Origin of the sequence: Erwinia mallotivora (assembly GCF_000590885.1) — a bacterium.
Taxonomy (GTDB): domain Bacteria; phylum Pseudomonadota; class Gammaproteobacteria; order Enterobacterales; family Enterobacteriaceae; genus Erwinia; species Erwinia mallotivora.
In genome coordinates this window covers 1-53,986 of record NZ_JFHN01000062.1, presented here as the reverse complement: position 1 = coordinate 53,986, position 53,986 = coordinate 1, and the positions used below count along the sequence as shown (strand labels likewise).

Here is a 53,986-nt window from a genome sequence, read left to right as displayed (position 1 = left end):
CGATTCTGAGGAGAATGTGATGAAGCAATATGTTAAACGTACACAACGCGACTACTCTCTGTCCTTTAAACTGGCCGTCGTTGAGCAGGTTGAAAAAGGTGAGATGACTTATCGTCAGGCTCAGGAGCGCTACGGTATCCAGGGGTGCTCCACCGTTCTGAAGTGGCTGCGTAAATATGGCCAGCTGGACTGGCACTCTTCAAAGCAGCGCAGCGCACGTGGAGGACTCATGAAAAAATCCCTTCCCCTTACGCCTGAACAACGAATCAAAGAGCTTGAGCAGCAGCTGGCTGAATCCGAAGTGAAGGCGCAGTTCTTTGAGGCCGTCGTGAAGGTCATGAACACTGAGTTCGGTGCCACGCTGACAAAAAAGCAGTTAGCTTCGTTATCGCGCAGGCAAAAACACCCGGACTGACCATCGTCAGGGTCTGCCGGTTTTTAAAAATAAGCCGTCAGGCCTGGTATCAGGGGTGTCAGCGCGTGCAACGTAAGTCAGAGCAGGCCTGCCGCATTACTGAGGAAGTGAAAAACCTCAGGATGCAGCAACCGCGCCTGGGCACGCGCAAGCTGCACCATATCCTTAACTGTCGGGATGCACCTGAACTGCATATCGGGCGGGACAGCCTGTTTACCGTACTCCGGGAGGCCGGGCTGCGGGTACGTCCGGCCAGGGCTTATCATAAAACAACCCACAGCCATCATCGCTTTTATAAGCATCCAAACCTGCTGAAAGACGGGCCGGGGCGGACCGTCATCTCCGGCCCGGAGCAGGTTTGGGTGGCGGACATTACCTGGCTTCCGGTCAGAACCGGCACGGCTTACGTGAGCCTGGTAACCGACGCATTCTCACGGAAAATAGTGGGTTACCATGTGCATGAAAGTCTTCATACAGAGCACGTGGTGAAGGCGCTACAGATGGCACTGAAAAACCGGCATGGCAGGACACCGCTGATCCATCACTCCGATCGCGGCATACAGTACTGCTCAGCGATGTACCAGTCGGTGCATGAAAGACACGGGCTAATCTGCTCAATGACGGATGGGTATGACTGTTATCAGAACGCCATTGCGGAGAGGGTCAACGGAATACTGAAAAACGAGCTGCTGATAACGCGCCCGGCAGACATCGTTCAGGCAGAAATAATGGTGGCGGAGTCGGTAAGAATCTACAATAGCCAGCGACCGCATCTGTCGCTGAAATATAAAACGCCAGATGCAGTACATCAGGCGTTTTGAGGGCGTAAAGTGTCAACCTATGCCAGGACTAGTCAGATTATTTATTCCACGGCATGATTGGCACGGCACTCAGCGCATTCTTTGGCGATCCATCCACGACTTTATCAGAATAACTCAGATAAATTAACGCGTTACGTTTTTTATCGTAAAACCGTACCACTTGCAGCTTTTTGAAAACCAGTGAAGTTCGCTTACGAAATACCACTTCACCTTCTGCCTTACCCTGAGCTATCTTGTCGCTGAGTTGCACCGGGCCAACCTGCTGACAGGAGATCGCTGCGTCTGAGGTATCTTCAGCCAGTCCCAGCCCCCCTTTGATGCCACCGGTTTTAGCCCTGCTGATGTAGCAGGTGACATTACTGACGTCCGGATCGTCGAACGCCTCGACAACGATCTTATGGTCCGGACCAAATACTTTAAATACCGTATCGACAGAACCGACCACCTCTGCATGGGCGGAAAGGGACGAGAAAATTACAGACGTGACTATTAACAATTTTTTTATTGTCATAGAGTTACCGTTGCTAAGAAAATAGATGAAATTGTAAGTTATTACTTTCACTCTCCGTCGGGTCGACAGCACATACCCTAGGTTTGACACGCAATTTATAGCACAAATACCCGGTCGGAATGGATTGCGTAGTAAAGTCTGGTGTGAAATTGTTTCCCCCGGCTTCAATTTAAACAGGATGAGGACGATTTATGGATCAAGCCGGTATCATTCGCGATTTGCTGGCCTGGCTTGAAAGCCACCTTGACCAGCCACTTTCACTGGACAACGTGGCGGCCAAGGCGGGCTATTCAAAATGGCATTTACAAAGAATGTTCAAGGAAGTCACCGATCACGCTATTGGTGCATACATTCGCGCACGTCGCCTGTCAAAAGCGGCCGTAGCGCTTCGCGCTGACCAGCCGCCCGATTCTGGATATCGCCTTGCAGTACCGTTTTGACTCGCAACAGACATTTACCCGCGCCTTTAAAAAACAGTTCAATCTGACACCGGCATACTATCGCCGCGCATCAGACTGGAACGCTTTTGGGCTACGTCCACCTATCAGGTTAGGTGAATTTAGCGTGCCTGAGCCGCGTTACGTTACCCTGCCGGAAATGGTGCTGACCGGGCAGACGCAGAGCTACACCTGTACTCTGGAACAAATATCCAGCTTCCGTGATGAAATGCGCCTGCATTTCTGGCGACAGTTTTTGACCGAAACCGATATGATCCCACCTGTGTTGTACGGTCTGCATCAGTCACGTCCCAGCATGGAAAAAGACGACGAGCAGGAAATCCTCTACACCACTGCCGTCCCTGCCGAACAGCTTTCGCAGCCAATGCCAGCTACGCAGACGGTGTTGCTGGAGGGGGGAGAGTATGTCCAGTTCACCTATCAGGGGCCACGAACTGGCTTGCAGGAATTTATCCTGCTGCTTTATGGTACCTGTATGCCAACACTACAGCTGACACGCCGTCACGGGCAGGATATCGAACGTTTTTACACTCACGGCGGCAAGAAACGTGCTGAACCCCCGACGGAAATACGCTGTGAATATCTGATTCCCATCCGTCCGGTAAACGACGCGAAATCGGCCTGATACCTCCGCCAGATCGCCCCGGCAGGGTGACAAAGCACTCACCCTGCCAGCAATCATCTCAGCGTTGCAGTTCATCCAGCGCGGGAAGATCCAGATGTGACACATCGCCTGCCGTTTCAACCACCCAACCTGAAGCCAGCCAACCGCTGTGCTGGTGATCGACGCGAGAAATCGAACAGTTGCGCAACCGTAAACGGCGTTCGGCATGCGCCGGTAACCCCAGCATGGTACTGATCAGCACGCCCAGCGCCATACCGTGACTGACCAGCAACGGCCGACTTCCGGCGGGCAGATGCAGACAGGCGTTAAGCGCCTCGTGCATTCGTGCAGCCAGCTCCGCCATTGACTCACCTTCGGGAATGCGACCATTTTCCGTGCCATCCACCAGCGTTTTACGCCAGCTCTCTTCCTCTGCGCTCAGCGACGCCAGCGCTCTCTGTTCAAGCACCCCCATATTTAACTCACGCAGCCGAGGGTCCAGCCGCACCTCGCAGCCACAGGCATCGGCGATAATGGCCGCGGTACGCTGCGTACGCCCCAGGTCGCTGGAAATAATATGGGTGATACCGAGGTGTTTCATGCGCTCAGCAACCTGATATGCCTGCTGCTCTCCTTTTTCCGTCAGAGCGCTGTCTGACTGTCCCTGAAGGCGACGCGCTGCATTCCAGACCGTCTCTCCGTGGCGAACAAGATAAACCTGTAACATGACTTTTTTCCGTTATACTGCGACAAATTTGCGTAGAAGGTTCAGATAATTATGTACCATGTCGTCGCTGCCACCAGCAATCCAGCCAAAATTAACGCCATCTCTCAGGCATTCAGCGATATTTTCGGAGAAGGATCCTGCCATATCGAGGGGGTGGTGGTCGACAGCGGCGTCGCTCTGCAACCGCTCAGCAACACAGAAACACGAACCGGCGCACGTCAGCGGGTAATGAACGCCCGACAAGTCAGGCCGGAGGCGGATTTCTGGGTAGCCATTGAAGCCGGTATCGAAGAGGACACTGCCTTCGCCTGGATGGTGGTGGAAAACCACCGCCTGCGCGGCGAATCACGTTCTGCCAGTTTTACCCTGCCTGCCGCCGTGATGAAAGGCATTCGTGCCGGACGTGAACTGGGTGAGGAGATGGCGCGTCTGACCGGCATTGAGAATATCAAACAGCAGGGCGGCGCTATTGGCATATTTACCGCCGGAAAACTGACCCGCACCAGCGTTTACCATCAGGCGCTTATTCTGGCCCTCTGCCCGTTCCATAACGCTGTCTATCAGCAGGACGACGCCCCGTCAATCCTGCCCTGAGCCATCCAGTAACTGCGCCGCCAGCCACGCCTTCAGTGGCGGCGGCGCACTTTTCAGGCTGTTGGATCCACGGGTAATGGTCGCGATGCCCACCCCCAGATCGTTTTTCAGCTCACGCTGGCTGAGTTCACCACGCATTAACTCTTCAACAATGCGCAGACGCGTGCCCAGGGCTTCACGCTCATCAGGGGTGGTCATCAGTTGGAGCAACGGCAGATGCAGATCGTTGAGGCAGGCATGTTGCAGCAGCGCAACAAAACGCTGCCACTCTTCGTTGTGCGGTTCTGTAGTAACGGGGGCTGAAGATTCGCTCATGTGCGGTCCATACTCATTGACTAGTACAACAGCATATCACAGCCCCCGTCGAATCAGTAGTGACGCTGCCACTCACTGTCAGACAGGATTTTGTCTGGTTTCCCCATAAAATGGCGGTAGTAAACGTCGTAGGCCAGCACGTTTTTAACGTAGCCACGCGTTTCCGAGAACGGAATGGTTTCGATAAACGCCACCGGGTCCAGACGCCCTGCGCTGTTGCCAAGCCAGGTTCTGACGCGTGACGGTCCCGCATTATAGGCTACCGACGAGAAAATACGGTTCTGACCAAACTGCTGATAAACCGACTCCAGATACTGAGTACCAACCTGAATATTGGTTTCCGCATCCAGCAGCTGGCTGCTGTTGCTGTATCCCGCCAGGCTGTAGAGCTTCACCGTGTGTTGCGCGGTGGCAGGCATCACCTGCATCAGGCCGGAAGCGCCAACCGGTGAGCGGGCTTTTGGATTCCACGCGCTCTCCTGACGGGCAATCGCCATGGCATAGCTGACCGGAATCGCCTTTCCGGCAGTGTAGCGATTGAACTGATCCTGCCAGGCCAGCGGGAAACGCTCCTGCAAACTATTCCATAATTTGCCGGTAATGGTCGCCTGAACGCTCAGGTCCCACCAGTTTTGCTCAGCAGCATAGCGCGCCAGCTGCTGTTGCTGACTGGTAGTTTTACTGCCTACCAGATAGCTCCACTCCGAGCGGGCCAGGTTATCCATCCCCCAGTACATCAGCTCACGCACCCGGGCAATTTCCGGCCCCTGAATCAGACTGCCTTCCGGCTCCGGCGCTTTGTCCACCTGCATCTTGTAGTCAACGCCAAGGCGCTGCGCAGCCACCATCGGATAGAAGCCGCGCTCCTGCATCAGCCTGCGCAGGATCTTTTCCGCTTCCTCACTGCGCCCCTGCGCCATCAGCAGGTCGGCCTGCCAGTATTGCCACTCATCTTTCTGTTTAGCTTCCACCGGCAGGCGGGCGATCCAGGTATTCAGGCCGTGTCGGTCGTTATTACCGAGTGACATTCTCACCCGACGCTCAATCAGCGAGGTTGAATCACTGCGCATCACCACATTGTCACGCCAGCGGGCCTGTTCCGGGGTGATATCGTTCCCCATCAGACGCCAGGCAACGGCTTCATTCAGTTCCTGCTCGTCCTGCTCCGTCATCTTTTGCAGACGGACCAGTGACGGGATCAGCATCCGCGCATTCTCAGCGTTATCCCGCGCAACCCGGGCAAAAGCCAGCGACGTTGCCTGACGGGTAAAATCCGTCGGGCCGACATTACGGGCGAAGGCTTCAACATTTTGCGGGTTATTCTGCAAATCTGTTACCGCATCGGCAATGGTCTGATAATCAGCAGGCAGCTGTTTTGCCAGAGAATTCACCAGGCTGGCGTTGCCCTCTTTCATCGCCAGGCGGATGCGTTCCAGGGTAGTAATGGGGGTCTGCTCACCCGCCGCCTGCCAGACGCTGAACAGTTTGTCGCAGGTGGCCGGGGTGGCCGTTCCACGCAACCAGATAGCTTTGGCACCATCCCAGGCGACCTGCTGCTGACCGGTCGCCCATTTGGCGTAATACCAGTTACAACGGGCCGCAACCGGTTCGGGGGCTTCCGGGCTGAACACCAGTAAACCACGCCAGTCCTGGCGCCGTGCCAGCTCATTAACAAAGCGAGCAGAGAGAGAACGCACCGGGGGTAAAGTCGGGTATTTTTTGATGAAGTCTTTGACCACAAACCCGCTCTCCTGATCCAGATCCTGGGTCAGCTGGCGATATTCAAGGTAGGGATAAAGCGGGTAGTCACGCAGCGTCGGCATCAGTTGCGCGACGGTATCCATCTGATTGCTGTCCCAGGCCTGCCTGGCCTGCAAATAGCGACCGCGCTGGGCATCCAGCGAATCCGCCTGAACCGAAGCGGTAACGACACTTAAACACACACCCGCCATCCACAACTGCCACTTGTCCACCATGACTTTCCCCACGTTAAACCCTCAATTATCCAGTTGCCCTGGCCTCATGCTACCGGGACTCAGCCGAAACGGCTATGTTCAGCACCAATATTTACGCAACCATCCCTCTCTAAACTGCCATTAAACCAGCAGCATATTGTGAAATGAGTCTGCTCAATTGCTGGAAACGATCAATAAGCGCTTTGTATACCTCCTTCAGCATAGACCGCATTAATCAACACTGAATCAAATGCTTGCTGAAGGAATATCTATGTCGCGACTGACGCCAGACCCCACAGACCAGATCGCCTGGTATCGTTATGACAGCGCAACCGTACTGAAGCGGTTAAAAAGTACACCCGGCGGCCTGTCTGCCACAGAAGCGCAACGACGCTTCACCACCCATGGTCCGAACCGATTGCCGCAACGCCCGGCAAAAAGCGCCCTGCTCCGCTTTCTGGCCCATTTTAACGACGTGCTGATGTACGTACTACTGGCTGCTGCGCTGTTGACTGGCGTTATGGGCCACTGGCTGGATACTGCGGTCATCCTCGGCGTGGCGCTGATTAATGGATTGATTGGCTTTGTACAGGAAAACAACGCTGAAAAATCACTGAAAAGCATTGAGAGCATGTTGCCCGCCATGGCCCAGGTGATGCGTGACCACCAGATCCAGACCCTTGACGCCAGCCAGCTGGTACCGGGGGATATTGTCATCCTGCGTGCAGGGGATCGTATCCCGGCGGATTTGCGCCTGACTGAAGCCCATAATCTGCAAGTGGAAGAGGCGATCCTGACCGGCGAATCCACCGCCATCACCAAACAGACCGGGGCAATTGACACCGAAGTGATGCCTGGCGATCGCGATAATCTGGCTTTTTCCGGCACCACCGTCAGTTCAGGCAGCGGCACCGGGGTGGTCATTGCCACCGGGGCTGACACCGAACTGGGCCAGATTAACCATATGATGGCCGACATCCAACCACAGCGTACGCCGTTACTGGTGCAGATGGATAAACTGGGCCATACCATCTTCCTCAGCATTCTGGTGATGATGGCCGCGCTGTTTATCTTCTCACTGCTGTTACGCGACATGCCGATGGGCGAGCTGCTGCTGTCACTGATTGGGCTGGCCGTGGCGGCAGTGCCGGAAGGACTGCCCGCTATCATCTCGATTATCCTGTCGTTTGGCGTCCAGGCGATGGCGCGTAAGCGGGCAATTATCCGCAAACTGCCCACCGTCGAAACCCTGGGTGCGATGACCGTAATATGCAGTGACAAAACCGGGACGCTGACCATGAATGAAATGACGGTGAAAGCCGTGCTGCTGGTCGGCGGCAATCTGCGGGTCGAAGGTAACAGCTATTGTCCCGAGGGCGGTTTTCTTACTGAGGACGGGAGAGCGGTGGAGCCCGCTGCCCACCCGCTGCTCAGTCGCTTTTTGCGCAACGTTGACCTGTGTAATGAAAGTACGCTGATCCAGGATGCAGAGGGACACTGGGACATTACCGGTGGCCCTACCGCCGGGGCGCTGAAAGTGCTGGCAGCAAAAGGCCGGTTGCCAGAGCAGGCGACACAGTTAAAAGATAAAATCCCTTTTGATTCGGCCTGGAAATACATGGCAACGCATCATCAGATTGCCGGTGAAGAGCGCATCATCGTCACCGGCGCACCGGATGTGCTGTTGAAGCTGTGCCAACACCAGCTGACACCTGAAGGTATCGCACCGCTGGACAACCCCTACTGGCAGGAAGAGATCGCCCGCTACGCCCGCGAAGGTCTGCGCATGGTCGCCAGCGCCTGCAAACCGGCCGAGGACAACCAGCCCGCACTGAGCCACCCGTGCCTGCAAAGCGGCCTGATCTTCTGCGGTATCGCCGCGATGATGGACCCACCGCGCCCGGAAGCCGTGCAGGCGATAGCCGAGTGCCACCGGGCCGGTATCCGGGTAAAAATGATCACCGGCGATCATCAGGAAACCGCCATGGCGATAGGCAGGATGCTGGGCATTGGTGACGGCCGCAACGCGCTCACCGGTTATCAGCTGGAGCATATGACCGACGGCGAGCTGGCCAGCGCCGCCGCGCGTTATGACATTTTCGCCCGCACCAGCCCGCAACATAAGCTGCGACTGGTTAAAGCGCTACAGGATCGGGGCGAAGTGGTGGGGATGACCGGCGACGGGGTCAACGATGCCCCGGCACTGAAACAGGCGGATGTCGGCATTGCAATGGGCATCAAAGGGACGGAGGTCACCAAAGAAGCCGCCGATATGATCCTGACCGATGACAACTTCGCCACTATCGCCAACGCGGTGAAGGAAGGCCGCCGCGTCTGGGATAACCTGAAAAAAACCATCCTGTTTATTATGCCGACCAGTCTGGCGCAGGGCCTGCTGATTGTTATTGCCATCCTGATGGGCAACCTGCTGCCATTAACGCCGGTACAGATCCTGTGGATGAATATGGCCACCTCTGCCACCCTCTCTTTTGGATTAGTCTTTGAAAAAGCGGATAAAAACGTGATGCGCCGCGCCCCCCGGGATGTCAGAAAACCGGTAATGGACGCCTGGGCACTCTGGCGGGTAGGTTTTGTCGGCATACTGATTGCGCTCAGCGCTTTTATGCTGGAAGCCTGGCTGCAATCGCGTGGCTACAGCGTTGAATTTATTCGTACCGTGCTGTTACAGACGCTGGTCACCGCCCAGTGGGTATACATGCTGAACTGCCGGGATAACAGGCGCTTCTCGCTCAACCGTGGGCTGCTGCAAAACCGGGGAATGTGGCTGGTGACGGCTGTACTGGTGCTGCTGCAACTGGCGATTATCTGCCTGCCATTGATGAACAGGCTGTTCGGCACCGTCCCGCTGCCGCTGAGCTGGTGGCTGATCCCCCTGGCGGTCGGATCCGTGCTGTTCCTGATTGTTGAGATGGAAAAACGGCTGACCCGCCGCTGGCGGTAAGCATCATCATCCCGTCACTGCCGGAAGCCAGAACGCAGCAACAGATTCTGACTTCCGGCGCATACCGGGCATTTATCCCCTCCGCAGCACCATACCTCTGGCCGAATTTGCTCTTTTCTGCTGACAGCCCTTTCCTGCCAGCAGAGCACCACACCGCGCCTGACGGTAATCCTGCCGCCGCCCCATTCGCAGGGTTTCGCCCTGCCAGCCAGCTGGCTGTTTTTTGCCCCAACGTTGTACATTCCCTGCCCGCCGGTGGTGCGCCACTTTCAGCCCTTACGGTAAATATCTATATAAAACAGATGTTTTTTTAACTGGCACGGCTTTTGCCTGAATGAATCCAATCTTGTATACCAGATGGAATTCAACTTATGGCTTTCACCACCGGCTTCACCCTGAAAGACTGGCAGCATCAGCATCAGCAGCACCCTGATGATGTGCTGACAACGCTGACTTCAGTGTTATCCGGATTATCCACCGACGATAATGCCTGGATCGCTCTTGCCACGCCTGCCCAACTGCGCGCCCAGTTGGAACCCTTGCTGACTGCCTGGCGGCAGGATCCGGACTCGCTGCCGCTGTTTGGCGTGCCCTTTGCCGTCAAAGACAATATTGATGTGGCGGGCTGGCCCACCACGGCTGCCTGTCCGGCGTTCACTTATCAGGCCGCAGCGGATGCCGCAGCCGTCGCCAGGCTTAAGGCCGCAGGTGCGGTGCTGATAGGCAAAACCAACCTCGACCAGTTTGCTACCGGCCTGGTCGGGAGCCGTTCACCTTATGGCGCGGTAAAAAACACCTTCAACCCGGACTATGTCAGCGGCGGCTCCAGCTCCGGTTCCGCTTCCGTTACCGCTCGTGGGCTGGTCTGCTTTGCGCTGGGCACCGACACCGCCGGATCAGGCCGCGTCCCGGCTGGTTTCAACAATATCGTCGGGCTGAAACCGACCAAAGGCTGGCTCTCCGCCAGCGGCGTGGTGCCCGCCTGCCGTCTGAATGACACCATTTCAATCTTTGCGCTGACGGTGGAGGACGCCTTCCGGGTGGCAGACTGTGCCGGCGGCTATGACGCCAGTGATGCCTACTCGCGCAGTAATCCGGGGCTGGCACCGGCCGCGTTACCGGCGATGACCAACTTAGCCATTCCGGCCCATCCAACCTTTTTTGGCGATGCGCAGGCTGAAGCGGCCTGGCTGGCATCGCTGACCGCCTTGCAGGCCGGGGGAGCCACGCTACACCCCATTGATTTTTCGGTCTTTCAGCAGCTGGCAGAGCAGCTATACAACGGCCCCTGGGTAGCTGAGCGTACCGTCGCCATCGGCGAGATGCTGGCGCGTCAGGAAGAGATGGACCCGGTGGTCCATGAGATCATCGCCACCGGTCAGCGTTACAGCGCCGTGGACGCTTTTGCCGCCGAATATCTGCGAGCCGATCTGAGCCGTCAAATCCAGCAGACCCTCAGCCAGTTTGACGCGCTGGTGGTCCCCACCTCTCCCACCATCCACACCCTGGCGGAGATGCAGCAGGAACCGGTGCGCTACAACTCGCAGTTTGGCACCTACACCAACTTCACCAATCTGGCCGACCTCTGCGCGCTGGCGCTGCCCGGCCCCTTCCGTGCGGACGGTCTGCCCGCCGGGATCACCCTGATAGCACCTGCCTGGCATGACCGTGCGCTGGCAACCTTTGGTCAACGCTGGCAGGCCAGTCAGTCACTCAGCCTCGGGGCCACCGGCAGGAGAGCCCCCGGCAACAGGTTATCGCTGCCCGCTTCACCGCTGCATGTGCGTGTTGCCGTGGTCGGCGCGCACCTCAGCGGAATGCCGCTGAATCACCAGCTGACCCGCCGTGATGCGGTGAAGGTTGAAGAGACGCAGACTGCCGCCTGCTATCGCCTGTATGCGCTGGCTGATACCCACCCGGCCAAACCGGGGCTGGCAAAAGGTAGCGACGGCGCAGCGATTACCGTCGAGCTGTGGGACATCCCCCTGGCCCGTTTTGGTGAATTTGTCGCAGAGATCCCGCCGCCGCTGGGGATAGGTACGCTGGAGCTGGCCGACGGCCGTCTGGTGAAAGGCTTTATCTGCGAACCTGCCGCGCTGGCAGAGGCAACCGACATCACTGCATCAGGCGGCTGGCGTAACTGGCTGAGCCGCAAGGAGACGCCACATGTTTAATACCGTTCTTATCGCCAACCGGGGTGAAATTGCCTGTCGTGCGATCCGCACGCTCCGGCGACTGGGCATCACCAGCGTGGCGGTTTACTCCCAGGCAGATAAAAATGCGCAGCATGTCAGGGATGCGGATATCGCCATCGCCCTTGGCGGCGAGAAGGCCGCTGACAGCTATCTGCGTATTGATAAAATTCTTGCGGCGGCGAGGGAAACCGGCGCGCAGGCGATCTGGCCGGGTTACGGCTTTCTGTCAGAAAGCCTGCCTTTTGCCGCCGCCTGCGAAGAGGCGGGGATTGCCTTCGTCGGCCCCACCGCGCAACAGATTGGCGAGTTTGGTCTGAAGCACCGCGCCCGCGAGCTGGCCGCCGAAGCGGGCGTACCGATGACCCCCGGCACCGCCCTGCTGGCGTCGCTGGACGAGGCGCTGATCGCGGCGCAAAACATCGGCTATCCGGTGATGCTGAAAAGTACCGCAGGCGGCGGCGGTATTGGCCTCACCCGCTGTGCCGATGAAGGTGCGCTGCGCCAGGCGTGGGAGAGCGTTCGTCGTCTTGGCGAACAGTTTTTCAGCGATGCGGGGGTATTTCTGGAGCGCTGCATCGATCGCGCCCGCCATGTTGAGGTGCAGATTTTCGGTGATGGCAACGGCAGGGTGATCGCCCTTGGCGAACGCGACTGCTCACTACAGCGTCGCAATCAGAAAGTGGTGGAAGAAACCCCGGCCCCCAGGCTGCCGCAGGCGACCCGCAGCGCCCTGCTGGCCTCGGCGGTCAGGCTGGGTGAACGGGTCAGCTACCGCAGCGCCGGTACGGTGGAATACATCTACGACGCAGCGCGCGACGAATTCTTCTTCCTTGAGGTGAACACCCGCCTTCAGGTTGAGCATCCGGTGACTGAATGCGTCACCGGGCTGGATCTGGTGGAGTGCATGTTGCGGGTCGCCGCAGGCGAAGAGCCCGACTGGGCGCGTATGACGCAGGCCCCGCAGGGTGCCGCCATCGAAGTGCGTATTTATGCCGAAGATCCGCTGAAAAACTTCCAGCCCAGTCCCGGCGTACTGACCGAGGTCTGCTTCCCGGAAAACGTGCGGGTGGATGGCTGGGTCAGCACCGGGACAGAGGTGTCGGCCTTTTATGATCCGATGATCGCCAAGCTGATCGTGCACGGCGAAAATCGCCAGGCGGCGCTGGCAAAAATGGCGCAGGCGCTGAGCGAAACCCGTCTGCACGGCATCGCCACCAATCTGGACTATCTGCGCCAGGTGGTGGCGAGCGAGGCGCTGCGCAGTGGCGATGTCTGGACGCGCTGGCTGGACAGCTTTACGCCGCTCAGCAGGGTGGTCGAGGTGCTGCAACCCGGCACCTGGAGCAGCATCCAGGATTACCCCGGTCGTCCGGGCTACTGGGATATCGGCGTACCGCCTTCCGGCCCCATGGATGATTTCGCCTTCCGCCTGGCTAACCGCATTGTCGGCAACGCCAGTGAGGCGGCCGGACTGGAGTTTACCCTGCAAGGTCCGACGCTGCGCTTCCACAGTGAAACGGTCATCGCCCTGACTGGCGCAGCCTGCCCGGCGACGCTGGACGGCGAAGCGGTGAACTACTGGCAGCCGGTAACGGTGCGGGCCGGTCAGACCCTGACGCTGGGGCGGGCACAGGCGGGCTGTCGTACTTACCTGGCGGTGCGCAACGGTTTTGACGTACCGCAATACCTCGGCAGCCGCTCCACCTTTGCACTGGGCGAGTTTGGCGGACATGCCGGTCGCACGCTGCGGGTCGCGGATATGCTGGCGATTTCACAGCCGGAGCTGGCCGCCTGCACCACCCCGGCCCCGGTGACTGCACCACAGGCGGTTGATCCGACGCTGATCCCGGATTTCAGTGATGAATGGCATATCGGCGTGCTCTACGGGCCACACGGCGCGCCGGACTTTTTCACTCAGCCATCGATTGAGGCATTTTTTGCCACCCCGTGGCAGGTACATTACAACTCCAACCGGCTGGGCATCCGCCTGGTCGGCCCTAAACCGGAGTGGACCCGCGCCAACGGCGGTGAAGCGGGGCTGCATCCCTCCAACGTCCACGACTGCGAATACGCCATCGGCGCGGTGAACTTTACCGGCGATTTCCCGGTGATCCTCACCCGCGACGGACCCAGTCTGGGTGGCTTCGTCTGCCCGGTCACCATCGCCAAAGCCGAGCTGTGGAAAGTCGGCCAGGTTAAACCGGGCGATCGTATCCACTTCCACGCCATCAGCATTGAGGAAGCCAACGCGCTGGAAGTTGCGCAGGAACGGAGGGTGGAAAGTTTGCAGGCCATCAGCCCTCCGGCCTTCGCTGCCCCTTCGCTGGACACCACCGCACAGGGTTCCGCCACCGTACTGGCAGCCTGGGCCGCTACCGCCACCACGCCGACGGCGGTCTGGCGTCAGGCTGGCGACAACTACATCCTGCTGGAGTATGGCGACAACATCATGGATCTGGCGCTGCGGCTGCGCGTGCATCTGCTGATGACCGCCCTGCGTGAGCTTAATCAGCCGGGTATTGAAGAGCTCTCTCCCGGCGTGCGTTCACTGCAAATCCGCTATGACAGCCGCGTGATTGGTCAGCAACAGCTGCTGACGCTGCTGCTGGACGTGGAGAAAAAGCTGGGCGACGTCAGCCAGCTGAAAGTCCCTTCGCGCATTGTGCATCTGCCGATGGCCTTTGAAGACAGCGCCACGCTGGGCGCGGTGGAGCGTTACAAAGAGACGGTGCGGGGCTCTGCGCCCTGGCTGCCCAATAACGTGGATTTTATCCAGCGTATCAACGGGCTGGCGACGCGCGAAGCGGTTCGCCAGACGCTGTTCGACGCCAGCTACCTGATCCTCGGCCTCGGCGATGTCTACCTTGGCGCACCCTGCGCGGTGCCTGTCGATCCGCGCCATCGCCTGCTCAGCTCCAAATATAACCCGGCGCGCACCTTCACCGCCGAGGGCACCGTCGGCATTGGCGGCATGTACATGTGCATTTACGGCATGGATTCACCCGGTGGCTATCAGCTGGTGGGGCGCACCCTGCCCATCTGGAATAAATTCCTGAAAAACGAGCAGTTTTCCGCCGGTGAGCCGTGGCTGCTGCGCTTCTTTGATCAGGTGCGCTTTTATCCGGTGAGCGAAACGGAGCTGGACGCCCTGCGCGACGATTTCCGCGAAGGACGGGCCACCATCACCATCGAAGAAAGCGAGTTTGATTTTGCGCAGCACCGCCGTTTCCTCAGCGACAACGCCGACGCCATCGCGGCATTCCGCCAGAAGCAGGCCAGCGCCTTTGAGGCAGAAGTCGCGCTCTGGGCCCAGGAGGAACAGGACGCGCCGCCCGCCAGCGAAGAGAACCTGCCCGCGCAGGAGCAGGAAGATAACGCCACGCCGGTGAGTGCCGACCTGAACGGCAATATCTGGAAAGTTCTGGTCAGTCCGGGCGATGAGGTGGCAGCCGGACAGCCGGTGATCATCGTCGAGGCAATGAAAATGGAACTGACCATCCACGCCCCGCAGGCGGGCAGGGTCAGGCGCATCAGCTGCCAGCCTGGTCGGGCGGTCAGCCCGGGCGATACGCTGCTGTGGCTGGAATAAACGAGGTGAACATGCAGGCGCATCAGTCAAAAGGCAACAAAGGCCGTCCGGAAGCACTGGCGGAAAAAGTCTACCAGACCATCAAAAACGACATTTTTGATTTTCGTCTGATGCCGGGCGACCGCTTCAGCGAGAGTGAAATGGCGGAAAGAATGGCGGTGAGCCGCACGCCGGTTCGTCAGGCACTGTTCTGGCTGGAGCGTGAAGGCTATGTCGAGGTGTGGTTTCGCAGCGGCTGGCAGGTGCGTCAGTTTGACTTCGAATACTTTGAGGAACTGTACGACCTGCGCATTGTGCTGGAGTGCGAAGCGGTTCGCCGTCTCTGCGCCCTGCCCTCCGGCGAGGCCGGTGAGCTGCTCGCTGAACTGCATCACTTCTGGGTAACCGCGCCCCGTGAACAGGATGGCAAAACCGTTTCCCTGCACGATGAGGCGTTCCATATGGCGCTGGTGGCCGCCACGGGCAACCGCGAGATGGCGCGCATTCACGCCGGACTGACCGAAAAAATTCGCATTATTCGTCGCCTTGACTTCACCCGGGAGGATCGCATCGCGGCAACGTATCACGAACATACCCTGATTTTACAGGCGGTTATGCAGCAACACCATGAGGAGGCACAGCGCATTCTGACTGACCATATTTCCGTCAGTAAGGCTGAAGTCAGAAAAATCACTTTACACCGGCTACACCAGGCAAGGCTTCAACCGGATTCATCCAACTAATTCAACAACATCCAGAGGATTCGCCAGATGAAAAGACGTTCTTTGCTTAAAGCTTTTGCGCTCACCGCCACGGCGATGAGTATCGGGTTCAGCTGGGGTGCGCAGGCTGCGGACACCATTAAAGTCGGTATTCTCTCTTCGCTGTCCGGCACCATGGCTATCTCAGAAACGCCGCTGAAAGATGTGGCGCTGATGACCATTGATGAGATCAACGCGAAGGGCGGCGTGCTGGGGAAAAAATTGCAGCCGGTGGTGGTGGATCCGGCATCGAACTGGCCGCTGTTTGCCGAAAAAGCCCGCCAGCTGCTGACGCAGGACAAAGTCGCCGCCGTCTTTGGCTGCTGGACATCGGTTTCGCGTAAATCGGTGCTGCCGGTGTTTGAAGAGCTGAACGGCCTGCTGTTCTATCCGGTGCAGTATGAAGGCGAAGAGATGTCGCCAAACGTCTTCTATACCGGCGCTGCGCCTAACCAGCAGGCGATTCCGGCGGTGGAATACCTGATGAGCGAGGACGGCGGCAGTGCAAAACGCTTCTTCCTGCTCGGCACCGACTACGTCTATCCACGCACCACCAATAAGATCCTGCGCGCCTTCCTGCACAGCAAGGGGGTGAAGGACAGCGACATTGAAGAGGTCTACACGCCCTTTGGCTACAGCGACTATCAGACCATCGTTGCCAACATCAAAAAATTCTCGGCGGCAGGCAAAACGGCGGTGGTTTCCACCATCAACGGCGACTCCAACGTCCCCTTCTATAAAGAGCTGGCTAATCAGGGCATTAAAGCCACCGACGTTCCGGTGGTCGCCTTCTCGGTAGGCGAAGAGGAGCTGCGCGGTATTGACACCAAACCGCTGGTCGGCAACCTGGCCGCGTGGAACTACTTCGAATCGCTGGATAACCCGGTCAACAAGAAATTTGTCGCTGACTACCGCGCTTACGCCAAAGCCCACAATCTGCCGAACTACAGCACCGCCGTGACCAACGACCCGATGGAGGCAACATACGTTGGCATTCATATGTGGGCGCAGGCGGTGGAAAAAGCGGGCAGCACCGATGTGGACAAAGTCCGTGCGGCAATGGCCGGGCAAACCTTTAACGCGCCGGATGGCTTTACCCTGACGATGGACAACAGCAACCACCACCTGCACAAGCCGGTGATGATTGGCGAAATCGAAGATAACGGTCAGTTCAACGTGGTATGGCAGACCGACAAACCGGTGCGTGCCCAGCCGTGGAGCCCGTATATCCCCGGTAACGACAAAAAACCAGATAGTCCGGTGAAAACAACGCATTAAAAATCACGGGCGGGGTTTCCCGCCCTTCACCCGCAACATGAATGGACATTGCGATGAACATACAGCGACTGTTTTCGCAGCTGGTGGCGCTGTGCCTGCTGATCCCGCTGGCGGCCTTTGCCGGACCCGCAGCAGACTTCGCCAGCGCCAGCCGCAGCGACCAAATCCGCCTGCTTCAGCAGTGGGCCGCCGCGCCGGATAGCTCGCGCACCGCTTTTCTTCACGCCTTAAAGCAGGAAAACGTGGTGCTGGATGAGAATAAGCAGCCGTTCAGCGAAGCAGACGGCAAACTGACCGCCCTCGACAGCGCGTTGCAGCCCACGGGCAGTACCAAAAAACTGTTTATTAACAACCGGCTGCGCGTGCAGATTGCCACCACGCTCGCCGCGCATCAGTTGCTCAGCGATAACCGCGATAACCGCCTGGCGGCCGCGCGTCAGTTGCAAAATGATGCCGAAGCCGCGCAGCTTCCGCTGCTGAGCCGACAACTGGCCTCTGAACGGGACAGCGCAGTCCATGCGGTGCTGGCTCAGGCCGTTGCCGGTTTGCAGGTAGCGGATGCCAGCCCACAGGTACGGCTGCGGGCGGTGCAACTGCTTAGTGAGACCAGCGATCCGCAAACCGAAGCCACGCTTTTGCGTCTGAGCCAGCCACAGAACGAGCCGGATGCAGCGGTACGCGCCGCCGCCAGTGACGGGCTTAAGCAGATAAAACAGCGGCTGCTGTGGGGGGATTTGCTGGGCCAGGCATTTACCGGCCTGTCGCTGGGTTCAGTGCTGCTGCTGGCGGCGCTGGGGCTGGCGATCACCTACGGCCTGCTCGGCGTGATCAATATGGCCCATGGCGAAATGTTGATGCTTGGCGCGTACGCCACCTGGCTGGTGCAGACGCTGTTTCAGCGCTACGCGCCGGAGTGGCTGGCGCTTTATCCCCTGCTGGCGCTGCCGGTAGCCTTTATCATCACCGCCACCATCGGCATGGTGCTGGAAAGAACCGTCATCCGCCATCTGTATGGCCGCCCGCTGGAGACACTGCTGGCGACCTGGGGGATCAGCCTGATGCTGATCCAGCTGGTGCGGATGCTGTTTGGCAGTCAGAACCTGGAAGTGGCTAATCCACCGTGGTTATCCGGCGGTATCCAGCTGCTGCCCAACCTGGTGCTGCCGTATAACCGCATCGTGGTTATCCTGTTTGTCTTTGCGGTGCTGCTCCTCACCTGGCTGCTGCTGAACAAAACCCGGCTGGGCCTGAACGTGCGGGCGGTGACGCAAAATCGGGCGATGGCCGACTGCTGCGGCGTGGCAACAGGCCGGGTGGATATGCTGGCCTTCGGGCTGGGTTCCGGCATCGCCGGCCTCGGCGGCGTGGCGCTGTCGCAGCTGGGTAATGTCGGCCCGGAGTTAGGCCAGGGCTACATTATCGACTCCTTCCTGGTGGTGGTGACCGGCGGCGTCGGACAGCTGGCCGGCACGGTGGTGGCCGCCTTCGGGCTGGGCATTCTTAACAAGGTGCTGGAACCGCAAATTGGTGCGGTACTCGGCAAAATCCTGATCCTGGTGCTGATCGTGCTGTTTATCCAGAAACGCCCCCAGGGACTGTTCGCCGTTAAAGGGAGGGTGACCGACTGATGGCTCAAACTGTAACGCTCTCGCTGGCTGAAAAAGCCCCGCGCCTCAGTATCGCTGTCGGCCTGCTGGCCCTGTTGATCCTGCTGGTGCTGCCCTTCCTGGCGCTGCTGCCGACAGAAAATCCGCTGGCGGTATCCAGCTGGACGCTGACGCTGGTGGGCAAAATTCTCTGCTATGCCATTGTCGCCGTGGCGCTGGACCTGGTCTGGGGCTATGCCGGGCTGTTGTCGCTGGGTCATGGCTTATTCTTTGCGCTGGGCGGTTATGCGATGGGGATGTATCTGATGCGTCAGGCCGCCGGAGACGGGCTGCCTGCCTTTATGTCGTTCCTGTCGTGGGATCGCCTGCCGTGGTTCTGGGCCGGTACACAGCACTTTGCCTGGGCGCTGTGCCTGGCCGCGCTGGTGCCAGGACTGCTGGCTCTGGTGTTTGGCTGGTTTGCCTTTCGCTCCAGAATCAAAGGCGTCTATTTTTCGATTATCACCCAGGCACTGACGTACGCCGGGATGCTGCTGTTTTTTCGCAATGAAACCGGCTTTGGCGGTAATAACGGTTTCACCGGTTTTACCACCCTGCTGGGCTTTCCGGTGACCGCTATCCATACCCGCATCGGCCTGTTTATCGCCACCGTGCTGCTGCTGGTATTAAGCCTGGCGGTCGGTTTTGCGCTGGCGCGCAGTAAGTTTGGCCGGGTGCTGACCGCCGTTCGCGACGCGGAAAACCGCCTGATGTTCTGCGGCTATGATCCAAAAGGTTTCAAGCTGTTCGTCTGGACCCTGTCGGCCATCCTCTGTGGTCTGGCCGGTGCGCTCTATGTGCCGCAGGTGGGCATTATCAATCCCGGCGAAATGTCGCCCACCAACTCGATTGAAGCCGCTATCTGGGTGGCACTGGGCGGGCGCGGTACGCTGATTGGCCCGCTGCTGGGTGCCGGAATTGTTAACGGTGCCAAAAGCTGGTTTACCGTCGCCTTCCCGGAATACTGGCTGTTTTTTTTAGGGTTGATGTTCATCCTTGTGACGCTGTTCCTGCCACGAGGCGTCATTGGCCTGCTGCGCCGGAGGAAACATGAGTGAGCCACTTTTTACCCAGCCCCATCGTGCAGACCGGTATCGTCAGCAAAGCGACCCGCTGCTGCTGCTGGAAAATATTACGGTTTCCTTTGAGGGGTTTCGGGCGCTGAACGCGCTGTCGCTGAATATCGGCGTCGGTGAGCTTCGCTGCGTGATCGGCCCCAATGGCGCGGGGAAAACCACGCTGATGGATGTGATCACCTGCAAAACCCGGCCGGACAGTGGCCGGGTGCTGTACGACCAGAGCACCGATCTCACCACCCTGTCGCCGGTGGAGATTGCCCGTATCGGCATTGGCCGCAAGTTCCAGAAACCGACGGTGTTCGAAGCACTGACGGTGGCGGAAAACCTCGAAATTGCGCTGAAGGACGATAAGTCAGTCCTCGCCTGTCTGCGCAGCAAGCTGAACAGCGAACAACAGGACCGCATCGCCGAAACCCTCACGCTGTTGCGACTGGGTAACGAGCATCGTCGCCTCGCCGGCCTGTTATCACACGGGCAGAAACAGTTTCTGGAGATTGGCATGCTGCTGGTGCAGGACCCTCATCTGCTGTTACTGGATGAACCTGCGGCAGGCATGACCGACGCGGAGACCGAATACACCGCCGAGCTGTTTAAAAATCTGGCGGGACGGCATTCGCTGATGGTGGTGGAGCACGATATGGGCTTTGTCGAGACCATCGCTGACCATGTCACCGTGCTGCACCAGGGGCAGGTACTGGCTGAGGGTTCGCTGCGCGAGGTGCAGGCGAATGAACAGGTTATCGACGTTTATCTGGGGCGCTGAGATGTTACAGGTTTCTGAACTGAATCAATACTATGGCGGCAGTCATATTCTGCGCGGGCTCTCCTTTGATGTGCGTCCCGGAGAAATTACCTGTCTGCTGGGCCGTAACGGCGTGGGCAAAACCACCCTGCTGAAATGTCTGATGGGGCTGATCCCGGCCAAATCCGGCACGATTCGCTGGCAGGATAGCGTCATCAACGGCCGTAAGCCCCATCAGCGGGTGCAGGCGGGGATAGCTTATGTTCCCCAGGGACGCGAGATTTTTCCGCGTCTGACGGTGGAAGAGAATCTGCTGATGGGGCTGGCGCGTTTTTCCGGGGCGCAGGCCAGGCAGGTGCCGGAGGAGATCTGGCAGCTGTTCCCGGTGCTGAAAGAGATGAAACAGCGGCGCGGCGGCGATCTTTCCGGTGGACAGCAGCAGCAGCTGGCGATTGGTCGGGCGCTAGCCTGCCAGCCCCGGTTGCTGATCCTTGATGAGCCAACGGAAGGCATCCAGCCCTCGGTGATTAAAGAGATTGGCACGGTAATCCGTCAGCTGTCGCAGCGCGGCGATATGGCAATCCTGCTGGTCGAGCAGTTCTATGATTTTGCCGCCGGACTGGCCGACAGCTATCTGGTGATGTCACGCGGTGAAATTATCCAGCGGGGACGAGGAGAGACGATGGAAGCCGATGGCGTCAGGCGGCTGGTGGCGATTTGACCGACAGGGAGCCATAAGCGAGTCACGGCTCCCTGATATTCCAATTGACCTCGAAACGCAGTCCAGCCGACGCGCCGACTCTTTCGGGAGCGACCTGAACCTACGATGATAACCACTGCCCTTATCACCGCATATTCAAACAGAAAATTAAACCACCCAGCTGAGCGCAATCACCGCCAGTAAACCGACCACTGAATTAATCAACTCCAGCAATCCCCAGGTTTTGAAGGTGTCCTTCATTGATATACCAAACGTCTCTTTAAACAGCAGGAAACCGCCGTCATACATCAGCGTAATGGTATTGCTGCCACAGGCCACGGCCAGCACCATCAGTGCCGGATTGAGATGGAAGGCATCGATCATTGGAGCCACAATGCCCGCAGAAGTGATCGCCGCCACCGCACCCTGTCCGGTCAGGATGCGGATAATCGCGGTAATGATCCACGCAATAATAAACGGCGACAGGCTGACATCGCTCATCACATCGACAATATGGTCGCCCACCCCGGACTCAATAATCACCTGCTTAATTATCCCACCGGCACTGATCACAAACAGTACATTGGCAATACGCGAGATGGAATCGCTGACGCGGTGCGTAATATCGCTGGCGGTAGCGCCACGACGTAAGCCAAGAAACCAGATGGCGGCCATCGTTGCCAGCAACATACTGATCTCAGCACTGCCGAGGAAATCACACAGCTGCCCAGGTAAGGAGGTTTTACCCATGATCGGTTTAATAACTGATGCGAGGATCATCAACACCGCCGGGATCAGCGGGATCATCATGCTGATAAAGAAAGACGGCAACGCATCTGCCGGTTTCTCTTCAACAGGTTTAATCATCGCGTTCAAAGGAATTCTGGCAATTCCCGGCAACAATCGTGGAAGCAAAATACCCGCACAGAACAGAGCGGGGATCAGAACAATCGCACCATAAATATAGACCTGCACAATATCCGCATTAAACACGCCCACCAGCGCAACCGGACCAGGCTGAGGGGGAAACAGGCTGTGTCCCATTGTGGCGCCCACTACCGTTGGGACAACCAGCTTCATATAAGGAATATCGGCCTTTTTAGCGATATTCATCACCAGCGGCATAGCTATCAGAAAAGCGACCTCATAAAACATCGCAATACCAAATACCACGCCGATAAACATTAAACCCACCGCAAGAAACCGCGTGCCGCATTTTCTGATCACGGTGTCTGCAATCTGCTGGCTGGCTCCGGAGTCGGTCATAAACTTACCGATGATTGCCCCGAAAATAATAATCAGTGCCAGATGCCCCATAATACTGCCCAGCCCCTGCTGGACAATGGGAACTATTTTATTGACGGGAATGCCTTCCATGATGGCAATAAAAATACCTGCAATCAGTAAAGCAAAGATATTATGAAATTTAAATTTCAGATTGAGTATGATTAGCAGGCCAATCCCGACCAGCACCCAGAAAAGCGCAATAAAAGGTGTCATATATTTCCCTGTATGCAAATTTTACTCAGTGATGGCAAACAATAACGCCACTGTCTGCCACGCTCTCCCTTAACTTTTTTGTAAGGCTTCCCACAGCCCCAGCAAATAGGTCACCCCTAACGCCCGGTCATACAGACCATAGCCGGGACGGCCGGTTTCTCCCCAGATAAAACGTCCGTGATCCGGGCGAATATAACCGTCAAAACCGTTGTCATACAGCGCCTTCATCACCCGGAACATATCCAGCGAACCATATTGCGTGGGGTGTGCGCACTCATAAAAATCCTTATCCTGGATCAGCTTGATGTTACGCACATGGGCAAAAGGAATGCGTTTACGTCGGGTAAATTCAGCCAGAATGGCATACACATCGTTATCAGGATCTTCGGCGATCGACCCGGTACACAGGGTAATACCGTTAGCCTCTGAATCCACCGCCCGACATATCCAGTCAAGATCGTCACGGTTCTTCACAATACGCGGCAGGCCAAAAATGGAATAAGGCGGATCGTCAGGATGGATGGCCATTTTAATGCCCACCTCTTCACAGACCGGGATCACCGCCCGCAGAAAATAAGCCAGATTGTCACGCAGCTTCGTTTCATCCACATCCTGATAGCGGGCAAAAAGCTCTTTAACTTTCGCCAGTCGCTCCGGTTCCCAGCCCGGCAGCGCAAAGCCATTGGCACTCTCCAGCACCTCCTGCACCACCTCTTCCAGGCTCTTATCAATACCCTTTTTCTCAAAGGCCATGGTCAGCGAACCATCGGGCAGCACGTAGTTCATGTCGGTCTTCATCCAGTCGAACACCGGCATAAAGTTATAACAGATGACTTTGATACCCTGTTTCGCCAGGTTACGAATGGTTTGCTGATAATTTGCAATATAGCGATCGCGCGAGGCGCAGCCGATTTTGATGTCATCATGAATATTGACGCTCTCGATCACTTCCATTTGCAGACCGGCCTGATGGGCAAAGCCCACCAGCTGCGTAATTTTATCTTCCGGCCAGACCTCGCCGACCGGCACATCGTACAGCGCCCCGACCACGCCTTCGACGCCGGGCACCTGCCGCATATGCTCCAGAGGGATGCGGTCTTCCTCTGGTCCAAACCAACGCATTGTAAATTGCATAGTCATTATCCTGAGCTGAAAAAGTCGCCCTTAAGCTACCATACTAGTATTAAAAACGTCGATTGATGAACCTTGCGGGAATTGATCGTCGTCACAGTTATCTGCCTGTCAGCGGTAACCCTGATTGCAGCAGCCATGCTGCAACCTGCCGGGCCGTTTGCGGCAGCGCAATTTTTGCGGTTAAGATGCATTCCCTGCCTGACGTACGCAACGCCTTCAATTGTGGCTGGTTTCCGGCAGGAACCGCTATCAATCAATCAGGAAGCAGAAAGATGGAAACCCGTCGCGATGAACGCATAAAAAAACTGGCGCTCGCGCTGCAACGCACCGACAAAATCCACCTCAGAGAGGCGGCCCAACTGCTGAGTGTCTCTGAGATGACCATCCGTCGCGATCTCAGTGAGACAGGTGCCGTGGTGTCACTCCTTGGCGGCTATATTGTCAGCAGTGCAAAAAACAGTCACGGGCACTATTTTGTTTCCGAGAAGCAAACCCACAACGTGGAGAAGAAGCGCCGGCTGGGCCAGCTGGCCGCCACCTTAATCGACCCGGGCGACACGGTGTTTTTTGACTGCGGCACCACCCTGCCGTGGATGATTGATGCCATTGACGACCAGCTGGAATTTGTCGCGGTCTGCTGCGCGATGAATACCTTTATGGCGTTGAAAGAGAAGCCCGCCTGCCAGGTGTTTCTCAACGGCGGCGAATTTCACAGTGACAATGCGGTTTTCACGCCGCTGGGCCAGGGTTCCGTGCTGGACAATCTTTGTCCGGACAAAGCCTTTATCTCTGCGGCGGGTATTGATGCCGATCAGGGCGCAACCTGTTACAACCTTAATGAGCTGGCGATGAAACATCAGGCCCTGCTGCGCGCACGACAAAAAATTCTGGTGGCTGACAGCAGCAAATTTGGCAAGGTGCTGCCTGTGCGGATTGGCGATCTCGACCTTTTTACCCGCTTTGTCAGCGATGAAGCCGCACCCGCAGCGCTCGCCCTGCGCTTACAGCAATCCGGCGTGGTTCATCAACATCTTTGAACCGCTGAGGCAGCCACCCGTCCGTTCGACTTTTTCCCCGCTCACCGCTTAGCGGCGGCAAACACAAATGGCCTGGTTATCCTGCGGTCATCACGTTCTGCGACTGTGATTACCTGGTGAAACCAGCTAAACTTCGTCCCCTGAGCGGGTAACAGATGCCCCGGTTTACATCTTATTATCAGACAGCAAGAGGCTTATCCTACGTGGCTCAATTCGTCTACAGTATGCATCGCGTCGGCAAGGTGGTTCCGCCGAAACGCCATATCCTGAAAAATATCTCCCTGAGCTTTTTTCCCGGTGCCAAAATCGGCGTACTGGGTCTGAATGGCGCAGGTAAATCCACCCTGCTGCGCATCATGGCCGGTATCGACAAGGATATCGAAGGGGAAGCGCGCCCGCAGCCCGGCATTAAGATCGGCTACCTGCCGCAGGAACCGCAGCTTAACCTTGAACACACCGTGCGTGAGTCGGTGGAAGAAGCGCTGGCCGAAGTGGTGGGCGCGCTGAAGCGTCTGGATGAAGTGTATGCACTTTATGCCGAAGAGGACGCCGATTTCGATAAGCTGGCGGCTGAACAGGGACGGCTGGAAGAGATTATTCAGGCGCACGATGGCCACAACCTCAATACCCAGCTGGAACGTGCCGCCGACGCGCTGCGCCTGCCGGACTGGGAGGCTAAAATTGCCAATCTTTCCGGTGGTGAACGTCGTCGCGTTGCGCTGTGCCGTCTGCTGTTGGAAAAACCCGATATGCTGCTGCTCGACGAACCGACCAACCACCTGGATGCAGAATCCGTGGCGTGGCTGGAGCGCTTCCTGCACGACTTTGAAGGGACTGTGGTAGCTATCACCCACGACCGTTACTTCCTGGATAATGTGGCAGGCTGGATCCTGGAGCTGGACCGTGGCGAGGGGATCCCGTGGGAGGGTAACTACTCCTCCTGGCTGGAACAGAAAGATGCCCGTCTGGCGCAGGAAGCTTCCAGCGAAGCGGCCCGCCGTAAATCCATCGAGAAAGAGCTGGAGTGGGTTCGTCAGGGCACCAAAGGCCGTCAGTCAAAAGGCAAGGCCCGCCTGGCGCGCTTTGAAGAGCTTAACAGCACCGAATATCAGAAGCGTAACGAAACCAACGAACTGTTTATTCCACCGGGCGCGCGTCTGGGTGACAAAGTGGTGGAAGTCAGCAACCTGCGTAAGTCCTATGGTGACCGCGTACTGATTGACGATCTCTCCTTCTCCGTGCCGAAAGGTGCGATTGTCGGGATTATCGGTCCTAACGGCGCGGGTAAATCCACGCTGTTCCGCATGATGTCAGGCCAGGAACAGCCGGATTCCGGCAGTATTGTGCTGGGTGAAACCGTCAAACTGGCGTCGGTCGATCAGTTCCGTGACAGCATGGATAACGGCAAAACCGTCTGGGAAGAGGTGTCCGGCGGGCAGGACATCATGCGCATCGGCACCACTGAAATGCCAAGCCGTGCCTACGTCGGGCGCTTTAACTTTAAAGGCGTCGATCAGGGCAAGCGCGTGGGTGAACTCTCCGGTGGTGAGCGTGGTCGCCTGCACCTGGCGAAACTGTTGCAGGTTGGCGGCAACATGCTGCTGCTCGATGAACCAACCAACGACCTGGACATTGAAACCCTGCGCGCGCTGGAAAACGCCCTGCTGGAGTTTCCGGGCTGTGCGATGGTTATCTCGCATGACCGCTGGTTCCTTGACCGTATCGCCACCCACATCCTCGACTACCAGGATGAGGGCAAAATCGAATTTTTCGAAGGAAACTTTACCGAATACGAAGAGTATAAGAAGCGTACGCTGGGGGCCGATGCCCTGGAGCCAAAACGTATTAAATACAAACGTATGATTAAGTAACCTGTCCGGCGGGAGAGCTTCTCCCGCCTTTTTTCATCCTTTGTGCCTTCACTGATGCCCTTTCCCCACATCCTGCACTTATTGATAAAATTCCCGCAGTATCGGTGACTGCAAAGCATAATCAATAAAACTGATCAGCGCAGGCGAGTTAAGCTTACGACTGGGGTAAACCAGCCAGAGTTCATTGCCGCCTGGCGTCCACTCCGGCAACACCTCCACCAGCTTTTTCTCTGACAGCAGCTCATCACTGAGAAAGCGCGGCAACAGGGTAATGCCTCCGTCTTTCAGCGCACATTCGCGGGCATAAACCAGATTATTGGTCATATGGATGGACGGCAGCAGCCAGCGAAAATACTCTTCTCCCTTTTTCAACAGCCACTCGCCCCATGCCTGATGAGCAATGCAGTGATGTTCTGCCAGCTGCTGTGGATGCGTAATCGGCGGATACTTTGCCAGATAGCCGGCAGAGGCCACCAGCAGCCGTTCGCTGTAGCCAATTCGCCGCCCAATCAGCGATGAGTCCTGCGGTTCACCGGTGCGCAGGGCGATATCATAGCCATCCTGCACCAGGTCCTGCATCTCATCAGAAACTGCCACCTCCAGCGTGACATCCGGATAAGCCTGCTGAAAAGCGGCGTTAAGCCTTGCCAGCAGCGTCGCCCCTATCCCCGCCGGGGAAGTGATACGTAACCGGCCACTGGGATTATCCCGCAGGCGTTCAATTGCCATCGCGGCTCTTTCACTGGCCTGCAACATCTCCTGGCAATGCACCAGGTAGCGCTCTCCGGCAAAGGTCAGGTTTAGCTGGCGGGTGGTGCGATTAAGCAGGCGGAGCCCCAGCGCCTGTTCAAGCTGGCTGATGCGCTGGCTGACGCTGGATTTCGGCAACTCAGCCCGTCGGGCAGCACCGGTAAAACTGCCGCACTCAACCACCAGCGCGAAGAGCGCCATATCCTGGAGTTGTTTAAACATCATTGTTCACCTGAAACGAACACTTAGTTAGTCATTATACGAATTATCAGCGGTCCGCTGAGGTTCTACACTGAATAACACACCTCAAAGGAGATATGCTATGACAATCAAAGCAATTGCTGTTAATCCAGAAAAACCGGAGCAATTTTTTGAATTTCAAGCAAAAAATTGCATTCCAGGCGACTACGATCTGCGGGTGGAAGTGCGCGCAGCCTCGGTCAATCCGGTGGATACCAAAGTGCACAAGGGTGTACAAAAGAGTGGTCTGCAACAGCCGCGTATTCTGGGTTGGGATGCCAGCGGCGTGGTACTGGAAGTGGGCAGTAAAGTCAGTGGTTTCAGGCCTGGCGACGAAGTTTACTATGCGGGGGACATCACCCGTCCGGGCAGTAACAGCAGCCAGCAATTAGTGGATGCGCGCATCGTCAGCCACAAACCCACCTCGCTGAACTGGGCAGAGGCAGCCGCCATCCCGCTGACCGCGCTCACCGCGTGGGAAGGGTTGTTTGACCGGCTGCATATCGACCAGGCTGAGGAAGGCAAAACCTTACTGATCGTCGGCGGTGCGGGCGGGGTTGGCTCGCTGGCCATTCCTTTCGCCCGGCTGCACAGCAAGGTCACCATCATCGCCACCGCATCGCGTCCCGACTCAGCACAATGGTGTAAGGATCGTGGGGCTGACATGGTGATTGATTATAAAGATATGCCCGCAGAGCTGGAGAAACACGGCCTGAAACAGGTGGATTATATTTTCTGTCTGAATGATACCGACGGCCACTGGGAGACGATGGCAAAGCTGATTGCCCCTCAGGGACATATCTGCACCATCGTGGAAAATGAGCATCCCCTGAATATGGAACAGCTGAAGCTGAAAAGCGCCTCACTGCATTTTGAATTTATGTTCACCCGCAGTATGTTCACCACGCCGGATATCAGCCGTCAGGGTGACATTCTGCATCAGACCGCGAAGCTACTGGACGAAGGGAAAATCACCACGTCGCTCAGCAAAACGCTGCACGGACTGAGTGTGGAAACCCTGACTGAAGCGCACCGCCTGGTACTGGACGGCCATATGCGCGGTAAGGTGGTGGTCACCTGGTGACCGTCAACGGGGGCGATTCACGCCCCCAACATCTCTTTCACCAGATCGACACAGCGCAGAAAACGCGCGTCGTAGTTGTCCTGCTCAACATGCTGATAGGTGATGTTATTTTCCTCCAGCATCGACACCAGCAATGCCTGAAACTCTTTACGATCCACCGAGCTGCCCAGGCTGCGCAGGCCGTCAGCCACCCACGGCACATTGTTCTCTACCAGGATCACCAGGTCGAAACGATACTCGTCGATCAGCGCCTGTACGAAAGGATGCTCACGGCCTTCATATTTTTTACAGAAAGCCTGTGTGGTGACAAAGTCAGTGTCGATAAAGGCCACTTTGTTGGCATATTTTACTGCAAAATCAATATACTGCGCCTGACCCAGCGCGATTTTGTCATAGTCGGAATATTGCAGCGCCATCTCGTCGCCGCCCAGATGAGAGAAGACATAATCACGGCCAAACTCCCATGCGCTGGTGGTGTTGAAAATGTTAGCCAGCTTGTTGACCAGCGTTGATTTGCCGCTCGACTCACCGCCAAGGATCGCCACCGTGCGCACAAAGAACGGCTTCACTTCGGTCGGAATATATTCCCAGTAACGGAACGGATCCTGGCGGATCTGCGTGCCGCTGATATTCATAAATGAGCGCTTCGGATCGATTAGCACCGTATCAATCCCCAGATGCTGCTGATACTGCGGTGCGTCCGGCTCTTCGCTGGTATAAACCCGGTTCGGTACGATGCCTTGATTCAGCATAAATTCGTTAATGCCACGACTCCAGACATCCCAGCCGTGCGGATAGGGCTCCATCCCTTCTTCATTGAAAGAATGGATACGAATGTTCTTCTGATATTTGAAGGTTTGCAGCAGCCAGCGCAGACGATCGCTCACCGTCGGCTGCTGTGACATGGCGCTGTCTTCAAACAGCTTACGGTCGCGTGATTCATCGTAGCCCATGATGATATGCAGCTCATCCACCTGGCTACAGGCGCGCTGGATCAGATAAATATGGCCGGTGTGCAGCGGATAAAATTTGCCAAAAACCACGCCAACCGTTTTTTCCCGACGCGGAAATTCCAGCCCAAGAAAACGGTGCAGGGCTTCCAGCTTTTTTGCGCTGGGGCTTTTAATTTTGGCGTTCAGCAACTGGCTGAGATAGCCCTTGGTCATGTCACTGGCATCAGCCACCTGCTGCAAGGTGCAGCCCTGCTGGCGAATCGCGTTTTTCAGGTACTCAAAAGACGACATCAGATGCCTCCTGCATAAAGGGCGAATAAATTTTAGTTATGTGATGATGTTACGTCAAATCAGCGGGATAACCGAAGGCACAGCATCTCTTACACCTGGAACCCTTAAAGCTCATCCAGAACTGACAGGGCATCGGCCAGCTTCTTCACCCCGTATACCTTCATATTTTCCGGCATTTTCTTTGGTACATTGGCCGCAGGCACAATCGCCCGGCGAAAGCCATGTTTTGCCGCTTCAGAAATGCGCTCCTGGCCGCTTGGCACCGGCCTGATCTCACCGGCCAGCCCGACCTCACCAAATACCACCAGGTCCTGAGGTAAAGGACGATCACGCAGGCTGGAAACCATCGACAACATCAGCGCCAGATCGGCGCTGGTTTCGCTGACCTTCACGCCGCCAACCACGTTAACAAAGACATCCTGATCCGCCATTTGCAGACCGCCATGCCGGTGCAGCACCGCCAGCAGGATCGCCAGGCGATTCTGTTCCAGCCCGACCGCCACGCGCCTCGGATTACCCATCATCGAATGGTCAACCAGCGCCTGAATCTCCACCAGCAGCGGCCGCGTTCCTTCCCACAGCACCATGACCGAGCTACCGGAGGTGATCTCCTCACCCCGGCTTAAGAAGATGGCGGAAGGATTGCTGACCTCGCGCAGGCCCTGCTCGGTCATGGCAAACACCCCCAGCTCATTAACCGCCCCAAAACGGTTTTTATGGCTGCGCAGGGTACGAAAGCGGGAATCGGCATCACCATCCAGCAGCACCGAGCAGTCAATGCAGTGCTCCAGCACCTTGGGACCCGCCAGCGAACCATCTTTGGTCACATGCCCCACCATCACAATGGCCACGCCGCGCGTCTTGGCAAAGCGGGTCAGATAAGCGGCGGTTTCACGCACCTGCGCCACGCTGCCGGGAGATGACTGGATATCCGCCATGTGCATCACCTGGATGGAATCAATCACCATCAGCTTTGGCTGTTCCTGTTCGGCAATCAGGCAGATCTGCTCAATGCTGGTTTCCGAAAGCATATTGAGATTTTCTGTCGGCAGGCCCAGCCGGTGCGCGCGCATTGCCACCTGTTGCAGCGACTCTTCGCCGGTGACGTAAAGGGTTTTCATTCCTTCGGCCAGTTTGCACAGGGTTTGCAGCAGCAGGGTACTTTTGCCCGCGCCGGGGTTTCCGCCGATCAGAATCGCACTGCCCGGCACCACTCCGCCGCCTAACACCCGGTCGAACTCTTTAAAACCGGTGCTGAAACGGGGCATCGCCTCAAGGCTGACCTCTGACAGCTTCTGCACCCGACTGACACCGGCACTGCCGGCATAGCCCGAAAGCCGCTCGTTACGTGCCGCTGCGGGCGAAGCCGCCAGCCGGACCTCGGTGATGGTATTCCAGGCGTGACAGGCACTGCACTGCCCCTGCCAGCGAGGATAATCTGCGCCGCATTCGTTACAGACAAAGGCGCGTTTTGCCGCTTTGGCCAAAGCTACCCCTTAACGCTCTTCGTGGATCAGGCTGCCGCTGAGGATACAGAGCACCCCCATTAAATCGGCATGACGGATAATAACTTCAGTTTTTTCATTCACTTTCGGTTTGGCATGATAGGCGATACCCAGCGCAGCAGCCTGAATCATCAGCAAATCATTCGCGCCGTCGCCAATCGCCACCGTTTGCTCCGGGGCTATCTCAAAGCGTTCGGCCAGCTTTTGCAGGGTATCCGCTTTATACTGCGCATCGACGATATCACCCAGCACCTCTCCGGTGAGTTTGCCATCGCGGATTTCCAGCTGATTCGCCACCACGGCAGACAGGTGCAGGGTATCGCGCAGATATTCCGCAAAATAAGTAAAACCGCCAGAGGCGATAGCCACATGCCAGCCCAGCGCATGGAGTTTTTGCACCAACGAAACCAGCCCCGGCATCAGCGGCAGACGGTCGCGCACCTGTTTCAGAATACCGGCATCGGCATCTTTCAGCGTCGCCACGCGCTCACGCAGACTGGCGGCAAAATCCAGCTCGCCCCGCATCGCCCGCTCGGTGACATCTGCCACCCGCTCACCGCTGCCCGCCAGGCGGGCAATCTCATCGATGCACTCGATTTCAATGGCGGTGGAGTCCATATCCATCACCAGCAGACCGGGCGTTTTCAGGTGAGGAATGTGTCCCAGCGGGGCCACGTCCAGACCCGCCTCATGCGCCAGACGGGTTGCCTGCGGCGTCAGCGAACCGGCCAGCCGCACCACATGATAATCTTCCACCTGCCAGGCGCTGACGATCACCAGCGCGGCACCCAACTGATGCTGTAACGCCGTGAGACTGCTTTTATCCAGCCTGCGCCCGTACAGCAGCCAGCCAGTATGACCGGCGCGGTAGTCCAGCGGCATCACTTCATCCCCGCTGAGAGAAAGGGGTAAAACCGGCCAGAGTGAGATATCGGATGGCAGGTCGCACCAGGTCAGACTATTAGGCATTACAGCTCCTGTAAGGACATTTTAACCACGCAAGAGGCTACCCTGTCAGGCCCGCTTCTGGCAACATAAAGCGTCAATACGGACGGCGGTTCGACCCTATTTTGTGAAGGATAAAGATGGCAAAGGCCAAACTAAAATTTCGTCTGCACCGCACGGCAATCGTCTTAATCTGCCTGGCTCTGCTGGTGGTGCTGATGCAGGGTGCCTCCTGGTTCAGCCTGGGTCACCAGATGGCGCGCTCCGGACAGGTGGAGGAACTCGCCCGTACCCTGACCCGCCAGGTGGCGTTCAGCCTGACGCCGCTGATGGAAAACGGTGACGATAACCGGCAGAAAATCGAAGAGATCCTCAGCCAGTTAACCCACGACAGCCGCATTCTGGATGCATCGGTTTATGACGACAATGGTGCGCTGCTGGCGCACAGCGGCGAGACGATAGGCGTGCGTGACCGGCTGGCGCTGGATGGTCAGCGGGCGGGCAGCTACTTTAACCATCAACTGGTTGAACCGCTGAACAGCCCTGAAGGGCCACGTGGTTTTCTGCGTGTCACGCTGGATACCCACGTTCTGGTGACGGAATCCCGCCAGGTAGACAACACCACCAACATTCTGCGGCTGATGATGTTGCTGGCGCTGGCGATTGGCATCATCCTCAGCCGGACCTTGCTGCGTAACCGCCGCACCCGCTGGCAGCAATCCCCCTTCCTGCTGACGGCGAACAAACCGGTGCAGGAAGATAACGCCGACAGTAGCGAGACGCCCGCCGACCGCCAGGAAAAACCGTAACCCGGCGGCCTTCGCCGTTACTGGCACAGACGACCAGCACGGCGCGAAGAACAGCAGCGCTCACGCGGCAGATGAAGCGCCTGCGCGCTGCGCCCGACATGACCAATAAATCAGCCTTCAGCTTTGACCATCAGCTCACCGCCTGCACGTTATGCGCTATCTGAGAATGTGCAGATCAAACCGTTGCGCTCAGGCCATCCGCTCAATTTGCGGTAACAGCGCCTTCAGCGTCTGCTGCATATCGCCCGCCAGTTGCCGGAACCCCTCACTCCACGCGTCTGAATCAGCAATGGTTTGCCAGTAACGTTGCGCCAGCGGCATCGCCCGTCGCCAGAGGGTTCCGGACACGCTGGTATCCAGCGCAATGACCGGCACCGTATCGCGCATAAACCCCGCGCTGTTGGGGGCCAGGCTCATCGGCAGCATGTCATACGCCGGGGTCAGGGTCAGCCGGGGCGACGTGGGGAAAAAGGCCAGATTGCCGCTGTGCATATCGCCATTGGCGATCAGGCGGCCAAACGCCCATTGCAGCGTTCCGCGCGCTGCATCCTCGGACGAGATTTTTTTCTGCGCCAGCAGCGCCTGCAACGCCTGAGGCCAGCGCTGTTGCGCGCCACAAAACTCTGCCTGCACCGCTTCCAGAGACACCAGCCCGCGCCTGCCGTGCGCACCTGCACGGTCAAAACGCACCACTTCAAGGAACACCTGACCACTTTCCAGCGTGGTGATACTGGCCTCGGCCGCAGCCATTCCCGCCCCGGCCAATAGCTGTAATGCCAGTGCTTCCGCTTTTAACAAATCACACCAGCGCTGGCTGTTAGCGTTACGCTGTGCTGGCGTGAATTTCACCAGCAGATGCGCCCTTTCACCTGAGTGCTGTTCGGCATAACAGGTGAATTTAGGCTGCTCTCCCCCGGCTGACGATCCGATTTCTTCCCCTGCCAGCACCTTCTGAGCCAGCAGAGGCCAGGCTTCGGCCTTTTCCTGGCGGGTCACAGGCTCTGGCTCCGGCTGTTGCAGCCAACGCTGATAACTTTGCTGACCCGCCAGCCAGTTGCCTGAAAGGTCGCTGCCGTATGAGGTCAGCGCCATCAGCAGATGCTCATCACTCCACTGGCGAACATCTTCCGGCAGGTCAAGCTGCCGCGCGCACTCCCGCCCCCACGCCCTGCCGAGGAAGCCCTGTGGTCGCATGTCACTGAGATACCACGGCAGACCCGCAAAATGTTGCCAGCTGCCGTCACGCTGCTGCACAACGCAGCTGCCCGCAGGCCAGATGCTGTAAAGCTGCCCGGCGCGATTTGCCCGCCCCTGTTCATCCACCTGCCACAGCGGATAGCTGCTTTCGCCCCGCAATGGACGTAGCAGCGCATAACGTGTGGCACGGGCACGTCCGTATTTCAGCACCTGTGGCTGAGCGGAAATCAGTCGCGAGAGCGTCGCCTGACTGACGCCCAGACGGGCCATCAGCGCAGCCGCATCCATCGGGCCTGGCAGTAACAGTGCGTCGATATCACTCATTCTGAATAGTTATCTGAATAGATTCGTGAATAGATAATTACCATCTATTTTTATGAAAAAAAAGAAAAATTCATACAGACGCAGTCAAATTATGAATAGATAGCAGGAAGAATTTGGTGACGAGGCTGGAAACAGCTGACCGGCAGGCACCGGTCAGCAAAATCGATAACGGTCAAATCAGGCTTTGTCGCCCAGCAGCACCGACTCCAGCGCGATTTCGATCATCTCGCTGAAGGTGGTCTGGCGCTCTGCGGCGGTGGTCTGTTCGCCGCTGCGGATATGATCGGAAACGGTACAGATGGCTAACGCTTTGGCCCCAAATTCTGCCGCCACGCCGTAGATCCCGGCCGCTTCCATTTCCACGCCCAGAATGCCGTATTTCTCCATCACATCGAACATCTGCGGGTCCGGAGAGTAGAACAGGTCGGCAGAAAAGAGATTACCCACCCGCGCCTGAACGCCCAGCGCTTTCGCCGCGTCTACGGCGTTGCGCACCATATCAAAATCCGCAATGGCGGCAAAATCATGATCTTTGAAACGCATCCGGTTCACTTTTGAATCGGTGGATGCGCCCATGCCAATCACCACATCACGCAGTTTCACATCGGCACGCACCGCGCCACAGGAGCCAACGCGGATAATCTTTTTGACGCCGAATTCGGTAATCAGCTCTTTGGCGTAAATTGAGCAGGAAGGAATGCCCATACCGTGGCCCATCACCGAAATTTTACGGCCTTTGTAAGTGCCGGTGTAACCCAGCATCCCGCGCACATTGTTGACCTCTACCGCGTCCTGCAAAAAGGTTTCCGCAATGTGCTTAGCCCGCAGCGGATCGCCCGGCATCAGTACCACGTCAGCGAAATCACCCATTTCAGCGTTAATATGAGGCGTTGCCATGTTTTATCCTTTTCTTATCTGGTCAGTAAATTGCGCTGATTACAGCATACTTTTGCCATATTCCATCGGGGTCAGGCCAAAATAGTTAGCCACAGTCTGGCCAATGTCCGCAAAGGTGTCACGATGCCCCAGCGAACCCGGCGCGATCCCCGGTCCGTAAATCAGCACCGGAATATGCTCACGGGTATGTTCGGTTCCCGGCCAGGTCGGGTCGCAACCGTGATCGGCGGTGAGGATCAGCATATCGCCCTCTTTCACCAGCGCCATCAGCTCCGGCAGACGGCGGTCAAACAGCTCCAGTCCGCCCGCGTAACCTGCCACGTCGCGGCGGTGTCCCCAGGTGGAGTCAAAATCAACGAAGTTGGTAAAGACAATGCTGTTATCCGCCGCCGTTTTCATCTCTGCAAGGGTGGCGTCAAACAGCGCATCCAGCCCGGTGGCCTTCACTTTTTTGCTGATGCCCACGTTGGCGTAGATATCGGCAATCTTACCAACGGCAATCACCTCACCCTGTTTTTCATCCACCAGCTTTTTCAGGATGGTAGGCGATGGCGGTTCCACGGCCAGATCGTGGCGATTTCCCGTGCGCTCAAACTGCCCGGCTTTCGCACCCGTAAACGGACGCGCAATCACCCGACCGATGTTATAGCCGCCTTCGGTCAGGGCTTCACGGGCGATTTCACACAGCTGGTAAAGCCGCTCCAGGCCAAACGTCTCTTCGTGACAGGCAATCTGGAATACGGAGTCAGCGGAGGTATAGAAAATCGGCTTGCCGCTTTGCATATGTTCTTCGCCAAGCTGGTCGAGGATCACCGTACCAGAAGAGTGGCAGTTGCCCAGATATCCCGGCAGGTCAGCTTTTTCCACCAGTTCATCCAGCAGCGCCTGCGGGAAGCTGTTCTCTTTGTCGGTGAAATAACCCCAGTCGAACAGCACCGGCACACCGGCAATTTCCCAGTGGCCCGATGGCGTGTCCTTGCCCGATGACAGCTCGCTGGCAAAGGCATATGCGCCGGTGATTTCAGCCGCCTCATCCAGCCCCGGCGGAAATTTCCCGCTGGACTCTTGCGCCGCTTTACCTAATCCCAGCGCGGTCAGATTGGGCAGATGCAGCGGCCCCTTACGTCCTTTATCGGCCTCACCGTTGAAGCACGCCTGCGCAATGTGCCCCAGGGTATCCGCACCCGCATCGCCAAATTTATCAGCGTCTTTGCTGTACCCGATTCCGAAAGAATCAAGCACCATAATGAATGCACGTTTCATTCTCGTCTCCTGCGTGTTGAACGCGATGAGCATAAATTTTATCGATCGGAACAGTATGCCGTTTATCCGGCAATTCGGCGACAGATAACTGGCATGACCGGCGGCGCACTCTCACCAACGGTAATAGCCCGTTTCAGCGCGGCGGCGGCCTCCTGCCAGCCAGATTCCGTCGCCGCGTGGATCACCGCCAGCGGGCGCTGGTTGTCAACATAGTCCCCCAGCTGCACCATCTCACTGAAGCCAACGCTGTAATCGATCATATCACTGGCACGGCGGCGTCCACCGCCCAATGCCACCACCGCCATCCCCAGCGCGCGGGTGTCCATCGTGCTGACAAACCCGGCGTTATCGGCATACACCGCTTTGCTGAGGGTCGCTGCGGGCAGATAGCTATCGATGTTTTCGACAAAGTCCGCCGGGCCTTGCTGCGCACTGACCATCTGCGAAAACAGCTCAACGGCACGTCCGTTATCCAGCACGGCCTGAAGCTTCGTCATCGCCTGCGGGATGTTTGCCGCCAGCCCGCCGGATACCAGCATTTCCGCACTCAGCGCCAGCGTGACCTCCAACAGACGCGGATTACGGTACTCGCCGGTGAGGAAACGCACCGCTTCCCCCACCTCCAGCGCATTACCGGCGCTGGAAGCCAGCACCTGATTCATATCGGTCAGCAGCGCGGTGGTTTTGCAACCCGCGCCATTAGCCACGCCGACAATCGCCTCCGCCAGCAGAGTGGACTGCGCAACGGTGGGCATGAAGGCACCGCTGCCCACTTTGACATCCATCACCAGCGCATCCAGACCTTCCGCCAGCTTTTTGGCAAGGATTGAAGCTGTTATAAGCGGGATGGAATCGACGGTCGCGGTGATATCGCGGGTGGCATAGAAACGCTTATCCGCCGGGGCCAGCGAGTTGGTCTGGCCGATAATGGCAACGCCCACCTCGCGGATAATACGACGGAAGGTTTCATCGTCCGGAAAAATAGCAAAACCAGGGATCGCTTCCAGTTTATCCAGCGTGCCGCCGGTATGACCCAGCCCGCGCCCGGAGATCATCGGAACATAGCCGCCACAGGCCGCCACCATCGGTCCCAGCATCAGCGAGGTAACGTCACCCACCCCGCCCGTGGAGTGTTTATCCACCACCGGGCCGTGAAGATTCATCCCCTGCCAGTTAAGCACCGAGCCGGAGTCGCGCATTGCCATCGTCAGCGCCACCCGCTCAGCCAGCGTCATATCGTGGAAGTAGATGGTCATCGCCAGCGCCGCGATTTGCCCCTCCGAGACGGAGTTATCGCGAACGCCGTTGATAAAAAAGCGAATTTCTTCTTCGCTCAGCGCCTGACCATCTCTTTTCTTACGGATAATTTCTTGCGGCAGGAACACGTTTCCTCCTGACCTTTAATAGGCTGAATCACTTTTCGCGTCGGAAAAACCCGCCGCATTTAACAGGCTGGCCAGCAGGCTGGACGCCCCGAAACGGAAATGACGTGCATCGGCCCAGTCGCTGCCGAGAATATCGTCAGCCAGCTTCAGATACAGGGCTGCATCTTCCGCCGTTTTCACCCCGCCCGCAGGCTTAAAGCCCACCTGATGGCGGACGCCTTTATCGGCAATCACCCGCAGCATAATTTCCGCCGCTTCCGGCGTGGCGTTGACCGGCACCTTGCCGGTTGAGGTCTTGATAAAATCCGCACCCGCCTCAATCGCCACGTCGGCCGCCTGACGAATAAGCTCAGCGGTTTTCAGTTCGCCGGTTTCAATAATGACTTTCAGTAATACGCCCGCATCGGCGCATGCCTCTTTACAGGCGCTGACCAGGTCATAGCCCACCTCTTCATTACCCGCCATCAATGCCCGATAAGGAAACACCACATCCACTTCATCGGCACCGTAAGCAATAGCGGCATGGGTTTCCGCCAGCGCAATATCGATATCATCGTTGCCGTGAGGAAAATTGGTCACGGTGGCGATGCGGATCTCCGGCGTACCCTGTTCATGCAGGGCTTTACGGGCAACGGGAATAAAACGGGGATAGATACAGATAGCGGCAGTATTGCCTGCCGGAGATTTCGCCTGACGGCATAACGCGATGACTTTTTCATCCGTATCATCATCGTTCAGCGTGGTCAGGTCCATCAGGTGCAGCGCACGGATGGCAGTTGAGTCAGTCATAATGCTCTCCACAGAAGAATGTTAAAATAATAACAGTCCGTGCGGACTGCTAACTGTGATTAGTTTCACATGCATAATAGTGTCGTTGCAGTATTTGTATATTGAAAGCGATCATCATCACAGAATTTTGCGATACGGGCGGTGTCCGGTCATTAAGTGGTGAAAACAGCGGCAGCAACAGAATGTGATTATTGTAACATCCACCGCTACTGCCACGTCTGGAAACGCATGACGTCCCTGCTCCCCAGTGCGGGGTGATCAAACCCGGCTAAATGCCAAACACCCGGCGGGTATTTTCACGCAGCGTTTCTGCTATCTCCTGCGGGGATTCAGGACGGATTTCACACAGGCTTTGCCACACCATCCGCACTCTCTCCGGACGGTTCGGCTCCCCCTGAAAACCCTGTACGGGCATGTCCGGCGCATCCGTTTCCAGTAGCAACGCGCTTAACGGCAGGCGGGCTATGGCATGGCGGGTTTTACTGGCGCGAGGATAGGTGATGGTGCCGCCCACACCAATGGCATAGCCCGCCCGGATAAAAGCCAGCGCCTGTTGCTCACTACCGGCAAAACCGTGTACCACGCCACGCCGTGGCAGAGAGAATTTTCGCAGCGCCATCGCCAGCTTATCGTGGGTACGGCGGGAGTGGAGGATCACCGGCAGATCGTAATCCCGCGCCAGCCGCAGCTGTGCATCCAGCGCCGCCAGCTGTCTGTCGAACTGAGGGTCAGCGATAAACAGATCCAGCCCTATCTCGCCAATCGCCACCAGCTTTTGCGGGCGTTGCTTCAGGTAATCTTCCAGCCGTTGCAGAGAGGAATCATCATATTCCGCCATCGCCATCGGATGCGTACCCAGCGCGGCATAAAGCGGTGGCCAGCGGTCAGCCAGCGCCATCACCCCGGCAAAACGACTGGCAGCCACACCAACCACAATAATTTTTTCCACCCCCGCTGCGGCAGCCAGCCGCAAACTTTCAGCTTCATCGCCGCTGAAGGGCGCGAAATCAAAGTGGCAATGGGTATCAACAAAACCAGCATTCATGCCAGCGATCCTTCATTGTAATCCGCATCGTTATCCGCCAGCGTGCCGGGCATGTTCACCGTGCGCTCAGGCTCATTAGCCACCGGCGTGGCTGGCATGTTTACCGCGCGCTCAGGCTCATTAGCCACCGGCGTGGCTGGCACCACCGCTTGTCGGCTAAGCTGCAAACGGTTTTCCTGCAACCACTGGCCTGCCGTCGCCAGAAAATAGCGCCCACACCGGCGGCCCAGATGATAATCCTTGTTCAGTGACGCTATCCGACTGCCCAGCGCCATGCTGGCCAGCGGCTGCGGCGGAAAAATTTCAATAATAGTCAGATCGCCGGGAGGATTTTCAATAAATTCCTGCGTCTGGCGATAGCTCTCCTCATGCAGATGCATGACATTCATCAGCGGCTGCAAGGCACCGTCGCTCAGCCAGCGTTCAAGGCGTTTCAGCCATTGCGGCGTGTAGGTCATTTGCGACGGCACGGTGCGGATCACCACAATGGTTTCGGCACCGCGTCGGGCCGCTTCTCTGACAGGAATCGCATCGCTGATCCCCCCATCCAGATAGCTGATGCCTTCAAGAAAGACTCCCGGACGATACATTCCCGGAATGGCGCTGGAGGCTTTGATGATGTTTAACCAGTTTGCCGCCGTTGGCGCAAAATAGCCGGGCGAGTAGTCATCACTGCGGCAGGCACACATATAAAATTCCCGGCCAGAAGAGAACATCTTCTCTCCTGCCGCCATCGCCAGCGGAAACTCTTTCGCGGTGATATCCACCAGCCAGTCGAGATCGATCAGATGTCCGCCCCGCACAAAACGCAGGGGGTTAAAGAACAGTTTGCTGGTGGTATAGCGGGTGATCACCCGGCGGGCATAGCCAGGCTGCCCACAGATGTAGGCCGAGAGGTTTTGCGCCCCGGCAGAGGTGCCCATCAGCAGGTCAAAAGGGTTAAAGTCAGCCCGCTGAAACTCATCCAGTACGCCAGCAGTGAAGATCCCACGCTGACCACCCCCTTCGCAGACCAGCGCCAGTTTACCCGGACGAAAAGGCGTTAACGCCAGTGGCGCAATATTGCCAGGGGTTATCGGGATATAGTGACCCAAAATCAGTCTCCAGCGGGGGGGGGGGAATGAGATGAGAATAACCCTGATTGGCTGAAACTGTTTGCTCATCGCAGCGGTTAATTATTGTCATTATGTTGCAGAAAATAGCTAGCGGGAGGGTGACAGCAATACAGCGAGGGTTAATGCCTGCGGCAGCAGGGATGAAATAACGAAACGGGAGCACAAGGCTCCCGTTGGCGAACTTCACCGGCCAGCCAGAAATATGGCATAACCGGTTGTATTAAAGGACGATAACTAGAGTTTCTTCCTGCCAGTGAACAGGCTGATCAGGAAGATGATGATACCGACCACAAATACGACTTTAGCGGCCCATGCAGCCGTACCGGCCAGACCACCAAAACCCAGTGCTGCGGCAATCAGCGCGATAATCAGAAAAATAATACCCCAACGAAACATAAGCCTCTCCTCACCAATTATAAAACAGACCTGCTTGTGTTATTAACTCAGGCCCGCAGGGGCCTGGTTTTATCGTATTCAGTACTGCTGAGGGCCGCGTTGTGCTGCAACGACCCACGTCGGCATTACGGTTTAACAGTGATATCGTTTTTCACACTTTTCACCCCTTCAATGGCTTTGGCGATGCCTTCCGCACGATCGGACTGTGCCTGGCTTTTCACCGTACCGGAAAGCTGAACCACACCGTTGGTGGTTTCCACTTTCACATTACGTGATGGCACGATGTCATCTGCTAACAGTTTAGCCTTAATTTTACCGGTCGTTGAGGTATCTCCGGCATAGCCGCTTACGCTGGCTTTGGTGCTGTCTTTAACGTGAAGTTTGTCACTGACAGATTTAACGCCTTCAACTTTTTTCGCTGCGGCAACGGCCAGCTCTGCCTGGTCCTGAGAAGGAACAAAACCGCTCAGCGTTACCACGCCATCATGGGTTTTCACCGAGATATCGGAGCTTTTGATCGCGTCGTTATCTACCAGGGCCGCTTTAACTTTAGCCGTCACGCCGCTGTCATCCATGTAACCACCGACTTTTTTCATCGAGCTGTCGATTTTGGCACCTGCACTGTCTGTGGTGCTTTGCGTCGTGGTCGTCGCCGTCTCATCTGCCAGCGCATAGCCGGTCATCAGCGCAGAACCAACCAGTACAGCCGTAAGCGTTTTTGCAATGTTAGTCTTTTTCATGGCATTTCCTTTTTTCATGTTATTGCACTCACAACTGTGAGCTGTCAGCCACAAACGGCGTGGCTGTAGTGGAAAGACGTCGCAGCAGTCTCTGCCGCATATTTTGCGTCCGGTAGAAGTAAAGATAGACGCTAATTGGCATTTCACCGTTTTTTATGGTTGATATGATGGATAAATAGTCAGAACAAAGTTTTTTTAAGAGGAGTCTGCAAGCAGGTCTTCGGGGGAAGAGTAAAAAAAAAGCGATGCACCGGGCATCGCTTTGAAGTGTAGTTTAAATCTGGCCTGTCAGTGTTCGCGGGTTTTACGGAATACCACGTCAGGATAGCGTTCCTGAGTAATATTCAGATTGACCATGGTCGGGGCGATATAGGTCAGATTATCGCCGCCATCCAGTGCCAGGTTAATTTCATTTTTGCGCTGGAATTCATCGAATTTCTTCGCGTCGTTGCACTCCACCCAGCGGGCAGTCGAGACGTTGATCGCTTCGTAGATAGCTTCAACGTTGTACTCACTCTTCAGGCGGGCCACCACCACATCGAACTGCAACACCCCCACCGCACCCACGATCAGGTCGTTATTGTGCACCGGGCGAAATACCTGGACGGCCCCCTCTTCAGAGAGCTGCACCAGCCCTTTCAGCAGCTGTTTCTGCTTCAGCGGATCGCGCAGGCGGATCCTGCGGAACAGTTCCGGGGCGAAGTTCGGGATACCGGTGAACTTCATGTTTTCGCCCTGGGTAAAGGTGTCGCCAATCTGGATGGTGCCGTGGTTGTGCAGCCCGATGATGTCGCCCGGGTAAGCCTCTTCAACGTGAGAACGGTCGCCCGCCATAAAGGTCAGCGCGTCGCTGATCACCACATCTTTGCCGAGACGAACCTGGCGCAGCTTCATCCCTTTTTCATACTTACCGGACACCACGCGCATAAACGCCACGCGGTCACGGTGTTTCGGGTCCATATTCGCCTGAATTTTGAACACAAAGCCGGTGAATTTCTCATCGGCGGCGGTAACCGTACGTAAATCGGTGTTGCGCGGCATCGGGGATGGTGCCCACTCCACCAGACCGTCCAGCATATGGTCAACGCCGAAGTTACCCAGCGCGGTGCCAAAGAATACCGGTGTCAGTTGCCCGGCCAGGAACAGTTCTTTATCGAACTCATGGGATGCGCCCTGCACCAGCTCCAGCTCTTCACGCAGCTGCGCGGCCAGATCGTCGCCCACCGCCTGGTCCAGCTCCGGATTATCAAGACCTTTTACCACCCTTACCTGCTGGATGGTGTGGCCCATCCCGGTCTGATAAAGATAGGTTTCATCTTTATACAGGTGATAAACCCCTTTGAACTGTTTGCCGCAGCCGATGGGCCAGGTCACCGGCGCACAGGCAATTTTCAGTTCACTTTCCACTTCATCCAGCACTTCCATCGGATCACGGATATCGCGGTCAAGCTTGTTCATAAAGGTGAGGATTGGCGTATCACGCAGCCGGGTCACTTCCATCAGCTTACGGGTACGATCTTCAACGCCTTTCGCCGCGTCGATAACCATCAGACAGCAGTCAACCGCCGTCAGGGTGCGGTAGGTATCTTCCGAGAAGTCTTCGTGGCCTGGGGTATCCAGCAGGTTGACCAGGCATTCACGGTAGGGGAACTGCATAACCGAGGTGGTAATGGAGATACCACGCTGCTTCTCCATTTCCATCCAGTCTGATTTAGCATGCTGGCTGGAGCCACGGCCTTTCACCGTTCCGGCGGTCTGGATAGCCTGCCCGAACAGCAACACCTTTTCGGTGATGGTGGTTTTACCGGCATCCGGGTGGGAGATAATGGCAAAAGTGCGGCGACGAGCCACCTCCTGCATAAAGGGTGCGTTTGTCATGAAAAGAACTCTGTCTGGTGCCGTGCCGCCATTACGCCGCCGCGCAGTGGCCTCACAGGCAATTAATCATCAATGGCCGGCATTTTCACCGATCCGGGCGCTATAAACAATCCGCAACGCCGTTCAATACACAATAAGAACCTGTGTCGGGTTTCCATTTTTTTACACTGGCCTGGCCTCTTGATGTGACAGCAATAATAAATTCAGTTCAGCGTGGACGAATCAACTGCGCCCGCGCGTTTTCACAGGCTTCACGACAATGGCAGCCGGTGAGATGGTCGTTAATCAATCCGAGTGCCTGCATCAGCGAATAGCAGGTTACCGGTCCCACCCAGCTCCAGCCACGTTTCTTTAACGCTTTCGACATGCTTATCGCCTCGGGCGAGGTTTTGGCATTCTGCCACCAAGTCAGATCCACCGTGGCAGGACGCTGGCCTGGCTGTGGCTCGAACTGCCAGAACCAGGCCGCCAGCGAACCGGCTTCCGCCAGCAGCTCAACCGCCCGACGGGCATTGTTGATTGCCGAGAGGATCTTTGCACGGTTGCGCACGATGCTGCTGTCTGCCATCAGCTGCTCAACCTGCTGGTCACCGAACTGCGCTACACGGTGGAAATCGAAATCGCAAAAAGCGCGGCGAAAATTGTCCCGCTTATGTTAAATCAGCTGCCATGACATGCCAGAATGAAACCCTTCCAGGCAGACTTTCTCAAACAGTCGCCGGTCATCCACCACCGGCCTGCCCCACTCCTGATCATGGTAATGCGGCATTGAGGGCTGCCAGTAGCAGCAGATTTTTCCCTGCTCACTGAGGATCAGTCCGGTCTGGCTCTGTTCATCCATTTGATTTGCTCCACATCAGGGCGGCGGGATTGCTCTGTAAAGATAAACGCGACACGGCTACCGATGCTATACCTGACATCCAATGTAACAAGCGCGTTTGGTTTTTCACGGCAATCGACGCTACCTTTATTTCAGCGCCCGCATACTAATCTCCTGTCCCACCAGGCGTTATTGTCGCAGCCAGTCTGGATACGGACAGCGCGCAGAAACCGGAGCGTACACGGAGTACGTGAGGATTTCGAGCACTGCCCGGGTTCAGAATGGCGAGTAAAACAGCCCTGATGGGCCAGGCTTTAAAAAGGAAACTTCATTTATGAGCAACAATGACTACCAGCCAGCAAAAGTCTGGAGTGAAAACAAAGGCCACGGCGGCACCTGGGGCAGCATCAATCGTCCGACCGCCGGTCCGCGTCATCAGGCGACGCTGCCGGTGGGCACACATCCTTTACAGCTTTATTCGCTGGGCACGCCTAACGGTCAGAAAGTCACCATCCTGCTGGAGGAGCTGCTGGCGCTGAACGTGCGCGAAGCACAATATGATGCCCATCTGATCCGCATCGGTGAAGGCGATCAGTTTGGCTCCGGCTTTGTGGACATCAACCCAAACTCGAAAATTCCGGCGCTGCTGGATGTCTCCACCACCCCCGCCACCCGCGTGTTTGAGTCCGGGGCTATCCTGCTTTATCTGGCGGAGAAGTATGGTCACTTCCTGCCGAAAGAGGCGGCCGGGCGCACCGAAACGCTGAACTGGCTGTTCTGGTTGCAGGGCTCTGCGCCTTATATTGGCGGCGGATTTGGCCATTTTTATCACTACGCGCCGGTAAAAATTGAGTACGCCATTGACCGCTTCACTATGGAAGCCAAACGTCAGCTTGATGTGCTGGACAGGCAGTTAAGCGAGCATCGTTACATTGCCGGCGAGGAGTACACCATTGCCGATATCGCCATCTGGCCGTGGTTTGGCGGACTGGTGAAAGGGGAACTTTATAATGCGGCAGAGTTTCTCGACGTGGGGTCTTATCAAAACGTTCAGCGCTGGGCAGATGAAATTGCTCTGCGTCCGGCCGTCCAGCGTGGCCGGATGGTGAATCGCAGCTAGAACATGCAGCATCCCATCAGAGCGGCAGGTTCAGCAATCAGGGGATGCCGCTCATTTGAACTGCACCCGCCTGACTCAGAAGCCAGGCGGTTTTTTTTAGCTTCTGCGGTCGATGATGTAGAGCATTTTACCGCGCTCAGACACCGCGTAATCTCTGGCATCCTTCGCCACTACTGCCACACTGCCCTGTGCTTTTTGATAGGCTTCGTTAATATCCGGAATGGCAGCAATCGCGGCTTCAATCCGCTGACGTTCGTCTTCACTGACCTCAGTTGCCGGTACGAAAACGGTCACCAGCTCCTTGCTTTCATCGGTAACGGACAGATGGACCTGAATTTCCAGGCTGCGGTCCAGCGTCTGTTTTATTGCCTGCTGGATAATGCTAAGGCCAATCAGATTACCCATAAAGTTAAAGCTCATATCCTCTCGCTGGATATCGCTGACGAAAATTTTGTCGCCTCGCTGTGACAGCGTTGCGGTGTCACCCAGTCGGTAACGCAGCAACGGCGTGAAGTTCTCACGCGTCAGCGAGGTGATCAGGATGCTGTCCCCTTCCTTTTCAATAAAGTATTTATTGGACAAAAATTCATATTCCGTATGGCTGGCGTTGGCGGTAAAGCCGAGGATCCCGCCTTCGGAGCTGCCATAAACGCCGACCAGGGAAACCTGTTCCCCAAAGGCATCGCGGATGATTTTTTTCTGAAATGTTTTCAGTCCTTCACCGTTGAAGACGATTTTTTCGACGGGAACATGCACGCCATGTTGTTGCATCGCATCAATAAATTGCAGGATGGTGGAGGGGACACCGAGCAGCACGTTGAGTTTGATCTCTTTCAGTGCCTCGAAGTGGCTGCGGGTCAGCAGTGTGATATCGCCGACAGACACCACATGCGCACCACAGTTACCGGCCATCATGGTGGTGATATTGTTCAGCGCGGAAAAAAGGTTAATGGTGAACAGGTTAGCGCAGCGGTCACCGGGTTGGATAAAACCATTGCTACGAAAAACATTGGAGCGGGAGCTGTCTTCATCAACTTCACAGTCGTAGTAGTAGTAGCAACGTTTCAGGTTGCCGCTGGTGCCACTGGTGAAGCCAATCAGGCAGTTACGTTCATTTTCCGCCACACAGCGTTCTGTCTGTGCCGTAAAACCGTCTTTATCCATGACGGGCACCCATTTTCTGAAATCCTGATAGGTGAAGCCTCTCAGATCGGCATCCTGATGTGTTTCTGCCGCAATACCGGCTACTCTCAGCCATTCCTTTTCTACATCGTAGGCACTCATGATAGTTCCTCTATAGCCCATTTTTTGATTACCTGTAAGGCTTACCCAACCGCCAGCAATGACGGGTGGGTGAAGCGTGAGCTATGAGTACCGGAACAAGAATAACGGTTCCTTATAATATAAATCAGATTAATGTATGACAGTTATAATAAGCCGGGTGAACAACGCCAGCAGCACTGCTGCGCGGGTATGTACAGAAATCTGTTCCGCCAGAACAGCTGCTTTGCACCGCACTAAATGTATAAAGGAGGGTACGCTTCGCGCTCACTCACCCGGCGTCCAAAGCGTTATCAGGTAAGTTTTTCTCGATATTCAGTGAGGGGAAAGGCTCAGGGGGAGCACGGAAGCATCACAAAATGTGATGGCCTGACGATGCACTCAGACTGATTTTAGTGCGGCTGTGTGGCTGTTAACTCTCTGAATTTTTTGTCTGAAGCAGACACAGGCTTGAAAATTATATAACCTGCATAACCTCTGGCCGACTCTCCTGACAAGATTTTATGATAACAAGCGTTGATATTATTCCCGCCACCAAAGACGACGCATCAATGCTGGCAGATATACGCGTTGAAGCTATGCGTCCGAGTCTCGAAGCGTTAAACAGATTTGATCCTGCCCGCGCTCGCCAACGATTTCTTTCCGGCTTTGCAGAACAGGACACCTTTGTTATCTGTTGTCAGAATGAGGTGATTGGATTTTATGTCCTGCGGGACTATGTGGATCATCTTTATTTAGATCATTTATATATTAAAAATAAATTTCAGGGGAAGGGGTTTGGAAGAAAGGTGATTGAGCATATCCAGAATATTGCCCTTAACGCTGAGAAAGCCATTAAACTGATAGCCCTGCGAAAAAGCCCGGCTAATGATTTCTATATCTCTGCGGGATTTATTTTTGAGCGAACGGAAGGTGTGGATAATTACTATATATGGCAGATGAGTAAAGCTTAAATTCGGGCTGTTACAGGCGCTTCCCTGCATCACTATAGACTTCCAACCTTTCTCTTTTACCAGTAGCTATTACAAAGACAACTAATTGTTCATCCTGAACCTGATACACCAGACGATATCCTGATGATTTCAGCTTTATTTTGTAGCAGTCCGGATACTCTCTCAGCCTTGCTGATTCCACCCTCGGGTTTATCAGGACTTCAGCCAGCTTTTTTTTGAACTGCTCCCGAACAGTAGCACCCAGCTTTTTCCACTCTTTTAATGCCCTTGGGTCAAACACCAGATCATAGCTCATCCAGCGTTACCTTTATCCCTTTCCGTGGTGATGCCAACCTTTCACGAACCGTTTTCAATAGTTCTTCTTCTTCATCGCTCACCGTCAGCGTCTTCAGCGGCAGGCGCTCATTTTCTGCTATGTACTGGAACAGCAGCCGCACGGCCTCTGTAGGTGATATATCAAGCTCGTTCAGCACTGCGTAAGCCTTGCTTTTTAGTTTATCGTCCAGCCGCACATTTAATGTTGCCATGGTGTCTTTCCCGTGATTAAGCAGATGTAATGCACTATAGCATTACATCTGCTTCAAGACTGCCTTTTTCACGCCCAGTACCGAAAAGGTTTAACTTTTCTCCTCCTCCGCCAGGTATCTTTTCCCGTCTGTCATGTTCAGGTGTCTTCAAGACAGTCGCAATGTAGCCGCAAAACTTACAGGGTCAACATAGTGATTACGCGTTATGCGGTAATTTCAAAAGAAGGTGTACCTGGCTGAACACGTGAGTGAATGAGCAAACCGGGTACTGCGTGCTGCGTTCCGGCGTCGCGCTGCTGCTTTCACCCACCATCTGCAACCCGCTCCACAGGAAGCGCACCGTCTCGCTTTCGGCCCCGTGGCGATGCAGGATTTTGTGGGTACGATGGCTCAACACATCGTAGATAATTCACCCAACTAAGCTACAGATATTTAAAATTTTAATTTCACAAGCCATTGATTAATTTTTTATAGTTCAGGTGGTTTCAAAAATAAAACTTATTCCAGATAGCTTCAAAATCATCCAATGATATTTCTTGAGCTAAAAATTCATGATCGGAATTAATTTCATCCAGACTGGGTAAGGGCGCCTCACCTAACAAAGTGTTACCACTATTTCTCTTCTCATCAGCATAACCTGCATTTCCATCACGAAATATTTCCACTTTCCTTAACTCATACCCTTTATTATCAACCTCACTGTAAATCTCGACCGGATAATCTTTCTCATCATGAAACCATTTTGCTTTTATATACTTCACCATTATTTCCTCTAAGGCTGATTCTTTCCAGAGCTAATAATTCCCCCTGTCAAATCTAAAGGTTCTGTATTATTAATAACAAACACTCCCTCTCTTCCTTGAATTACTGTCAGGTCCGTAACATCAATTGCGATATAGTTTTCGCATTTATTACCCTGATAAGGAATATTTAAAAAGGCATACGATAGCTGGCCATCCTTTTTTGGTACCATGCTTTACATCAGATAAATATTGTCCATCACCATAACGCGCATTTTTTGGATTATTCGCTTTCAAAGAAGGGTTGAGCTTCTTAGATGTTAAAATACCATCAAGACCATTATTGTGAGTGTAGTGGTACAGAATCTTTTTCTCATCATCCTTTACATTTGAACGTGTTCGACTGCTTACTGGCACACATCCATTAAGACCCAACGGGTCCACCCAGGTCAGCGGGTCCCCAACATACGCACAGGTATTCAATCCACCCACCAACCCTGGCGGGTCCGGCTGCGTGTAGCGCCCGCCCGCCGGGTCGTAATAGCGGAATAAATTGTAATGAAGCCCCGCCTCCCTGTCCAGGTACTGCCCCTGGAAGCGCAGATTCTGACGCACCTGCCGTAATCCGACTAAAGGCGAGGATAAATCACATATAGTTTACCCTAATGTAAAACACTCCAGCCGTACTCCTCGCCCACACATTGTCGAAAAAAACATATAATAAAGCCGGAAAATCATCAGGACTTTTCCGGCTTGGAGTTAAATGCTCATTAATATATTTTTGACAAGCTCAAAACCACATACTTCCATTGAGGTATAGTGAGAATATTCAGAAACAGGAATACGTCTTATTTCATCCTCTCCATCATAAAGACCACCAGCATAATTGAATATCTTAAGTTTTTTCTTATCTTCATTCAAATCAACGTGATCAACTATTTCCCAGGAACCATTTTTTATATTTTGATTCCCTGTGAAAACAACTTTTGTTTCTTTTCCCATATCTATAATATTGATAGGTTCTAAAACGCCATCATTTCTAAATAATTTATCACTTTGTATGAATAGAACGCAAAAGCCGATTACCTTTTTAAACTTTCCTTTCGGTGAAAATAAAATTTGACATATAGCAAATTTTTTTTCCAAAGGTATGATAAAAACATCACCTTCAGTATATTTAACTTTCATAGTCCTTTACCTCCTAAAATAGACATTGCATCATTATATACTTTAGCACCCCATACACTATCGTGACCAGCAACGTCATAGCTAATGGCATTATTATTATTTGGACTGTAGGATCTTATTTTATTAAGTAGATTAGTCATGGGATTTGTTGATTGAGCACCACCATGAAGATCCATGATTTTCTGCTCTAAAAACTTAGCTTCTGCTTTAGTAAGATTATTATCGAATACAGTAAATTGCCTCAAATTGGATTTACCCGCTGTATTCGCATGAATATTTAAGCGAGACGGCGCATCCCCTCTTCCTACATATAAAATATTCTTTCCATCATGTAGGACATACAGTCCCTGCCCATTTATTGGATCATAATTTTTTCCGGTTCCACCTGCATTACGGGTTGAAGGTAAACCCATACATGGTTTCAACCCCAACGGATCCACCCAGGTCAGCGGATCCCCGACATATGCATAGGTATTCAACCCTCCCGCCAGCCCTATCGGGTCCGGCTGCGTGTAGCGCCCGCCCGCCGGGTCGTAATAGCGGAATAAATTGTAATGAAGCCCCGTCTCCCCGTCCAGGTACTGCCCCTGGAAGCGCAGATTCTGACGCACCTGCCGTAAGTCCGCTGACGGCGACGCTGTCTCCCGCTCCGTCTCCCCCCATGTGGAAAAGCTTCCCCGCCACACCACCTCGCCCGACTCGTCCGTCAGCCGCTGCGGCAGACCGTTCAGCTCGGTGTGATACCAGTACGTTGTCGCGCTGTCGCCCAGCGTATCAATTCGCGCCAGCGGCTCCCAGCCGCCCTCCGCGTACAGGTACTGCGTGCTGCGTTCCGGCGTCGCGCTGCTGCTTTCACCCACCATCTGCAACCCGCTCCACAGGAAGCGCACCGTCTCGCTTTCGCCCCCGTGCCGATGCAGGATTTTGTGCGTCCGCCGCCCCAGCGCATCGTAACGGTAGCTTACCTGCTGATACTCCGCATCACCGGCAAAACGCACCGATGACACCCGCTGCTCGTCGTCGTAGCTGAACCACTGCTCCGGCGCGTCCGCCGCGCTTTTCCGCCATGCCACCCGACCAAAACCGTCATACGACCAGCGCGCCCCCTTCAGACGCTGCAACAGATTCTGCCACACCGTCTGCCCCGGCGCGTCGGTGCGGTTGCCCGCGCCGTCCCAGCTGAAATGCGCATCGCCCCCGCCGTGCACCGCCCGCGTGACCTGCCCCGCCGCATCATAACCAAAGCGCTGCCGCCGTGACCATTCCATCTGCTCGCTGGCCGGGTCGCGCTGGCTCTCCTGCATCACCTGGTCCAGCCGGTCCCAGTTGTAACGGCGTTCAAAAACGATGCCGTTGCGCTGGTCGCTGCCGCTGCTGCGCGATACCACCCGCCCCACCGCATCATAACCGGTCTGCTGGCTCAGCGGCCCCTGGCTGCGCAGCCGCTCACGGTGCAGCCGGTCACGCTGAAAGCCCGCTATCTCGCGCAGCTGACCGCCATAACGCAGGTTAATCTGCATCAGATGCCCGGTGCCGTAGCGCAGAAAACTCAGCTCGCGGCCGTCCGGCAGGACGCTGGCGCTCAGGTTACCCAGCGCATCATAGCGATGCGACAGCACCCCGCCCTCATTCTCTTCGCGGATAACATTCCCCGCCTGGTCGCGGGTAAAACGCAGGATCTCCGCCTGCGGCGCGGCGCCGCCCTCAGACCGTGCACGCTGCCACGCCGCCAGCGTCATCTTCCTGACTTCAACCTTATCCGCCTGATAATCATATTCGGTGCGGTGCGCCGCGGTCACTCTCGCCGTCAGCCGGTCCAGCACGTCATATTCATAGCCGGTTTGCAGTGGCGCGGGCGCGTCCGCCGCCGTCAGCGGATGCTGCGTCACCCCGGCGATCCGCCCCAGCCGGTCATAACGGAAGTCTTTACGCCGTCCCGCCCAGTCGCGCTGCGCCAGTAAGCGTCGCCCGTTGTCCCACTCAAATCCCCAGCGATCGCCATTGGGATTAGTAATCTGCGTCAGCCGCCCTGCCCGGTCGTAGCGGTAGCGCGTCACCTGCCCGGCCGGGTCGGTTTCGCTGACCACCTGTCCTCTGGCGTTGTGCGTCACCTTACGCTCGGAAAAGCCGTCGCTGTTCTCACCCGCCAGCCTGCCCGCCCGGTCGTAGTCGTAACGCGTTTCGCGTCCGTCCGCACGGATCACCGCGTCAAGCCGCCCCGCCGGACTCCACCGCCAGCGCGTGGTGCCGCCCTCCGCATCGGTGGCCCCCGTCAGGCGGCCCGCGTCGTCATACTGCCGGTGACTCTGATATCCCGCGCAGTCCTCCTCGCGCCGTATCTGTCCCCGTTCGTTCCACCAGAAGCGATGCGTGTTCTCCAGCGCGTCGGTTCGCGTCAGCAGGTCGCCCTGACTGCTCCAGCTGAAGCGCGTGATGCTGCCCAACGGATCGGTCACCGCCACCACATCCCCGGCGGCATTGTAGTGATATTCCCAGACCGCCCCGTCCGCCAGCACCTCCTTCAGCGGAAAGGCATAAGAAGGATGCCAGGTGGTCAGCGTGGTCTGTCCCGCCGGATCGCGCACCATCGTCAGCCTACCGCGCTCGTCGTAGCCGTACTCCCACACCCGGTCGCCCGGCGCGTGGATGGCCATCAGCAGATCGGCCTGCGCCGCCCAGCGGTAAGACCAGCGGGCCCCGTACATGTCGGTGTAGCCCGTGGGACGCCCCAGCTCATCCCAGTCGTGCTGCGAACTGCCGCCGGACAGGCAGGTCACCGTCGCGCTGCGCGCCTGCTCATCGGCATCAATGACCCAGTGCTCCAGGCAGCGTGCTTTCTCGTCGAAGACCCGGAATTCCGTCACCCGCCAGTGGCGGG

44 protein-coding genes and 4 pseudogenes are annotated in these 53,986 nt (G+C 56.1%); 18 read left to right on the top strand and 30 right to left on the bottom strand.

Features of this window, described 5'->3' with window-relative positions:
• Positions 1-19 precede the first annotated feature (19 nt).
• Positions 20-1,236 (top strand): IS3 family transposase gene (locus tag BG55_RS16290; RefSeq protein ID WP_152542550.1). Its coding sequence is split into 2 segments (ribosomal slippage): positions 20-364 and positions 367-1,236, totalling 1,215 coding nucleotides; the frame shifts between segments, so codons are not numbered across the junction.
• A gap of 37 nt (positions 1,237-1,273) precedes the next feature.
• On the opposite strand, the gene creA is transcribed toward BG55_RS16290, so the two are convergent.
• The gene (creA, locus tag BG55_RS16285; RefSeq protein WP_034939708.1) at positions 1,274-1,747 is read right to left on the bottom strand and encodes a protein CreA; all 474 of its coding nucleotides are present in this window, start codon (positions 1,745-1,747) and stop codon (positions 1,274-1,276) included.
• A 191-nt stretch (positions 1,748-1,938) separates the two neighbouring features.
• Between creA and robA the strand changes: the two are divergent.
• Positions 1,939-2,830: pseudogene (gene robA / locus BG55_RS16280) on the top strand (MDR efflux pump AcrAB transcriptional activator RobA).
• A gap of 58 nt (positions 2,831-2,888) precedes the next feature.
• On the opposite strand, the gene gpmB reads toward robA, so the two are convergent.
• A complete protein-coding gene (gene gpmB, locus BG55_RS16275) occupies positions 2,889-3,536 on the bottom strand; it encodes a 2,3-diphosphoglycerate-dependent phosphoglycerate mutase GpmB (protein WP_034939704.1) in 648 nt (215 codons plus the stop codon).
• Positions 3,537-3,587: 51 nt separating this feature from the next.
• Between gpmB and yjjX the strand changes: the two genes are divergently transcribed.
• A complete protein-coding gene (gene yjjX, locus BG55_RS16270; protein ID WP_034939701.1) occupies positions 3,588-4,130 on the top strand; it encodes an inosine/xanthosine triphosphatase in 543 nt (180 codons plus the stop codon).
• Here yjjX and trpR read toward each other — a convergent pair.
• Entirely contained in the window at positions 4,116-4,445 is a 330-nt protein-coding gene (gene trpR / locus BG55_RS16265) for a trp operon repressor (protein WP_034939698.1), read from the bottom strand. The genes yjjX and trpR overlap by 15 nt on opposite strands.
• 53 nt (positions 4,446-4,498) lie before the next feature.
• On the bottom strand, positions 4,499-6,421 hold the full coding sequence (gene sltY, locus BG55_RS16260) for a murein transglycosylase (protein ID WP_034939696.1): 1,923 nt from the start codon (positions 6,419-6,421) through the stop codon (positions 4,499-4,501).
• A 250-nt stretch (positions 6,422-6,671) separates the two neighbouring features.
• On the opposite strand from sltY, the gene BG55_RS16255 reads away from it, so the two are divergent.
• Entirely contained in the window at positions 6,672-9,362 is a 2,691-nt protein-coding gene (locus BG55_RS16255; protein ID WP_034939694.1) for a cation-transporting P-type ATPase, read from the top strand.
• Between the two features lie 14 nt (positions 9,363-9,376).
• On the opposite strand, the gene BG55_RS16250 is transcribed toward BG55_RS16255, so the two are convergent.
• On the bottom strand, positions 9,377-9,604 hold the full coding sequence (locus BG55_RS16250) for a hypothetical protein (protein ID WP_034939691.1): 228 nt from the start codon (positions 9,602-9,604) through the stop codon (positions 9,377-9,379).
• 129 nt (positions 9,605-9,733) lie between these two features.
• On the opposite strand from BG55_RS16250, the gene atzF reads away from it, so the two are divergent.
• Genes atzF through urtE form a run of 8 tightly spaced genes read left to right on the top strand, consistent with a single transcriptional unit; the run spans position 9,734 to position 21,352 of the window.
• The gene (gene atzF / locus BG55_RS16245; protein WP_034939688.1) at positions 9,734-11,536 is read left to right on the top strand and encodes an allophanate hydrolase; all 1,803 of its coding nucleotides are present in this window, start codon (positions 9,734-9,736) and stop codon (positions 11,534-11,536) included.
• The gene (uca, locus tag BG55_RS16240; RefSeq protein WP_034939686.1) at positions 11,529-15,146 is read left to right on the top strand and encodes an urea carboxylase; all 3,618 of its coding nucleotides are present in this window, start codon (positions 11,529-11,531) and stop codon (positions 15,144-15,146) included. The genes atzF and uca overlap by 8 nt, the downstream gene beginning before the upstream one ends.
• Positions 15,147-15,157: 11 nt before the next feature.
• Positions 15,158-15,868, top strand: a complete 711-nt coding sequence (locus BG55_RS16235) for a GntR family transcriptional regulator (RefSeq protein ID WP_034939683.1) — start codon at positions 15,158-15,160, stop codon at positions 15,866-15,868.
• 27 nt (positions 15,869-15,895) lie between these two features.
• Positions 15,896-17,164, top strand: coding sequence for an urea ABC transporter substrate-binding protein (gene urtA, locus BG55_RS16230; RefSeq protein ID WP_034939682.1), 1,269 nt, complete (start codon positions 15,896-15,898; stop codon positions 17,162-17,164).
• Positions 17,165-17,217: 53 nt separating this feature from the next.
• Positions 17,218-18,792: an urea ABC transporter permease subunit UrtB gene (urtB, locus tag BG55_RS16225; protein ID WP_034939716.1), complete on the top strand. Its 1,575-nt coding sequence runs from the start codon at positions 17,218-17,220 to the stop codon at positions 18,790-18,792.
• Positions 18,792-19,868: an urea ABC transporter permease subunit UrtC gene (urtC, locus tag BG55_RS16220; protein ID WP_034939679.1), complete on the top strand. Its 1,077-nt coding sequence runs from the start codon at positions 18,792-18,794 to the stop codon at positions 19,866-19,868. Before urtB ends, urtC begins: the two co-directional genes overlap by 1 nt.
• Positions 19,861-20,652, top strand: a complete 792-nt coding sequence (gene urtD / locus BG55_RS16215) for an urea ABC transporter ATP-binding protein UrtD (protein ID WP_034939676.1) — start codon at positions 19,861-19,863, stop codon at positions 20,650-20,652. The genes urtC and urtD overlap by 8 nt, the downstream gene beginning before the upstream one ends.
• Position 20,653: 1 nt before the next feature.
• Positions 20,654-21,352 carry an urea ABC transporter ATP-binding subunit UrtE gene (gene urtE, locus BG55_RS16210; RefSeq protein WP_034939673.1) on the top strand — a complete coding sequence of 233 codons (699 nt, stop codon included), beginning with the start codon at positions 20,654-20,656 and terminating at the stop codon, positions 21,350-21,352.
• A gap of 147 nt (positions 21,353-21,499) precedes the next feature.
• On the opposite strand, the gene BG55_RS16205 is transcribed toward urtE, so the two are convergent.
• Both BG55_RS16205 and uxuA read right to left on the bottom strand, forming a co-directional pair.
• Positions 21,500-22,831, bottom strand: coding sequence for a gluconate:H+ symporter (locus tag BG55_RS16205; protein ID WP_034939672.1), 1,332 nt, complete (start codon positions 22,829-22,831; stop codon positions 21,500-21,502).
• A 69-nt stretch (positions 22,832-22,900) separates the two neighbouring features.
• The gene (gene uxuA / locus BG55_RS16200; RefSeq protein WP_034939669.1) at positions 22,901-23,965 is read right to left on the bottom strand and encodes a mannonate dehydratase; all 1,065 of its coding nucleotides are present in this window, start codon (positions 23,963-23,965) and stop codon (positions 22,901-22,903) included.
• 272 nt (positions 23,966-24,237) lie between these two features.
• Here uxuA and deoR point away from each other — a divergent pair, with 272 nt between their 5' ends.
• Complete coding sequence (deoR, locus tag BG55_RS16195) at positions 24,238-25,002, top strand: DNA-binding transcriptional repressor DeoR (RefSeq protein WP_034939714.1); 765 nt, start codon at positions 24,238-24,240, stop codon at positions 25,000-25,002.
• A gap of 203 nt (positions 25,003-25,205) precedes the next feature.
• On the top strand, positions 25,206-26,873 hold the full coding sequence (gene ettA, locus BG55_RS16190; protein WP_071995046.1) for an energy-dependent translational throttle protein EttA: 1,668 nt from the start codon (positions 25,206-25,208) through the stop codon (positions 26,871-26,873).
• A gap of 78 nt (positions 26,874-26,951) precedes the next feature.
• On the opposite strand, the gene BG55_RS16185 is transcribed toward ettA, so the two are convergent.
• Positions 26,952-27,848 carry a LysR family transcriptional regulator gene (locus tag BG55_RS16185; protein WP_034939665.1) on the bottom strand — a complete coding sequence of 299 codons (897 nt, stop codon included), beginning with the start codon at positions 27,846-27,848 and terminating at the stop codon, positions 26,952-26,954.
• A gap of 97 nt (positions 27,849-27,945) precedes the next feature.
• On the opposite strand from BG55_RS16185, the gene BG55_RS16180 reads away from it, so the two are divergent.
• The gene (locus tag BG55_RS16180; protein WP_034939663.1) at positions 27,946-28,947 is read left to right on the top strand and encodes a zinc-binding alcohol dehydrogenase family protein; all 1,002 of its coding nucleotides are present in this window, start codon (positions 27,946-27,948) and stop codon (positions 28,945-28,947) included.
• A gap of 17 nt (positions 28,948-28,964) precedes the next feature.
• Here BG55_RS16180 and nadR read toward each other — a convergent pair whose 3' ends face one another.
• The 3 genes from nadR to serB form a co-directional block, all read right to left on the bottom strand.
• On the bottom strand, positions 28,965-30,191 hold the full coding sequence (nadR, locus tag BG55_RS16175; protein WP_034939659.1) for a multifunctional transcriptional regulator/nicotinamide-nucleotide adenylyltransferase/ribosylnicotinamide kinase NadR: 1,227 nt from the start codon (positions 30,189-30,191) through the stop codon (positions 28,965-28,967).
• Positions 30,192-30,295: 104 nt separating this feature from the next.
• Positions 30,296-31,678, bottom strand: coding sequence for a DNA repair protein RadA (gene radA / locus BG55_RS16170; RefSeq protein ID WP_034939656.1), 1,383 nt, complete (start codon positions 31,676-31,678; stop codon positions 30,296-30,298).
• A 9-nt stretch (positions 31,679-31,687) separates the two neighbouring features.
• Positions 31,688-32,665, bottom strand: coding sequence for a phosphoserine phosphatase (serB, locus tag BG55_RS16165; protein WP_034939655.1), 978 nt, complete (start codon positions 32,663-32,665; stop codon positions 31,688-31,690).
• A 116-nt stretch (positions 32,666-32,781) separates the two neighbouring features.
• Here serB and BG55_RS16160 point away from each other — a divergent pair, with 116 nt between their 5' ends.
• On the top strand, positions 32,782-33,450 hold the full coding sequence (locus tag BG55_RS16160) for a YtjB family periplasmic protein (protein WP_034939652.1): 669 nt from the start codon (positions 32,782-32,784) through the stop codon (positions 33,448-33,450).
• Positions 33,451-33,639: 189 nt separating this feature from the next.
• Here BG55_RS16160 and yjjJ read toward each other — a convergent pair whose 3' ends face one another.
• The 11 genes and pseudogenes from yjjJ to BG55_RS16110 all read right to left on the bottom strand — a co-directional run bounded on the left by yjjJ (position 33,640) and on the right by BG55_RS16110 (position 45,248).
• Complete coding sequence (yjjJ, locus tag BG55_RS16155; protein ID WP_034939650.1) at positions 33,640-34,971, bottom strand: type II toxin-antitoxin system HipA family toxin YjjJ; 1,332 nt, start codon at positions 34,969-34,971, stop codon at positions 33,640-33,642.
• A 177-nt stretch (positions 34,972-35,148) separates the two neighbouring features.
• Positions 35,149-35,868, bottom strand: a complete 720-nt coding sequence (deoD, locus tag BG55_RS16150) for a purine-nucleoside phosphorylase (RefSeq protein ID WP_034939647.1) — start codon at positions 35,866-35,868, stop codon at positions 35,149-35,151.
• Positions 35,869-35,907: 39 nt separating this feature from the next.
• On the bottom strand, positions 35,908-37,131 hold the full coding sequence (deoB, locus tag BG55_RS16145) for a phosphopentomutase (protein WP_034939645.1): 1,224 nt from the start codon (positions 37,129-37,131) through the stop codon (positions 35,908-35,910).
• 62 nt (positions 37,132-37,193) lie between these two features.
• Positions 37,194-38,516 (bottom strand): thymidine phosphorylase, encoded by a 1,323-nt coding sequence (gene deoA / locus BG55_RS16140; RefSeq protein WP_034939643.1) that lies wholly within the window; start codon positions 38,514-38,516, stop codon positions 37,194-37,196.
• A gap of 15 nt (positions 38,517-38,531) precedes the next feature.
• On the bottom strand, positions 38,532-39,305 hold the full coding sequence (gene deoC / locus BG55_RS16135; RefSeq protein ID WP_034939640.1) for a deoxyribose-phosphate aldolase: 774 nt from the start codon (positions 39,303-39,305) through the stop codon (positions 38,532-38,534).
• A 268-nt stretch (positions 39,306-39,573) separates the two neighbouring features.
• Positions 39,574-40,350 carry a TatD family hydrolase gene (locus BG55_RS16130; protein ID WP_034939637.1) on the bottom strand — a complete coding sequence of 259 codons (777 nt, stop codon included), beginning with the start codon at positions 40,348-40,350 and terminating at the stop codon, positions 39,574-39,576.
• Positions 40,347-41,444: a patatin-like phospholipase family protein gene (locus BG55_RS16125; protein WP_034939635.1), complete on the bottom strand. Its 1,098-nt coding sequence runs from the start codon at positions 41,442-41,444 to the stop codon at positions 40,347-40,349. The genes BG55_RS16130 and BG55_RS16125 overlap by 4 nt, the downstream gene beginning before the upstream one ends.
• A 255-nt stretch (positions 41,445-41,699) precedes the next feature.
• Entirely contained in the window at positions 41,700-41,861 is a 162-nt protein-coding gene (locus tag BG55_RS22045) for a DUF1328 domain-containing protein (protein WP_071995045.1), read from the bottom strand.
• 125 nt (positions 41,862-41,986) lie between these two features.
• Entirely contained in the window at positions 41,987-42,601 is a 615-nt protein-coding gene (gene osmY / locus BG55_RS16120; RefSeq protein ID WP_034939633.1) for a molecular chaperone OsmY, read from the bottom strand.
• 288 nt (positions 42,602-42,889) lie between these two features.
• Positions 42,890-44,479 carry a peptide chain release factor 3 gene (gene prfC, locus BG55_RS16115; RefSeq protein WP_034939630.1) on the bottom strand — a complete coding sequence of 530 codons (1,590 nt, stop codon included), beginning with the start codon at positions 44,477-44,479 and terminating at the stop codon, positions 42,890-42,892.
• A gap of 208 nt (positions 44,480-44,687) precedes the next feature.
• A pseudogene (locus tag BG55_RS16110) lies at positions 44,688-45,248 on the bottom strand (DNA-3-methyladenine glycosylase I).
• Positions 45,249-45,633: 385 nt separating this feature from the next.
• Between BG55_RS16110 and yghU the strand changes: the two are divergent.
• Positions 45,634-46,416 (top strand): annotated as a pseudogene (gene yghU / locus BG55_RS16105) (glutathione-dependent disulfide-bond oxidoreductase); the annotation flags it as partial.
• Between the two features lie 99 nt (positions 46,417-46,515).
• On the opposite strand, the gene BG55_RS16100 reads toward yghU, so the two are convergent.
• Positions 46,516-47,703 (bottom strand): AMP-binding protein, encoded by a 1,188-nt coding sequence (locus tag BG55_RS16100; protein WP_034939628.1) that lies wholly within the window; start codon positions 47,701-47,703, stop codon positions 46,516-46,518.
• Positions 47,704-48,251: 548 nt separating this feature from the next.
• Between BG55_RS16100 and BG55_RS16095 the strand changes: the two genes are divergently transcribed.
• Positions 48,252-48,653 (top strand): GNAT family N-acetyltransferase, encoded by a 402-nt coding sequence (locus tag BG55_RS16095; protein ID WP_052018911.1) that lies wholly within the window; start codon positions 48,252-48,254, stop codon positions 48,651-48,653.
• Between the two features lie 10 nt (positions 48,654-48,663).
• On the opposite strand, the gene BG55_RS16090 is transcribed toward BG55_RS16095, so the two are convergent.
• From BG55_RS16090 to BG55_RS16070, 7 genes and pseudogenes are all read right to left on the bottom strand, one after another.
• A complete protein-coding gene (locus BG55_RS16090) occupies positions 48,664-48,948 on the bottom strand; it encodes a type II toxin-antitoxin system RelE family toxin (protein WP_034939623.1) in 285 nt (94 codons plus the stop codon).
• Entirely contained in the window at positions 48,938-49,180 is a 243-nt protein-coding gene (locus BG55_RS16085; protein WP_034939621.1) for a type II toxin-antitoxin system RelB/DinJ family antitoxin, read from the bottom strand. The genes BG55_RS16090 and BG55_RS16085 overlap by 11 nt, the downstream gene beginning before the upstream one ends.
• Positions 49,181-49,665: 485 nt before the next feature.
• The gene (locus tag BG55_RS16080) at positions 49,666-49,944 is read right to left on the bottom strand and encodes a DUF6881 domain-containing protein (protein WP_200871637.1); all 279 of its coding nucleotides are present in this window, start codon (positions 49,942-49,944) and stop codon (positions 49,666-49,668) included.
• Positions 49,945-49,952: 8 nt separating this feature from the next.
• Positions 49,953-50,153, bottom strand: a complete 201-nt coding sequence (locus BG55_RS23550; protein ID WP_200871636.1) for an HYD1 signature containing ADP-ribosyltransferase family protein — start codon at positions 50,151-50,153, stop codon at positions 49,953-49,955.
• Positions 50,092-50,538 (bottom strand): annotated as a pseudogene (locus tag BG55_RS23315) (RHS repeat-associated core domain-containing protein); the annotation flags it as partial. The pseudogene BG55_RS23315 and the gene BG55_RS23550, both read right to left, overlap by 62 nt.
• Positions 50,539-50,679: 141 nt before the next feature.
• Positions 50,680-51,108: an Imm26 family immunity protein gene (locus BG55_RS16075; protein WP_034939618.1), complete on the bottom strand. Its 429-nt coding sequence runs from the start codon at positions 51,106-51,108 to the stop codon at positions 50,680-50,682.
• On the bottom strand, positions 51,105-53,986 hold a 2,882-nt coding region (locus tag BG55_RS16070), incomplete at its 5' end, for an RHS repeat-associated core domain-containing protein (protein ID WP_160170870.1). The genes BG55_RS16075 and BG55_RS16070, both read right to left, overlap by 4 nt.

Bases quoted from the DNA above. Each gene is read 5' to 3' on its own strand.
- creA (WP_034939708.1), bottom strand. From the start codon at position 1,747: ATGACAATAAAAAAATTGTTAATAGTCACGTCTGTAATTTTCTCGTCC.
- urtB (WP_034939716.1), top strand. From the start codon at position 17,218: ATGAACATACAGCGACTGTTTTCGCAGCTGGTGGCGCTGTGCCTGCTG.
- BG55_RS16180 (WP_034939663.1), top strand. From the start codon at position 27,946: ATGACAATCAAAGCAATTGCTGTTAATCCAGAAAAACCGGAGCAATTT.
- deoR (WP_034939714.1), top strand. From the start codon at position 24,238: ATGGAAACCCGTCGCGATGAACGCATAAAAAAACTGGCGCTCGCGCTG.
- nadR (WP_034939659.1), bottom strand. From the start codon at position 30,191: ATGTCGTCTTTTGAGTACCTGAAAAACGCGATTCGCCAGCAGGGCTGC.
- atzF (WP_034939688.1), top strand. From the start codon at position 9,734: ATGGCTTTCACCACCGGCTTCACCCTGAAAGACTGGCAGCATCAGCAT.
- BG55_RS16075 (WP_034939618.1), bottom strand. From the start codon at position 51,108: ATGAAAGTTAAATATACTGAAGGTGATGTTTTTATCATACCTTTGGAA.
- BG55_RS16255 (WP_034939694.1), top strand. From the start codon at position 6,672: ATGTCGCGACTGACGCCAGACCCCACAGACCAGATCGCCTGGTATCGT.
- yjjJ (WP_034939650.1), bottom strand. From the start codon at position 34,971: ATGAGTGATATCGACGCACTGTTACTGCCAGGCCCGATGGATGCGGCT.
- sltY (WP_034939696.1), bottom strand. From the start codon at position 6,421: ATGGTGGACAAGTGGCAGTTGTGGATGGCGGGTGTGTGTTTAAGTGTC.
- urtE (WP_034939673.1), top strand. From the start codon at position 20,654: ATGTTACAGGTTTCTGAACTGAATCAATACTATGGCGGCAGTCATATT.
- BG55_RS16085 (WP_034939621.1), bottom strand. From the start codon at position 49,180: ATGGCAACATTAAATGTGCGGCTGGACGATAAACTAAAAAGCAAGGCT.
- deoB (WP_034939645.1), bottom strand. From the start codon at position 37,131: ATGAAACGTGCATTCATTATGGTGCTTGATTCTTTCGGAATCGGGTAC.
- uxuA (WP_034939669.1), bottom strand. From the start codon at position 23,965: ATGCAATTTACAATGCGTTGGTTTGGACCAGAGGAAGACCGCATCCCT.
- prfC (WP_034939630.1), bottom strand. From the start codon at position 44,479: ATGACAAACGCACCCTTTATGCAGGAGGTGGCTCGTCGCCGCACTTTT.
- uca (WP_034939686.1), top strand. From the start codon at position 11,529: ATGTTTAATACCGTTCTTATCGCCAACCGGGGTGAAATTGCCTGTCGT.
- BG55_RS16205 (WP_034939672.1), bottom strand. From the start codon at position 22,831: ATGACACCTTTTATTGCGCTTTTCTGGGTGCTGGTCGGGATTGGCCTG.
- urtC (WP_034939679.1), top strand. From the start codon at position 18,792: ATGGCTCAAACTGTAACGCTCTCGCTGGCTGAAAAAGCCCCGCGCCTC.
- urtA (WP_034939682.1), top strand. From the start codon at position 15,896: ATGAAAAGACGTTCTTTGCTTAAAGCTTTTGCGCTCACCGCCACGGCG.
- BG55_RS23550 (WP_200871636.1), bottom strand. From the start codon at position 50,153: ATGGTACCAAAAAAGGATGGCCAGCTATCGTATGCCTTTTTAAATATT.
- BG55_RS16235 (WP_034939683.1), top strand. From the start codon at position 15,158: ATGCAGGCGCATCAGTCAAAAGGCAACAAAGGCCGTCCGGAAGCACTG.
- BG55_RS16090 (WP_034939623.1), bottom strand. From the start codon at position 48,948: ATGAGCTATGATCTGGTGTTTGACCCAAGGGCATTAAAAGAGTGGAAA.
- deoC (WP_034939640.1), bottom strand. From the start codon at position 39,305: ATGACTGACTCAACTGCCATCCGTGCGCTGCACCTGATGGACCTGACC.
- BG55_RS22045 (WP_071995045.1), bottom strand. From the start codon at position 41,861: ATGTTTCGTTGGGGTATTATTTTTCTGATTATCGCGCTGATTGCCGCA.
- BG55_RS16100 (WP_034939628.1), bottom strand. From the start codon at position 47,703: ATGAGTGCCTACGATGTAGAAAAGGAATGGCTGAGAGTAGCCGGTATT.
- gpmB (WP_034939704.1), bottom strand. From the start codon at position 3,536: ATGTTACAGGTTTATCTTGTTCGCCACGGAGAGACGGTCTGGAATGCA.
- trpR (WP_034939698.1), bottom strand. From the start codon at position 4,445: ATGAGCGAATCTTCAGCCCCCGTTACTACAGAACCGCACAACGAAGAG.
- BG55_RS16185 (WP_034939665.1), bottom strand. From the start codon at position 27,848: ATGATGTTTAAACAACTCCAGGATATGGCGCTCTTCGCGCTGGTGGTT.
- serB (WP_034939655.1), bottom strand. From the start codon at position 32,665: ATGCCTAATAGTCTGACCTGGTGCGACCTGCCATCCGATATCTCACTC.
- BG55_RS16130 (WP_034939637.1), bottom strand. From the start codon at position 40,350: ATGAATGCTGGTTTTGTTGATACCCATTGCCACTTTGATTTCGCGCCC.
- deoD (WP_034939647.1), bottom strand. From the start codon at position 35,868: ATGGCAACGCCTCATATTAACGCTGAAATGGGTGATTTCGCTGACGTG.
- BG55_RS16080 (WP_200871637.1), bottom strand. From the start codon at position 49,944: ATGGTGAAGTATATAAAAGCAAAATGGTTTCATGATGAGAAAGATTAT.
- BG55_RS16160 (WP_034939652.1), top strand. From the start codon at position 32,782: ATGGCAAAGGCCAAACTAAAATTTCGTCTGCACCGCACGGCAATCGTC.
- BG55_RS16095 (WP_052018911.1), top strand. From the start codon at position 48,252: ATGCTGGCAGATATACGCGTTGAAGCTATGCGTCCGAGTCTCGAAGCG.
- osmY (WP_034939633.1), bottom strand. From the start codon at position 42,601: ATGAAAAAGACTAACATTGCAAAAACGCTTACGGCTGTACTGGTTGGT.
- BG55_RS16250 (WP_034939691.1), bottom strand. From the start codon at position 9,604: ATGTACAACGTTGGGGCAAAAAACAGCCAGCTGGCTGGCAGGGCGAAA.
- yjjX (WP_034939701.1), top strand. From the start codon at position 3,588: ATGTACCATGTCGTCGCTGCCACCAGCAATCCAGCCAAAATTAACGCC.
- urtD (WP_034939676.1), top strand. From the start codon at position 19,861: ATGAGTGAGCCACTTTTTACCCAGCCCCATCGTGCAGACCGGTATCGT.